This is a genomic window from Nitrospirota bacterium (genome assembly GCA_037386965.1).
Lineage (GTDB): Bacteria > Nitrospirota > Thermodesulfovibrionia > Thermodesulfovibrionales > JdFR-86 > JARRLN01.
This window is the reverse complement of the sequence record JARRLN010000026.1, coordinates 1-43,992: the sequence shown is the minus strand read 5'-3', so window position 1 is coordinate 43,992 and position 43,992 is coordinate 1. Positions and strand designations below refer to the sequence as shown.

The following is a 43,992-nucleotide window of genomic DNA, read 5'->3' as shown; positions in this document are numbered from 1 at the left end:
GTCCGGGGCATCCCGAACTTCAGCCTCAGGTCCACCACCGGCACCACGCCCCCCCTCAGGTTGATCACCCCCCGCATGAACTCCGGGGTCTGCGGCACCTTCGTGATGCTCGTCAGGTCCAGCACCTCCCGCACCTTCGCTATCTCCAGAGCGAAGATTTCATTGCCCAGCGTAAAACTCAGGTACTGCGTAGAGCTGATTGACGTCTCAGTTGCCATGTGCTTCTCCTTTCCTTCACCCAGACGGGACGCGCTCGCATGCGCCGCCTTTGGAATTATCGAGGTGTTCGTATAGCCGTGCGGCATCTATGATCAAGGCAATGGAGCCGTCTCCCAGAATCGTCGCCCCCGAGAACCCCTGCATCTTCTTGAAGGCTGCCCCCAGGGGCTTGATGACCGTATGGTGCTCGCCGATGACTTCATCGACCACAAAACCGACCTCGTCTCCTCCGACGTTCGATACCACGACCTGTTGAACGAGAGGGACACTGCCGTTGCTGCCGAAGACCTCCCTCAGGACAACATAGGGCAGCGGGTGTCCGCGGAGGCTCAGAAGCCGGCGCAGGTCGGAGGACATCTCCACCTGGCTGACTTCGATGCATTCCTCCACCGAGGCCAGAGGAAAGACGAAACGCTCCGGCCCGACCCGCACCAGGAGCCCTTCGATTATGGCGACGGTGAGGGGCAGTCTGAGAATGAACGCCGTCCCCTTTCCCTCCTCGCTTTGCACCTCCACGGTCCCGCGCAGGGATTCCACCCCCTTTTTGACGACGTCCATGCCGACCCCCCTGCCGGAGACCTCGCTGACGGAGCGGACGGTGGAGAAACCCTGTGCGAAGATGAACTGGCTCAACTCCTGCTCGTGCACCGGCGCGTCCGGGGCTATCAAACCCTCCTGGACGGCCCTTTGCCGTATGGATGCGAAATCCAGGCCCGCCCCGTCGTCACCGACAACCACGACAACGTGCGAGCCGGAATGAATCGCCTGGACGCGGAGGGTGCCCTGGCGCGGCTTGCCCTTCCCTTCCCGTACGTCGGGAGGTTCGATGCCATGGTCGATGCAGTTTCGGATCACATGCACCAGAGGCTCGTTCAGGCGCTCGATGACGTTCTTGTCGAGTTCCGTCTCCTCCCCCTCGGTGACGAAGGCGACCTCGCGGCCGAGCTCCGAGGACAGGTCCCTCACCAGCCTCCGGAACTTGCCGAAGAGCGAGCCGATGGGCACCATCCGCAGGCTCATGGCGTTGTCGTGCAACTCGGTGATAAGGCTTTCCATCTGCTCCGAGACGCCGCGGAGATTCGCCGCGCCCTCTCCGGTGGAGTGTTGTGCAAGCTGCGCCTGCACGGTGACCAGCTCTCCCACGAGGTCCACCAGCTTGTCGAGCTTTTGTGAAGGCACCCGCACCACGCGCGATTCGTCCCGTTCGCGGCGCTCCTTCAACCTCTCGCGCATGACGTGCTGCTCCATCAATGCAGCATCCACGGCGCCGTCCCGGACGAGGCCCCTTTCCACGAGCATCTCACCCAGGAGTTCTTGCTCGCGGAGCACCGCGTTCAGCTCATCGCTGGAGATATTTCCGCGCTCCATGAGAATCTCGCCGAGCCGCTTGTAGGCAGACTCTTCACCAGAATCCACTTCGGACAACGCATCGATGACCAGCTCGGCGTCGTCCTCGACGAAGATGAAGACGTCGCGGATTGCCGCCGCGCCCTTCTCCGTGGTAAGGATGACGTCCCACGAGGTGTAGCACCGCTCCACGTCGAACTCCGGCAGCGAAGGAATTCTGTCCGCGTGGGCCACCACGAAGCACTTGCCCATTTCGCGCAGCTCGTCGGTGAGAAAAACAGGATTGACTCCGCGGGTATAGCTCGTCGGGGACGGTGTGAACCTGATGCGGTAGGTCGTCTCCCCGGAAGAGCCGTGCGGCTCCTCACCGGAAGGGGAAGGCTGGCCGCCCCCCTGGGGTGCGGCCGACGTGCCCAGAAGGCTCCGCATGTCGTTCAAGAGGTCGGCCGGGACTTCCTGGGCCTCGGACTCCAGGTCCTCGAGAAGCGTGCGCATGCAATCCCGGACGGCCAATCCCATGTCCACGAGATTTCTGCTGACGGCCACGCGACCGGCACGGACGGCCTGAAAGACCGCTTCCATTTCATGCGCCAGGGCGGCTATGTTCTTGAAGCCGAACATCGCACCCGAGCCCTTGATGGTATGCAGGGCACGGAACGCGCGCGCTACGGGCTCGGTGTCCGCAGGGGTCTCTTCGAGCTCCAGGAGAGCCTCCTCCAGAATCTCCAGGAGCTCCCGGGCTTCTTCCCTGAAAATATCGATATAGCGGTCCCTCATGTCTTCTCTTCGGAGCCGTCAGCCGCCCGAACCCACATGCATCGGGCGTCACAGATGTTTTTACAGCCCCTCGGGCGCGCGTAGCCCGCGCGTGCCAGAGCCTCGGCCAGTACCTCCGGCATGGGGCCCTGCATCGAAATCGCCTTCTGCATCCCAAGGGCCGTCAGCGTCGCGGAGCACAGAAGCTCGATGAAGGCCAGGTCGACCTTGGTGACGTCCTTCATCCGCAGGCGCAGGGTCTCGCATCCCGCAAGCTCCTTCAACAAGACCTCGCGAAGAGGGGTCCGCATTTCGATGGTCAACGCACCGGCAAGCCCGATGGTGCAGGCGCCGCCCCGTGCCTCGACCGTTATGTCTCCGGCCTTGCTCATTTGATGAATTTCTGGACCACTTTCACGAGCTGCTCGGGGGCGAAAGGTTTGACTATCCATCCGCAGGCCCCCGCCTCCCGCCCCTCCTGCTTTTTCGTCTCCTGCGACTCGGTGGTCAGCATGAGGAAAGGCTTGTACCGGAACTGGGGGAACGTCTTCATCCGCGTGATGAGCTCGATGCCGTCCATGTCGGGCATGTGAAGGTCCGTGATGACCATGTCGATGTCCCCCGAGGCGGCCTTGCTCAGGGCGTCGGGCCCGTTGGCCGCTTCGACCACGGAGTAGCCCGCGTCCCGGAGAGTGAAGGTCATGAGCTGCCGTATGGACACCGAGTCGTCCACTATCAATATCGTCCCGTTCATGGAGACACCTCCCTCTGTCGTGCCAGCGGCGGTTTCCGTGTACGCTCAGAAGATGGTGACGTTGTTTTCCGCATCCTGCAATCCGTACCTGCGCGCCGCGCCGACCTCTGTATTCTCATCCGCATCGTCCGGGGCCTCTCCTCCCACGGTCGAGGCCATGACGTCCCGTTCCGCCTGCATGGTATAGAGGCCCTTGAGCCACTCCAAATCGGCCCCCTCTTGCATATGCAACGGCGTCTCGCCCGCTCTGCGCAGGACCGAGGCCATCGCCGCCAGTTCCGCAGTCAGGGTTTCCAGAGGGCCCGTCACGTGTTCTATGCGTTGACGGGTTATGTCCTGAAACTGCATGGATACGACGATTCCGCTTATGTCTCGCGCCAGAGCCTCGGATTGTCCCGTCAGGGAGTCCAGGTCGTTCTTCGTCCTCCCGAGCACGTTGTCGATACGCATCAGGGCTTCGTCCACGACGCTTTCCGCCCCGTGGGATATGCCCTTGCAGTCGGCGTTCTTCTTGGCGGCGTGTGACCGGATCGTTGCCAGGCTCCCCGTAATCTGTGCGATGACGTGCCTGATTCTGGCTGCGGCGGCACTGGAGTTGCCCGAGAGTTTCCGGACTTCGTCGGCCACCACGGCAAATCCTCTTCCCTGCTCGCCGGCGTGTGCCGCCTCGATGGCGGCGTTCAGGGCAAGGAGGTTCGTCTGGTCGGCAATGTATTCTATTTCGCCCATGGTGTCGGTGACCGAATCGACGTGGGACTGCAGGGATTGCATGTCCGCGAGTACGCTGTCGATGACGACCACCATGCTCTTGAGGCTATCGATAACGTCCCGCAGGGCGTTTCCGCTCATGGAAAGGAGAGACTCGCCGCCCTCCTCGCCGGCCATCCTGTCAAAGGCCAGCGAGACGCCTTCGGCCTGCTGGCGGGCGCGCCGGACGATGCTCGAAAAGCTCTCTCCGATGTCCGTGGCGGCTCGCTCCGTGTGCTGCACGATCTCGCCCAGCTGATTCGTCATGACGGGAAGCAGTGCCTTCTTCTCCTCGAGAATCTCGGCCAGCGGAAGAATGTTGCTCGTCGCGTTGTCCACAAGCTTCCTGGTCTCTTCACCGGCGGCGGCCTCAAAGTCCCGGTGCCGCCGCGATACGTGCCGCATCACAAGGAGAAGCGAAACCCCCCATGCGCCCGTCGCCGCCATCAACCGCACGTTTTCGGCTTGCAGGAAGGCGGCGGCCCAGAGGGGAAGCATAATGAGAGCAAGGGGAAGAAACGAAGACTTCCTCATGAAAGCTCCCTCCTTCCGCGGCGGGGAGAACATGTTGGAAACGGAGAACATCCCCTCAGACGGGGCTCCGCCGCCGGGATGGCGGCCATCTCGTAAGGAGGAGAAGGCGCCCGCGTTTGCATTCTTCTCGTAAGCCTCATGCCGGGTTCTCCTTCAGCCGTCCTCGGCCCGTCCGTTCCGGCATTCGAGGGCATTGCGCAACTCGCTCAATCTCCACGGGAAGGAAAGGCAGACATCGACGTCCTGTACCGTCCCCCGCTGCCTGCACGCGTCCTCCGCACCGGCCAGTATCGTCCGTATCTCGGGATGCAGACTTTTTATTCCCCGGATAAGCCGCAATGCAGCCTCCATGTTCAAGACGTTTTTCCCCAAGACCACGACGAGGGCGTGAAAGTTCAGAAATTCGGAAAGGGATTTCGCCCGTACCACGGAGTCGGTCACATAAACCTCGTACCCCGCGCCGTTGAGGCTTTCCTTGAGAATGTTCAGGCGCAGTATCTCCTCACCTATGATGAGCACCCTGCATGCCAGCCTTTCGTCGGACGTTGCACGTTTCACCATGTTTTCCTTTCCACCAAACCACTCACAGAGACAATTCAAAAAGGATGCCATGGCCGGAACGTCCGCGGCGGGGCGAGGGAAAGCTGAAAAGACGGGCGTTTAAGCCGCCTTGAAAGAATACTGCGGTTTGGGGAGAAGGGTGCCGGTGTGCCAAGGCACAAATTGTGCCAGGCACACGCTGGACCTGTCGCGCCTACGCGTCGGCGGTCGAGATGTCGTGTTCGCTGAGCTTCCTGTAGATGGTGCGCCGGCTCATGCCCAGAAGCCGTGCAGCCCTGGTCTTGTTCCAGGCGGACTTCCGCAGGGCGTGCAGTATCTTCTCTCTTTCGTCTTCCGATGAGGGCAGGAGAGGCGTCCTGAAGCAACAGAGCTCGGGAGGGAGATCGTCGGTCGTGATGATCCCGTTTCTCGTAATGACCAGGGCGCGCTCGATTACGTGTTCCAGCTCCCTGACGTTTCCCGGCCAGTCATAGCTCGTGAACGCGCTGAGGGCGTCCTCTGAAACGCCCTCGATGTGTTTTCCGAGCTTGTCGTTCAATTTGCCGAGGAAGTGGGCGACAAGGGGCTCTATGTCCTCGCGCCGCTCCCTGAGAGCCGGCGCCCGGATTTCGACGACTTTCAGCCGGTAGTAAAGGTCCTCTCTGAAGGTCTGCCTTTTCACCGTCGTCCTCAAATCCCTGTTGGTCGCCGCTATGACGCGCACGTCGACCGGAACCGGCCTTGAGGCGCCCACGGGCTGCACTTCTCTGTTCTGCAGCACGCGCAGCAGCCGGAGCTGCAGAGCCGGGGGAATGTCCCCGATTTCGTCGAGGAAGATGGTCCCGCCGTCGGCGGCCCGGAACCTGCCCAGGCGGTCGCTGACCGCGCCGGTGAATGAGCCCTTCACGTGTCCGAAGAGCTCGCTCTCAAGGAGGTTCTCCGGCAGCGAGGAGCAGTTCACCTTGATATAGGGCTTTCCCCTGCGGCCGCTTTTCCTGTGGATGGCGTCCGCAACGAGTTCCTTGCCCGTCCCGCTCTCCCCGGTGACGAGCACCGTGGAGTCCACCGTGGAAACCGCCTCGACGAGGCTGTATACCTCCTTCATCCGGTCGCTCTTGCCGACCATGACGCCGCAGTGGTCGCGCTCCTCGAGCCTCCTCTCCAGCGCAGCCACCCGCGTCTCATCGCGCACAAGCAGCACCGCACCGAGCAACGAGTGGTCGAAATCGACCAGCGGCGTGCATGACAGGGAGACGACCCTCTTGTGCCCCGTGCACTCGATGCGCCCCGTGTCAACGGGCCTGCCGGTGCGAAGGGTCTCCGCTATCACGCCCAGGCAACCCCTACAGCGGCTGCCCATGACCCCGTCGTACCTCTCTCCTCTCAAGTGGCCGTCCCAGTGTCCGCAAATCGAATGAAGGGCCCGGTTGTCCTCGAGGACCGTGGTGTCGGGCCCCACCATGAGCACGCCGTCCCTGAGCCCGGTGACGATGGCGTCCAGGTTGGCCCTGTTTCTTTCCTTTTCCTCGACGAGGACCTTGTGCCTGAGGGCCATGCCGGTAATCCTCAGGAGAGTGTTCTGCCGGATGGGCTTCATCACGTAGTCGTAGACCCCGAGACGCACCGCCTCGCTCGCCGTATCCACCGAGGGCGCCCCCGTGATGATGACGACGGGGCACAGAGGGCGCGCTTCCTTTATCTCCTTGAGGAAGTCCAGGCCGGAACAGCCCGGCAGAATGACGTCCATGAAAATCAGGTCGAACGTTTCGGAAGACAGAAGGGTCAAGGCCTCATCGCGCTCCGCCGCCGTGCTGACGTCATAGCCCGCGTCGGATAGGAAAGCCGAGAACGTAAACCGGATGCTTTCCTCGTCGTCAACGACCAGGATGCGCTCGTTCACTGCATCTCCCCGGCCGGCAGCTCTATGGAGACCCGTGTATACTCCCCTTCCCGGCTCTCGATGGAGAAAAACCCTCCGTGGTGAAGAATGATGTTCTTGCTGATGCTGAGCCCGAGCCCGGTTCCCTCCCCGCCTTTCTTCGTCGTAAAGAAAGGCGTCATGACCTTTTCGAGGAGGTCTTCGGGGATGCCGACGCCGAAGTCGCACATGTCCGTGCGGACACATGTCCTTCCCGCGTTTTCGCAGAGCTCGCATCGTATTTCCAGGATTTTCCTTTCGTCGGACTTGGGGAATCTCTCGTTCAAGGCATAGCGGGCATTATTGATGATGTTGAGGAAAACCTGTTCCACCTGGTAGGGAATGACATGGACGTCGGGCAGGTCGTCCGGGATGACGATGCGCAGGTCGATCCCGTCCCGTCTGACGTAAGCCCCGGTCAGGGAGAGGACCTCCCCGATAATGTCCCGCATGCTGACGTAGTGCTTCGTGTCCCGCTGGTGCCGTGTAAAGGAAAGGAGGCCCCTGACGATGCGGGAAATCCTGTCCCCATCGCGGATGACCCGCATCGCGATGCTCTTGTTCTCGCCCGGGGGCAGCCTGTTGGCCAAAATCTGCGCGTAGTTAATGATGCCGTTTATGGGGTTGTTGATCTCATGCGCCACGCCCGCGGCAAGCTCTCCCACCGATGCCAGTTGCGCGGAACGGACGGTCTCCTGCTGGAGGGACAGTTTTTCCGTCGCGTCGCGCAAATACGTGACAAACCCCTTCACCTCCCCGCTGGCGGTGTTCACGTATCTTTCCGCGCGAACCTCCAGCCACCCCTCACCCCCGTCCTCACGGGCAAACTGGATGAATTGACGGTAGGCTTCCCCCCCATCCATCGTCTCTCCGATAGTGCAGTTTTCACAGGGTAAGCTCTTGCCGCGGAAGATCTCATGGCATTTCCTTCCCGCAAGCGGCTCGTGGCGCTCGTACCACTTCTTCACGGCACTGTTGGCCGCTATCATCGCAAAGTTCATGTCGAAAATGCAGATACCGTCTTGCGACGTGTCCAGTACGTCCATCAGGATGCGGCGCTCCTCGTCTGTGAACATCTCAGGTCCACCTCCGGTCGTTCATCGCATCCCTTCGGAAAACACCACTTTCTCCCGTGAGGGACGAAATACGTCCTTCTATATGGACAATGTACATCAAGGACAACTCCCAGGCCGTGACACCTATCACAGAGACATCATCCGGCTTCAAAAAAGGCCGGACCCGGAGAAATTCGTTCGGGCGAGGGGCGCTGTCGACTGTTTTTCTCGCTTCCCTGCACGAAGGCGGCTGTCACGCCCGGAAGAGGCACCTCCATGGGCCACGGCAGACCGGTCGGGAGATGTCCGGCATTTCCCCCGGGCAAAATGAACCCGAAGGGTCGAGGGCACCGCGGGCGTCGGCTCCCCTTATCGTGGGGCATCCCTTACGGCAGATTACTCTTTCGCCACAAGCCCTTTCGGAATCCTTCCGCACCGGGCCGAATTGACAGGCCCCGCCCTTTGTGAAAAGATTTGTACAGGAAAAGAGTACGTCGCTCAGGGAGGCCGTTATGATTACTCTAAGCGTCATCAAGGCCGATGTCGGGGGTTTTGTCGGCCATACCTCGATTCATCCCGACCTGATGAAGAAAGCCCAAGAGAAGCTGAACGAGGCCGTCGGTGCGGGGACCCTCACGGACTTCCGCGTCATGCACTGCGGCGACGACCTCGAGCTCATCATGACGCACCCCCACGGCATGGACGACGAAAAAGTCCACAAACTGTCCTGGGACACGTTTGAAACCTGCACCGAGGTGGCCAAAGGGCTCAAGCTCTACGGCGCGGGACAGGACCTTCTCTCCGACGCCTTCAGCGGCAACGTCAAAGGAATGGGGCCGGGCGTGGCCGAGATGGAAATCGAGGAGCGCAAGAGCGAGCCGGTGATTGTGTTCATGGGGGACAAGTGCTCCCCCGGGGCGTGGAACCTGCCCCTTTTCCGGATGTTCGCCGACCCCTTCAACAGCCCCGGACTGGTCATCGACCCGGCGATGCACGAGGGCTTCAGGTTCGAAGTGCTGGACGTGAAGGAGCAGAAAACGATTGAACTGACCTGTCCCGAGGACATGTACGACCTGCTGATGTTCATAGGCGCGCCGGGGCGCTTCATGCTGAAGAATGTGTACCGGAAAAGCGACGGCATGGTCGCCGTCGCGGCGTCCACCCAGAAGCTGAGCCTGGTGGCCGGGCGCTATGTCGGCAAGGACGACCCGGTGGTCGTCGTCCGGTGCCAGTCGGGCCTTCCGGCCGTCGGCGAAGTGCTCGAGGCCTTCTCGTTCTCCCATATGGTGGAGGGATGGATGAGGGGCTCCCACCACGGTCCTCTCATGCCGGTTTCGTTCGAGACGGCGCATCCTTCCAGGTTCGACGGCCCCCCGAGGGTCATCGCCGCAGGCTTCCAGCTCTCCGGGGGCAAGCTGGTGGGGCCGCGCGACATGTTCGACGACCCGGCGTTTGACGGGACGAGGCAGCAGGCCGTCACGATTACGGAGTACCTGAGGCGGCACGGCCCCTTCGAGCCTCACAGGCTGGGACTCGAGGACCTGGAGTACACGACGATGCCGAAACTCATGGACAAGCTCAAGGACAGGTTCAAGCAGTAGAGCGCGAAGAAGCAGGCGGGCTCGGAAACGGAAAGGTATTCCCGGAGTGGAAAAGCATGAGCGCCTATGAGGATCTGGCCGAAGGGCTCGCCGCCGGCGACCTGCACGTCTACGCGGTCGGGGCTCACGGGGGCGGCGCCGGGATGGTCGACGCCGAAGTGCGCGTAAGAAGGGGCGGGGACGATGCCTACCTGATGATGTGCAAGATGTTCTCCGGTGCGGGAGAATACTACAGGCCCTGGACGGAGCTTTACAACGTCAGGGAGAGCGTCAAACTCGGAAACACGGAAATCGGCTATGTGGACTCCGCCCTGGAGGACGCCCTCCTCGGGTTTTTCGCGAAGAGCCTTTCCGGCGGCGGCAAGCTGTTCGTGGAATACCTCCATGACGAAGAGACCGCGGTCGGCTTGAAACGGGGCTTTCCGGAAGCCGTTACGCGGCTTGGCTATAAGATGCTCCGGGTGGGTTTTACCTGGTTCAAGGACTGGTACTACCCCGAGGGGTTCCGCGAAGGCGGCCGGAAATTGCAGGGCGAAAAACCCCTGGACGAGGAAAACAGGTCCCGCCAACTCAGAAAGATTGGCAGAGAGGTCGAGGATTTCCTGCAGAGGAAGCCGGAGTCCGAACCGGCAGACGCGTATTGGGAAAGGGTGGGCCGGAGGGCACGAGGGGTGCTTGAGCAGATAGACGCCGCGGTGTCGCCTGCTTAGCCGTTTTCCTCGTGCGTGCGTCTATTGCGTTCCGGCGTGCCCTCTCATGAGAGGGCGGAAATACAAAGAGGGACGCCTCACCGCGCGGCTCATTTCAAAACCAGGCCCCAGAGCACTCCTCGAGGTAAAGGACAAATGAAGAGGACGGCCGCCTTACTGCTCCTGGCGTTGGCCTTTTCGTGCGCGGAAACGAAAGAACGACCCATGAACCCTCCCGACGTGGTCCCTTTTGTGGATGTGAATCGCTATGCGGGACTGTGGTACGAAATCGCCAGGTATCCGAACACGTTTCAGGAGGGCTGCGTCGGCAGCAGGGCCACGTACACCGTGAGGGAGGACGGGAAAATAACCGTGCTCAACGAATGTTACGACAGGACCTTTCAGGGCAAACTGCGGTCCGTCAGGGGCACGGCCCGGGTTTCGGACCGGGAAACGAACGCAAAGCTCAAGGTATCGTTCTTCTGGCCCTTTTCGGGGGATTACTGGATAATCGACCTCGGCGACTCCTATGAATATGCCGTCGTGGGACATCCAAAAAGGAAGTACGTGTGGATACTCGGCAGGACAAAGAAAATGGACCCGGAAACCTACCGGAAAATCCTGGCCCGGTTAAGGGAACAGGGCTATGATACATCCAGGCTCATCCTCACCCCGCAGGAGTAAAACCGCTCATGAATAGAGATAGGGCCGTGCGGATGCGAGGAGGGGAGCCGAGCGCGGGTCCCGTCGTGTATTGGATGAGCAGGGACCAGAGGGCTTTGGACAACTGGGCGCTTCTCTACGCGCAGGACATGGCCATGAAAAAGAAGGTTCCCCTCCTGGTGTCTTTTTCCCTGGCGAATGATTATCTCGGGGCCAACCTCCGGCATTACGGCTTCATGCTCAAGGGGCTTCGAGAGCTCGAGGGCGCGCTGAGCCGGAAGAATATCCCCTTTTTTCTTCTCCGGGGCAACCCTCCGGACGTCCTACCCGGTTTCTTGCATCGAACACGGGCCGGGCTCCTGGTTTGCGACTTCAACCCCCTCCGCATCAAGAAGGAATGGGAAAGCGGGGTCGCCTCCAAAACGGAAATCCCCTTGCATGTAGTGGACGCCCATAACGTCGTCCCCTGTTGGGCCGCCTCTTTGAAACAGGAATATGCGGCGTATACCTTCAGGCCCAAGCTAAAACGTCTCATCCCCCGTTATCTCGTCGCATTTCCCCGCCTCAAAAAGCACCCCCATATCTGGCGGGAAAGGCTCAAGACAATCCGGTGGGAAGCAGTCTCGCGCTCACTCGATGTGGACAGGTCCGTTTCCGAGCTCCTCCGGCCCGCCCCCGGCGAAAACGCCGGCAGAAAGGCCCTGGCCGCTTTTCTCGCATCCGGACTCGCCCGTTACGAACGGGACAGGAACGACCCTTCCAAGGAGGGCCAGTCGGGCCTTTCGCCGTATCTCCATTTCGGCCAGCTTTCCGCTGCACGCGTCGCCCTGGAGGTCCAAAAAAGCGGGGCGCCCGCCGAAGCAAGGGCCGCATTCATGGAAGAGCTTCTGGTACGGAGGGAGCTGTCCGATAATTTCTGTCATTACAACCCCGATTACGACAACCTAAACGGATTGCCTGAATGGGCCAGGCGGAGCCTGGATAAGCACCGCAGGGACAGGAGGCCGCACATCTACGCGCGTGCAGAGCTCGAGAATGCCCGTACCCACGACCCCTTCTGGAACGCCGCACAAAAGGAGATGGTGAATACCGGGAAAATGCACGGGTACATGAGAATGTACTGGGCAAAGAAGATGCTCGAATGGACGGAATCACCCGACGAAGCAATCGAGACGGCCGTCTCCCTCAATGACACCTACGAGCTGGACGGCAGAGACCCCAACGGTTATGCCGGGATTCTCTGGAGCATCGGGGGCCTCCATGACCGGGCATGGAAGGAGCGGCCCATATACGGAAAGGTCCGCTACATGAGCGCGGCGGGCCTGAGGGCCAAATTCGATATGAGCACGTACCTGCGCCGCGTGGAAGCCCTGGAGGGCTAAAGGAAAAATCTCCCTGCCCGGCTCACCATTTCATCCCTGGGTTCAGCGCCTCCTCATCCAGAGGTAATTGGCCCTGAACCGGAGGTCCGTCCTGCCCGGGATACCGACGACGCGGCTTTCCATTATCTCGAACTGTGGGGCGAAGAAGTCCTTCAGCTCCTCCAGTCCCGAGCAGTATACCGTGGGGCCCATGGGGCTCTTTCTCCACTTCCCCTCCGGTGGAATGCCGAACGTCGTATCCTCCGCGCTGAAGCTCACCGAGAGATACCCGGCCCCCTTCCCGGCGAGGGCGCGGACGTTTGCCAGATACCGGGGGCGCTCGGGGGGCAGGATGTGGTGCATGATCATCCACTCCAGGATGAAATCGAAGCTGCCGGTCAGGCCAGGGACGTCTCCGGCCATGTCCGCCGCGAGGAAACGCACCGGAAGCCCGCTCTGGGCGGCCTTCTCCTTGGCCCGCTCGATAGCCGAGGACGAGACGTCCACCCCCGTCACGTCAAACCCCTTGCGCGCCAGGTAAAGGGAGTAGGAGCCGGTCCCGCACCCGATGTCCAGGGCCCCGCGGGGGCCGAGCTTGTGGGCCTCCACAAGCTCTCTCAGAAGCTCCGGCGGCTCCTCCCGGACCCAGGGGATCTCCCCCTCGGGGAGCGACCGGTAAATCTCCTCCATCCGCCTTCCGGTCTCGCGGTGCTCGTCGGAGGGCTTCTCCATGATGCGCCTATTCTGCCCCAGCGCCGGGGAGAAGTCAACGGCATGTCATCGCTTGCGAGGGGTACGGAAACGGGCAGCGGCACCGGGAGGGCTCAGTCCCCTCCCCAGATTTCCTTGAGCCTTCTGTCCCTCCCGCACGAGAAGCGGTAGAACTTGTAGCGGATGGGGTTTTTCTTGTAGTAGTCCTGGTGGTACTCCTCGGCGGGCCAGAACTTCCCGGCCGGGACAATTTGGGTGGCGATGGGCCGGTCGAACCGGCCGGAGTGCTCAAGCTCCTCCTTGGACTTCTCGGCCAGGCGCTTCTGTTCCTCGTCGTGGTAGAAGATGGCGCTGCGGTACTGCGAGCCCTCGTCGCAGAACTGCCGGTCCCGGGCCACAGGGTCTATGTTGTGCCAGAAGATGTCCAGCAGCTTTTCGTAGCTCACCTTGGAGGGGTCGTACTTTATCTCCACCGCCTCGGCGTGCCCCGTCGTGCCGGAGGAGACCTCTTCGTAGGTGGGGTTGTCCTTCTGCCCGCCGGTGTAGCCCGCGGTGGTGGAAAGCACCCCCTGCACCTTGTCGAAGGGCGGCTGCATGCACCAGAAACATCCGCCGGCGAAGGTGGCTGTCTCGACCTCCTTCGGCTTTTCGGCCATCTTCTCGCTTCCGGCCCGGGCCGCGGCAAAAAATCCCGCAACGAGCAATAAGGCAAAGATTGCCGTCTTCATCTGACTTTCATTATAGCGCGGGCGCGCAAAAAGGGAAGCCCTCAGACCAGGGGCCGGACCTCGGTGACGGAGAAATAGGCCACATAGACCACCCGGCGGGCCACCTCGGGGCCCACCAGCTCCTCCGTCCTCTGGCGTATCTCATCGAGAAGCGGCCCCGCGGTCTCCAGCCTCTCTCTCCTGAGGGCCACCCGGACGCCCGCATATCCCACGCCGGGGTTCATGTACAAAAACAGGGCGCTGGGGTTCTCCTTGACGTTGCGGAGGGTGCGCCCCTCCGTCATGCCCCAGGCCAGGGTGCCCTCCTCGGTTACGTGGGGGCGTGCGTAGATGGCCGCGTTGACCCTGCCCTCGGCGCTTGCGCTGGTCATGACGCCGGTGCCCCCTTCCCTGAAGAGGGCCTCCAGCTTCTCCCTGGTGAGTTCGGGTTCGCGTGCCATGGAGCATAGTCTATCACAAAGTATCCGCGGCGAGAAGCCGGGGAGCATTTCCCCAGCCCGGCGTTTCTGTTATCCTTAAGGAAAAGATTTGCCGCGATGATTTGGCACGTCACGGACACGTCAGGGGGTCTATTGCATAAGGGTCTGCTCCAGGTCTATACAGGGGACGGCAAGGGAAAGACCACGAGCGCCGTGGGCCTGGCCGTGCGCGCCCGGAGCCGGGGGCTCCGGGTGCTCTTCGCCCAGTTCATGAAGAGCGGTCCCGGGGGAGAGACGGAGATATTAAAAGAAATCGGCGTCGAGGTCATCCGGTTCGAGAGGGTCCTCTCCCCCCACTTCCACCCCGAAGCCGACCGCGGCGAGATACGGCGGGAGGCCCTGGAGGCCCTCGCGGAGCTTGCCGCCATGCTCCCCCGGTTCGACCTCGCCGTCCTGGACGAGTTCAACAACCTCCTCTCCCGGGACCTCATCACGATGGAGGAGGCGGAAGAGTTCCTGAGGGCGAAGCCCGAGGGGCTCGAACTGGTCCTTACGGGGCGGGGCGCACCGGAAGAGCTCATCGCCCTGGCCGACCAGGTGACCGAGATGAAGGATATCAAGCACCCCTCCAGGGCGGGCGTTCCGGCGCGGGAGGGGATAGAGTACTAGGGCATGGCGAGGCCGCTTCGCATAGGGCATCTCTCCACCTTCTACCACACGGCGATACTCCTCATGGCCCGGGAGGACCTAGCCGAACACCTGGGCGAGGAGCCCCAGTGGGAGCTCTTCGGGACCGGTCCGGCCATCGTCAAGGCCATGGAAGAGGGAAAGCTCGACCTGGGATACGTGGGCCTTCCTCCCGCCATCGTGGGAATAGCCAGGGGAGCGGACATCCTCTGCGTGGCCGGAGGCCACGAGGAGGGCACGGTCATGGTGGGGCGGGCCGACCTTGAGGGCCATCCCGAGAGGGAGTACCTGGGAGACGTGCTCGTTCAGCTCAGGGGCAAGGCCATAGGGGTGCCCGGACGGGGCTCCATCCACGACGTCATCCTGGCCGACGCCCTGGAGCACTACGGACTTCGGGAGGATGTCACGGTAAAGAACGTCCCCTGGGCCGATTTCCTCGTCGATGCGCTGGCCAGGGACGACATACAGGCCGCCTTCGGTACCCCGGCCCTGGCCGCGGCCGTCATGGTGTTTGCCCGGGGAAAAGTGCTCTATCCCCCTTCCCTCATCTGGCCGGAGAACCCCAGCTACGGCATCCTGGCCAGGGGGGAGTTTCTGGCCAGCGAGCCCGAGCGGGTCGAAAGCTTCCTCCGGCTCCACGAAGAGGCAACGGACTTTCTCCGCACCCAGGTGGACCTGGCCGCCCGCACCATCGCCGGCCACGTGGGGGTGGTGGACGAGAACTTCATCATGGAGACCCTGGCCATCTCGCCCCGCTACTGCACCCAGCTTACCGAGGGCTACATGGCCTGCACCGCCCGGTTCGTAAGCGCCATGAAGCGCCTCGGCTACATAGACCGGGAGCCAAGCCTGGAAGAGATTTTCGATACCTCCCTCATCAGGCGCATCCACGGCGAGGGGGAACACTACAGCGAGGGGCTCATCACCCAGCGGGGCGAGCTCTGAACGGGGTAACGACTATTACTACCGGCAGCATGATATAGTTTACGTATCAATGCCCTAAAGCGCATGGAGTATAAAGTTTTTTTCAAGGCTTCAATGCGAAAAGAAAAACTAACTGGTTAGTATGAGTAAGAAAGACAAACCCGGCGAAAGGAAGCTTCCGGAGCCGCCCCGCAAGGGGCCCTTCGGGAGGAAGCGCCATTTCGAGGGCGAAGAGGACCGCCGGCCGGACCTCCTGGCCGAGCACATGCACCACGCCATGGCCCAGGGGCGGCTGGAGGAGTTCCTTGACCAGGAGCTTCCGGATAACCCCATGGCTCGGAAGCTGGCCGAAATGGTGATGGGCACAGGCGGTGCGCACGGAGGCTCCGGGCACCACGACCGCCACGGCCACAAGAAGGGAAAAAAGGAGAAGAAGGAGGGCCGCGGCGAGCCGGACGGCGAAGAGAGGCCCGCGGGCCCCGCTTCCGAAGAGCTGCTGAGGGCGGCCTCCTCGGGCGACGTGCAAGAGCTTACCCGCCTGCTGGCCCGGGAGCAGAAGAAGCGCTCCGGGGAAGAGCCCGCGGAAGGGAAAGGAAAAGAAGAAGAAGGGGCCCCGGAAGCCCCGTCTCCGGAGGGACTGGAGAAGGAAATCCTGGACAGCCTCATCTCCATAGCTGGAGAGCACGGTGTCTCCCTGGACTGGCTCATCGCACGCGCTCTCAAGCTCTACGTCAGGGACTACCGGCAAACCGGGCGGCTGTAAGGGTTTCTTCTTTCAGGAAGCCCTCGGTGTGCGGGACAGAAACCCCATGAGCTGGCCCTTTATCTCCCCGGCCGAAAGCGGGATGTCCGGCACCCTGGCGTTACCGGGGCGGGCCAGCGCATGGATGAAAAGCGGCCCGTCGGTCCTCCGCGCAGCCTCAAGGAGGCCCTCCCGCTCCCAGACGCGAGCCGTCCGCTTTATGCCCATGCCCCGGGCCACCGCCTCCAGGTCCACGCATGTCCCGGTCAGGGTGGGCTGCTCCCCCGTGGAGCCGTAGGAGGCATTGTCCACGCAGAGCACGGTGAGGTTCTCCGGCGCGGCCAGGGCGGCCGTGGCCAGGGTGCCGGGGTTCATGAGCAGGCTGCCGTCCCCGTCTATCACGAAGACGCGCCCCGGGGTGGAAAGAGCCAGCCCCAGGCCGATGGGGGTGGCCATGCCCATGCTGCCCAGCATGTAGAAGTTCGACGGCTGGGGCAGCACGTGGTAAAGCTCCTTGGAGGGCACCCCCAGGTTCGAGACCACGACGTTGCCCTCCAGGGCGGGCCGTAGGGCCTGGATAATCTCATAACGCCTCATCCCCGCAGGCGGACAGGCGGGCCGGGCGCCGACCTCCGCGGGCTCGCAGTACGGGCGGTCCTGACGCACGGGGGCCTCGGCCTCCGAGCCCTCCCAGATCGAAGGGACCAGGAGAAAGGCATGGATGCGGCCCTCGCGATAGAGGCTCTCGAGCGCCTCCCCGACCCGGGAAAACTCTTCGGGGGACTTGAGGGTAGAGAAGGGGATATGCATGGCCTCGAGAAGGCCCGGAAGGGCCCGGCCCATGGGCACCTGAGCGGCGATGCCCTCCCTGTACACCCCCCGATGGCTTATGAAGAGGGCCAGCGGCAGCTCGTAGAACCGCGTGAGGGACAGGAGGGCGTTGACCATGTTTCCCACCCCGGAGCTCTGCACCACCATGGCGGGCCTCCGGCCCGCCAGAGCGGCCCCCGCGGCGATGCCCACGCCTTCTTCCTCGCGCGTAAGGGGCAGGCGGGACAGGTAGCGGTCGGCCAGGCCGATAAACGCCTTCACGCGGTCGCAGGGCAGGGTCAGCAGGAGGTCCACCCCCGAGGCCTTGATTATCTCGAGGAGTTCCTCTTCAGGGCTCCGCACAGCAGTTCCTCGATGCCCGCATCGGAGATGTCCTTGGAGATGCGTTCGCCTCCCACGGCATAGGTTTTCTTCTGCTCCTTGAGCCTCTTCTCCCCGCCTCCGGTTATGTTCAGGAGCACGGGCTCCCCGTCGCCCATGGCCCCCTGCGTGACGGCCTTCCCCAGGGCGGCCACGGCCACCGCCGCCGCCGGCACGATGTCCACCCCCTCGCACTCCTCGAAGAGGTCCCGGGCCTCGGCCATCTCTTCGTTTGTCACAGCGTACATGTTCCCGCCCGTGGCCGTCAACGCGTCGTAAACCCCTCCCCTGACGCCGTAGGCCGGGTAGCGGGAGGAGAGCACCCGGGTGGATATGCAGGCGATGAGCGAGGCCTCCAGGTCCGCGGGGTCCATTTCCCGGTTTCCCCTTTGCCATGCCTTGCTCATGGGGGCAAAGGGAAGGTTCTGGGCCAGGTGAAGCCGGGGCAGCCTGCCGTCGAAGCGGCCATCCCGAAGGAAGCGCTCGGACATCTCCCAGGCTGCTATGGCCCCCGCGCCGCTTCCCACGGCCTGCACGTAGTGGCCGGGCATCCTGCCCATGGCCGAGACCGCCTCCAGCATCACGATGCCCAGCCCGTCACGCTTGGCCACGTTCTTCACCCCACCCTCGAACGGCATGCCCGATATCAGGGAGAACCGGCGGGCCACGTCGATGGCGTCGGAGTAGTCGCCGTCCTCGATGACCATGGTGGGCACCAGAGAGGAGGTCTCCAGATACCACATATCCTGCAGGCACATGCTGGGCACCACGATGGTCACGGGGTAGCCCGTCTTCTGCGACAGATGCGCAAAGGCGCGGGCGGTGTTGCCCGCGCTGGCCACCGTCAGGCCCGCCACGCCGTTCTCCCGGGCGTTGGCCAGCACCACGGCCGCCTCGAACTCCTTGAAGGTGCAGGTTTCGATGAGGGCCCCGCGCTCGGGCCAGTACCCGTTAAAGGCGACCCAGAGCTCCCGGAGGCCCAGCCGCCGGGCAAGGCCCTCCGAGCGGTAGACCACCGGCCCGGACTGGGGTATCCCCCGCGGGGAGTGCACCGGCAGCCAGTTGAACCGCCAGACGCCCCGAGCCCTGTCGCCTTCACGGAAGCGGGCTTCCTTGTAGCGGGTGACCAGGAGGGAGCCCGTACAGTGCTCGCAGAAGGCACAGTAGACCTGCGGGAGGACCTTCCCGCAGTTTCTGCATACGATGGAGAAGTGGCTCACAGCAGGCTCCCCACGAGCTCCATGAGGTCGGTTATCCGCACCTGCCGCTCGTGCCCCTCCAGGGCCTCGTTCAGCTTGCTGTAGCAGGCCGGGCAGCTCAGGACAAGCCTGTCCGCACCTTTGGCCGCCGCTTCGTCTATGGAAAGCCGCGCGATGGCTACGGCGTTTTCGTGATAGATCTTCCTGGCCGCCCCGCCGGCCCCGCAGCACCGGGAGTCCTCGCGGTTGCGCTCAAACTCAAGGAGTGTGGCTCCCGGGATGCCCCGGAGGACCTGACGCGGCTCCTCGGTAACGCCCACCCCCCGGCTCAGATAGCAGGGGTCGTGATAGATGAGCCTCTCATCGGGAAGCCGCCGGGCAAGCCGGAGCCTCCCCCGCCGCATCGCTTCAGCCGCGAACTGGCTTATGTGCCGGACCTTAAAGGGCAGCCGCTCTCCGTAAAAGAGGGGCCAGTCCCGCGCCATCATGTTCACGCAGCAGGGACAGGAGCACAGGAGCGTGCGAACCCCCCTGGCCCTGTACGCCTGGACGAGCCGTTTCACGAGGCCCTCCAGCATGTCGTGCTGTCCGGTGATGAAGAGCGGAAAGCCGCAGCAGACCTCCTCCTCGGGCGGGAGCATCGTGAAGGGCTCGCCGACGGCCCCCAGAACGAGCGCATCCCCCCGCACCATGGGCTGTGCCTCGTAAGCGCCCGTGCAGCCGGCGTAATAGGCAATTTCCGCCTCCTCAGCCACGGCTACGCCATCGGGGAACCAGCCATAGCGCTCCGACGCGGGTTTCTCGTAGATGTTTCCCGTCCGTTGGACCACACCGGGCAAGGCGCTCTGCGGACCCAGGGGGCCGAGGCCGCGCCTGACCATCTCCCGCCTCAGCATGGGCCAGAGGCGCTGCGTGTGTATGCCCACGGTGCAGGCCTGCCCGCAGGCCCCGCAGGTCGTGCACTCGTAGACGGCCTTGACGAAGTGCTCGAGGAGCTCGCGGTCAACCTCCCGCGGGCCGAAAAGCCGTGCCTTCAGGGACTCGGTGGCCCGGATGAACTCCCTGAACATGCGTATCTTCTCGGGCGGGGAGACCGTGGGGTCGCCCGTGACCTCCTGGACGGGGCAGAACTTCAGGCACTCGCCGCACTGCGTGCAGGCGTCCAGCTCGCGAAGCTCCGCGCCCGAGAGGCACGTCGTGAACCTTTCTTCAGTCATCATGGAGAAGCCTCTTGACCCCTTCCTCCTGCCGCCAGGCCTCGTAGGTCACGAAGGGGGCCGTGAATATGTGCGTGGGCAGGGTAACCAGCAAAACGAGGACCAGAACGAAATGCGCGAGGAATACGGGGTTTTGGGGAGCACCGGCGGGGCTCAGCGCCAGGATTCCCCGCGCAAACTCCTTCGTCGCCACCACGTCGGTCCAGAGCACGGTGCGCTGAAGAACACCGGTAAGCCCGATGAGAAAGAGCGTCCCGGTAAGGAAGAGATTGTACGAGGACACGTACTTTCGCCTTTCCAGAGTGAGCCTCACCAGAAGGATATAGGCCAGCGAAACAGGCAGGGCGTACCCCGCATACACCCCCGGCGTCTGCACCGCCGCGACCCACCCCGGCACCGGGTCGAAGAAGAACCTCAGGTGCCTCAGCAGCACCAGGACGAACGATACGTGAAAGACCCACTCCCCTATCCAGAGGACCTTGTTCACCAGAAAAAGCCTCCTCAGAAAAACCACGTCGACGAAGGCCATCACCACGCCGGCAACCGTGGTCTCGCCCGTTTCCGCCGCTCCCCGGCGCCTCACCCAGAGGACGCCGTGCCGGCAGAGCCGCGCCACGAAGAAGGCCCAGGCCGCGTAGGCCGCCAGGCTCAAGAGCGTCCCCATGTCCTGCTACTCCTTTTCGAAGGCGATGCTCGCGTCTTTGGGCACGTTGAGCCCGGCCTCCACCTCCAGGGCCTTCAGGATGCCGCAGGGCACCGGGCAGGCCACGTGCTTCAGGTGCTTGCCGGCGGCCCGGTAGACCGGGTTGTCCGGGTGGCGGACGAAGACGGCCATGGCCGGGAGCACGGCCACCTCGGGCGCCATCTTCTCCACCATCTCGCACTCCGAGGTGACGGCGACCCCGACCTCCTTCGCCCCTTCCTTGCGGGCCACGATGCCGGTGACGAAGCCGCATGCGCCCGATATGACCCGAACCTTCGTCATCCCTTGACATGGACCGGAGAGCCCTTCTTTGCCAGGAGCTCCTTGACGTGGGGGAACGTGTCCTTCATGTGCGGGATGTGCATGGCCTTCATGAACTCCTTCTCGAACTCGGGCTCCACGGCTATCTCCACGAACTCAAGCCACCGCGCCCTCTCCCTGGCCTCCAGGCGCTTCTCCGTGCTCAACAGGGCCATGAGGGCGCCGTCGCCGGCGGCGTTGCCCACCGCATAGACGTTGTCGAGGTCGCAGTCGGGGAACATCCCCAGGGTCATGGCCGACTCCTTGTCGATATAGCTTCCGAAGGCCCCCGCCAGGATGACCTTCTCCACCTTCTCGATGCCCATCTTCTTCATCATGAGCTTGGCCCCGGCGTACAGGGCGCCCTTGGCAAGCTGAAGCGCGCGCACGTCGGCCTGGGTCACGGTGATGTCCTGCCCGATGCTGGTCTCGTCGGCCCAGGCCAGCACGTACTGCATCTTCCCATCGGCCCCTGCCCGCACCCGGGGCGTGTCCAGGTCCTTTACGAACTTCCCGGACTTGTCGATGATGCCCGCCTTGAACATCTCGGCCACCACGTCTATGATGCCCGAGCCGCAGATGCCCTTGGCGTCCACCTTCTTGATGTGGGTGTGCCAGTCGGCCTTCCCGATCACCTTGTACAGGGGCTCCTTCGTCTCCGGGTCGATGCGCACCGCCTCGATGGCCCCCGGGGCGGCGCGCATGCCGAACCTTATCTGCGCTCCCTCGAAGGCCGGCCCGGTGGCGCAGGAGGTGGAGCAGATGGCGTCCTTGTTGCCCAGCAGAAGCTCGCCGTTCGTCCCGATGTCTATGATGAGGACCTTCTCGTCCATCTTGTAAGGCTCCTGGGCGATGAGCACGCCCACGTTGTCCGCCCCCACGAAGCCCGCCTCGATGGGCAGGACGTGGACGTAGCTTGCCCGGTTTATATCGAGCCCGACGTCCCGGGCCTTGATGTCCATGTCGTTCTGCACCGCCGGTATGAAGGGAGAGCGCCCGATGTACGTGGGGTTCAGCCCCAGGAAGATGTGGTGCATGGCCGTGTTGAAGACCACCGTCATGTCCAGGATGGCGCTTCCGCCCCTGGCGCCGTTCATCCGGAGGTCGGCGGTGAGCCTGTCGACGAGCTCGTTGAGCCCCTCGATGAGGGCCTGCTGCATGGTCCTGAGCCCGTTTTCCGAGGTCATGGCGTAGGTGATGCGGCTCATCACGTCCTCCCCGTAGGGCACCTGGGGGTTCATCATGCTCTCGGTGCTTATGACCTTTCCGGTCAGAAGATCGGAGAGATAAGCCGCCACGGTGGTGGTGCCGACGTCGACGGCCAGCCCGTAGGCGGCCTCCACGAAGCCGGGCTCCACCTTTATGATCTCCCGCCCCATCCAGACGGTGACCGTCACGTTCCACTCCCCGCGCCTGATGATATCCTGAAGGTCGCCAAGCACGGCGAAGTCGATGGAGAGGTTGTCCAGGCCGTATTCCCTGCCGAGGAAGGCCTTGAGCCTCTCCAGGTCCCCCGTGATGGGCTCGTCCAGGGCGGGCTTTTTGAGCTCCACGAAGTACTTCCGCACGGCCGGCCTTATGGGGATGGTTATCTCCTTTGCCGCCTTTCGCACGATCTGCTTCCCGGCGCGGGACTTCTCCGGCACGAATATCTTGACGTCCCCGTGCACCTCAGTGGAGCAGGCCAGCCGCATGAAGGGGCCGTCCTCGGGCTTGACGAACTTCCGTTCCGCCTCCGCAAAGGGGCTCAGGTGGGCCATGCGGGAGTCCATGGCGTCCTTTTCGAAGTAGCCCTCCTCCACGCGCACCTTGCACTTCCCGCAGGTGCCCTTCCCGCCGCAGATGGCCTCGAGGTCCACCCCGAGCTTCTGGGCGGCTTCAAGGAGAGTGGAGCCTTCCTCCACATCCCCCCTCCTGCCGGAGGGCTGAAAATTCACTTTGAACCTCGGCATATCCTATCTCTCCTTCAGAGTCGCGAAATCTTCCTTGCCCTCAGGGGCCGAAGTCCCCGGGCGGGCTTCGCAGTCCCTTGCGGGACTCCGCGGTCCCTGCCGTAGGGGCATATGGTGATGCAGAGGCCGCAGTTGGGCCGTCCGGAGACGGACCGCGCTCCCTCCTTGTGCGCCGTGCAGCGCTTCGCAAGCAGAAGCTCCGGGAAAGGCTCCTCCCGGGACCACTCCGCTCCGGTGATGGCCCCGCGCAGGTCGCCGCCATCTTGTGGGTCATGAGAGGGTAGAGCCGGGAGGCGAACCTGTCCCGCACCCGGTCGGAGTCCGGAGGAATGGGGAAGAACCGGTGCCTCTCTTTCCTCAGGAAGCGGGCGGCCCGTTTCTGGAGCGCCAGAAGGAGCGACAGGGTCTCCTCCCTGAGGCGGCTGTCCACGCCCACGCAGACGGCGTTTCTGAGGTGCGAAAGCTCCGGGCTCAGCACCCCCCGGAGGGAGGCAAACCCCACCTGGGCCGCGCCGGCCCCGAGAAGCTCCCTTCTGAGTGCTTCGCTCACTTAGCCCCTTTCTTCTCTTCCCGCTGTCCGGCCTCGTCCCTGAGCTTCTTCAGGGAGCTTATCATGTCGATGGCGTCCTTCAGGGCGTTGGTCGCGTCGGGGGCGAAGCCGTCGGCGCCCCACTTCTCGGCGATGTCCTTGCTGACCGGCGCTCCGCCGATCATGATCTTGACGTTGGGGTTCTTCGCCTTGAGGTCCTCGATGACCTTCTTCATGCCCTGCATGGTCGTGGTCATCATGGCCGAGAGGCAGACCAGGTCGCTGTCGGTGCGCAGCTGCTCCTCGACGAACTTATCCAGGGGCACGTCCCGCCCGAGGTCGTAGACGTCGAAGCCGGCCACGTCGAACATCATCTTGACGATGTTCTTGCCGATGTCATGGACGTCGCCCTCCACGGTCCCGATGACCACGGAGCCCTTCAGCCCCAGGTCCATCTGCTCCACGTGGGGCTTCAGGATGTCCAGCCCCGCGTACAGGGCGTCGGCGCACATGAGCAGCTCCGGCACAAAGTACTCCTGCGCCTCGAAGAGCCTGCCCACCTCCTGCATGCCGACCACCAGGCCGTCGAAGATGGCGTCGTTGGCCTTCAGGCCCTCGTCCAGGGCCTTCTGGGCCCACTCCTTGGCGGCGTCTTCGTCGTACTCTATGACCGCCTCCTTCAGGTGCCCCAGTATCTCCTGTTTCCTTTCTTCCGAAGCCATTTCTCCCTCTCTCCTTTCTATCCTTGCCTTATGACTTACCTATGACTTCTTGTACCGCTTCACTTCGTCCATCATGGCCCTGAAGTTCTCCGCGGGGACCGTGGGCCAGATGTCGCAGCCGGGCCAGACGGCGCTGACGCCGTCGTCCAGGCACGTCCTGACGGTCTGGCGCACCTGCTCCGGCGTGCCGGCAACCAGGACGTTGTAGGGGTCGTAGTTGCCGAAGATAAGGGCGTCCTCGCCCAGCTTCTTCCGGCTCTCGGCCACGTCGTTTTTCTGGTCCACGCTGATGGCGTCGGCCCCGCTCTCCATCATGAAGCCCACGATGTCGTTGGTCTTCCCGCAGATGTGCACGACGCTGGGGACCTTTACTTTCTCGAATATCACCTTCAGGTGGGGCAGGATGAGGCTCTTGAAAACGCGCGGGCTCAACACGTCGCTCGTCGCGCCCATCTCCCGCACGGTAAGGTAGTCCACGCCGGCCTCTTCATAGGCGCGGGCCACCTGGATGATGGCCTCCGAGAGCTTCTCCATGAGGGCGCCCACCTTGTCCGGCTTCTTGAAGCTGAGCTTCAGCAGGTCGTTGAGCTCCATGACCTGCCCCGCCAAGGTAAAGGGCCCCAGCACGTAGGAGCCGATGGGCGCCTCCCCGCCCACGTCCTTCCTGGCCAGGCCGATGGCCTCCTTCATGAGGGGCACCCGGCCCCGGGAGAGCAAGTCGGCGGGGATGGAGAGGTCCATCTCCTCCTCGCTGTGGATGACCTTCTCCTTGATGGTGGGGTACAGGAGGTCCTCAGAGTGCGGATAGGTGTTTATCTCGCAGCCCAGGGCCTCGGCCTCCACGCACAGGTCGAAGGGCAGCACGCAGCAGTCGAACCCGAAGAGCTTGTGCGTGGTGGCCGCCGTCTCGGCCATCTGCCCGGCGTCCAGATGGACCTGGGCGAACCTGTAGCCCAGCTGGTTGAGCCCTTCGGTGGTGGCGTTGCCCATCCCGCTGAAGCAGGCGGGGCGGTCCGTCTCTTCCCGCCTGAAGAGCTTCAGGACCCTTTCCTTTGACGTCATGGTTTCTTCGCCTATCATGATTGCGGTCTCTCCTCCTTTTTATCGTCTCGGTCAGCCTGCCGCCTTGGCTTTTTTCCGGGCTCCTCCGGCCAGGAGCTTCTCGATGAAGTCCGGGAAGTACCTCCGAATGGGCAGGTCGGGGTTCTCGGGTATCCGGCCCGTCTCCTCATAGGCGAGGGTGCTCAGCAGTATCTGGCCCGTGGCCACCGCGGGGAAGATCCTGGGGGCGGTGACGGCGGGCCCGTACAGGTCGAAGTCGCTCCACAGGGCGCTGGACATCCCCTGGGCCACCGCGTCCATCGCCCGGAAGCCCTCCAGTCCCCAGGCTTCCCTGGCCTCCTTCCACATGTGGGTGCCGTTGCTGTACGCGCTGCCGCAGGGCAGGCCCAGCTTCTGCTTGATGAGCCTGTTGGCCACCAGGGAGAAGCTCGTGCTGGGGAGGTTCATCACCGAGGTGTCCACCAGGATGGTGTCGAAGGCGTCGGCCCCCTGCCCCAGCAAGCTCTCCAGCGACTTCAGCCTCCCGGCGGGGCTCTGGTCCTGGTCGTCGAAGGCCTGGATGATGACGTGCCGGATGCCCAGGTCCTTGAGCCTCTGCACCTGCCCCTTTATGTCCTTGTCCCACGGGGTGATGCTGTTGTAGAGAAACTTTTCCTGCACCCCCAGCTTCGCCACGTACTCCGTGGCCTTTGCCCGTTTCTCGGCCATCCACATATCGATGCCGAAGGGCATGCCGGTGGTCTCCAGGTAGAAATCGATGTATATCTTCGCTTCCTCGGGAGAATTGGCCACCATGGCCACCATGGCCGGGATGCCGGTGGAGCGGGAAAGCTCCTCCTGCCTGCGAATAAGCTCGCGGGCGCGCTCCCGGTCGAAGTCTCCCTTTCGGTCGCGGAGTATTCTGTCCTTGTTGTGAAACATGGAGGCGATGAGAAGCGGCGGGTTCTCGCCGGGCTGCCCCCCTATCTTGAAACCGGCAAAATCGAAAACCTTCTGCGGCGTCTGGAACCTGAACATCGAATCTCCTTCCCCTGTTTTTTATGAGAGGGGGGCGGCGGGGCCGCCCCCCTCACGGCCTCCCCTTAGTAGATGCCGTGGTCGAACTTCGGCTGAGGCAGGTACTCCCACTCCTCGCCTTTCCTGAACTTCTGGTCGATATCCACGCACTTCAGCGCGTACTCGAAGGCATAGGGGATGCCCGGTCCGCCCGGGACGAACCCCGCCAGGATCATCCCCACGGCGGCCGCCTCGAAGACCTCCTCCGAGGTGGCCCCGGCATTGATGGCCGGGACGACGTGGATGATGCACCGGGGCGAACAGTACGCCACCCCGCCGGACATGAACATCAGCTCCTTGACCTTCTTCGAGAGGGCGCCGTCGCCGAATATGCTGGCGTAGAAGTCGGCGAAGGTCTTCCCCGGCTCGGGGGTGACGGTGTTGATGATCTGGAACATGCGGGGAACGAACCCGCATTTCTCCTTCATGTACGCGTTTGCCTGCTCAGCCGTCATCTTCGTTTCCATCGTTTCTCCTTTCTCTCCCCGTCCCACGGGCCTCGGGGGCCCCGTGCGGACAAAGAAACTCTTCAGCTCCTCCCACAAAGTTCCCATAGCCGTTCTCCTTCAAGGTTTTCAAACGGCCTGCGCCTTGCTGCCTCCGTCCTTCTCATCACCTCCCCTTGGCTTTTTACAGTTTCCACTCCCGTGCCGCCCCGATGAAGGCCTGGATGTTTTCGTAGGGGACCGTGGGCGGGATGTCGCATCCGGGCATGAGGACGAAGCCCCCGTCCGTCCCCGCGGTCTCTATGACCCTGCGGGAGACCTCCCGCACCTGTTCCGGCGTTCCCTGGAGCATGATGGCCACGGGGTCCACGTTGCCGGCGAAGCACATCTTCCCGTGCAGGAGCTCCTTGGCCTTCGCGATGTCGGTCTTGTGGTCCAGGCTGATGCAGCTGGCCCCGGTCTCCGGCATGAGCTCGAGCCTGTCGGTGGTGTTGCCGCAGATGTGCACCAGCGTGTGCGCGTTCTGGGACTTGGCCCAGTCGGTGAACTTCCTCAGGTAGGGGACGGCAAAGTCCTTGAACTGCTTCTTGGAGATGAGGTCCCCGCTGGCGGTGGGGTCGGCGAGGCTTATGACCTGGAGGGTGCCGTCCTTGACCAGGGGCTCGTACAGGCGTATGAGGAGCTCGGTGATGAACGCGCAGACCTTGTGGACGAACTCCCGGCGCTTGAAGGTGGCCTTCATCATGTCCTCCTCCCCCACGAACCGGGCCGCCAGGGTGAAGGGCCCCCAGGCCGTCATGGTGACCACGTACTCGTCGCCGAGCTTCTTCTTCGCGGCCCGGAGGGCTTCCTTCACCGTGCGTATGACCTCGTCGCGATCCAGGGCCGCAAGGTCCAGCTTCTCCAGGTCCTCCTCGCTTGTAACCAGGTGCTCCTTCAGGTCCGGGGCTCCCATTTCACGGTACTTGATGCCGCCGCCGAAGGCGGCGGCATGAAAATTGTTATAGCCGCTCCCGGCATAGACGATGTCGCAAAGAAGGCGTTGGCTCTCGGCCACCAGCATGTCGGTCATCTTCGTCGCGTCGTGCCCTAGCGCTTCGAAGCTCGTGCCGTAGTCCTTGATGCTCCACATCCCCGCCCCGAAGAGAGTCGCCGGCACCCTGTTGGGTCTGCCCCCTTCGAAGGCTTTCACTATCACGTCCCTGGGTTTCATATGCCTCTGCCTCTCCTTTCCGCTTCTGTGCGTGTGCGAAGCTCCCTGACCACCTGCGTCACCTCCAGAAGGTCCGGCGGCCTCCGGATGCTCCACGTGCCGCCGTCGGAGGTGCCGGTGCTGCCCGCCACGATGACCGGCACGTCTCCGACGGCCAGGTTGATGATTTTCGCCGCTTCCTCCGCCGGAAGCCCTATGGAGCCGGAATCCAGGATGACGCCGGCATAGGAGCGGGCCATCGCCTTTTGAACCGCCAGTGCGGCATGGTCCACCACCTCTACGCCGTAGCCCTCCTGAAACACCACCCCCATGAGCGCCTTGGTGAAAATGGGGTCGTATGAACATAGGAGAATCTTTTCCACGGCACTTGAAGAACAACAATTTTCATGCCATGGGGCAGGAAGAATACAATGCTTGATTATCGGGTACTTCCATGGAGGAACGGGCCGATGGGGCCGGGTAATAATTTCTCAGCGGGGACACAATGCCTCAGAGAAATCAGGCCGAGATGCCGTATCTCTTGAGTTTCAGGTAGAGGGTCTTTCTGCTGATGCCCAGGACCTGGCTGGCCCGGGACTGGTTGCCCCCGGTCTCGCGGAGGACCTTGAGGATGTAGTCCTTTTCCATCTCCTCCAGGGGCAAATAGGGGCCGCCCCCGTTTGAAGTCCCCGCCGGAGCCTCTTCGTGCGTCACGGGGATGGAAAGGTCCCCGGAGCCGATGCTTTCGCCCTCGGTAAGGATGACGGCACGCTCCATTTCGTTCTCGAGCTCCCGGACGTTGCCCGGCCAGTGGTAGGCCACGAGCTTCCCCACGGCCGCGGGCTCCACGCCCCGGACCGGCTTGGCGAGCTTCGAGGCGTACTTCGCCACAAAGTGCTCGGCCAGCTCCGGGATGTCCTCCTTCCGCTCCCTCAGGGGAGGAAGGTCTATGTTGATGACGTTGAGACGGTAGTACAGGTCCTCCCGGAAGGAGCCCTCCTGCACGAGGGCCTGAAGGTCCTTGTTCGTGGCCGCCAGGACGCGGACGTCCACCGAGAGGGGCCGGGTGGCTCCCACCCGGCGGAACTCCCCGGAGTCCAGGAACCTCAGGAGCTTGGCCTGAAGCCCCACGGGCATCTCGGCTATCTCGTCCAGGAACAGGGTGCCCTTGTCCGCGACCTCCACGATGCCGTACTTGCTCTGGTAGGCGGAGGTGAAGGCCCCTTTTTCATGGCCGAAGAGCTCGCTCTCCATGAGGTTTTCGGAAAAAGTGGAGCAGTTCAGGGCCGTAAAGGGGCGGTCCCGCCGGGTGCTCATCTGCCAGATGGTGTTGGCGATGAGCTCCTTGCCCGTGCCGCTCTCCCCGGTGATGAGCACCGTGGAGTCGGTGGCGGCGATTTTCCCGACTAGGGCCAGGACGTCCTCGAGGGCCCGGCTCCGGCCGATAATGGCGCCCCGGGATTCCTTTCTGATCAGCTCCTGCTGCAGGACGAGGTTCTCGGTGCTCAGGCGCTCGTATTCATAAGCACGGTTGATGATGATCTCCAGCTCGTCGAGCTTGTAGGGCTTGGTCAGGTAATCATACGCGCCGTTTTTCATGGCCTCCACGGCCGTCTCGATGGTGGCCCGGCCGGTAAGCACCACCACCGCCGGCTTGTGGTGCTCCCCCCGCATCTCCTTCATGACGGAGATGCCGTCCACCCCGGGCATGACGATGTCCAGAAGGACGACGTCGAAGGGGTGCTCCTTCATGCTCTGAAGGGCCGCGGCCCCGTCGCCGGCCACCTCCACGGCGAACCCCTTGCGGGTGAGCTCCTTCTTCAGGAGCCTCCGGAAGGGCTCTTCGTCGTCCACGACAAGGACCTGTATCTTCCGTTCGTCGTCCTTCACCGGACCCCTTTCCCGGCCGGTTTCTTGGCCGGGAGCCTCACCGTGAAGGTGCTGCCCCTGCCCGGGGCGCTCTCGGCGTCCACAACCCCTCCGTGCTCCTGGGCTATCTTGTGGCAGATGCTCAGGCCCAGGCCCGTGCCCTCCCCCGGAGGCTTGGTGGTGAAGAACGGGTCGAATATCTTCTCGAGGATGCCGGCGGGAATACCCGGGCCCGAATCCGATATCGATACGGATACCGTCCCCCTGTCTTCCTCGCCGGGCTCGGCGCCCCGGGGATAGCCGCTTCGTATCAGGATGGTACCCCCGTCGGGGGTGTAGTACATGGCGTTTATGATGATGTTCATGAAAAGCTGCCTGAGTGCGCCGGGCTCGGCCTGGACCTTGGGAAGGTCGCGGTTGAGGTCGAACTCCATCTGGCAGTTCAGGCGCTTGGCCCGGTGGTTCACCAGGAGGATGACCTCCTTCAGAAGCTCGTTGACGTCCAGCTCCCGGAACTGCCCCCGGTGAGGGCGGGAGAACTCCAGGAGGCTCCCCAGGATGGCCTTGCAGCGGAATATCTCCCCGTGGATGGTCTTCAGGTACTCGGGGAAGTCCTCGAAGGCCGGTGAGCCGCTCAGGCCCTCGTCCTTGGCCCTGTCCAGGAGGGCCTCGGAGTACCCCGCGATGATGCCCAGGGGGTTGTTAATCTCATGGGCGATGCCGGCCACCAGGGTGCCCAGGGAAGCCAGCTTGTCCGCGCGGATGAGCTGCTGCTCCAGGCGCTTCTGGGCGGTGACGTCCTTCAGGTAATGCACCACGGCGTAGATGCGCCCCTCGTCGTCGCTGAGGGGATACGCCCAGGAATGGAAAATTCCCCCGTCCTCTCCCTTGAGCTCCAGGGAGACGGCTCGACGCGCCTGTACGGCGTTTGCGCAGAGCCGTCCCTCCACCCGCACGCCGATGCGCCCGAGGAGCTCTTCGCACCGGAGCCCCCCGACCTCCCGCGCCGAGAGGCCGGTGCGCGCCAGGAGGGCCTGGTTGGCCCGGAGCACGCTGCGCCCCATGTCCTCTATCCAGACCATGTCGGTTATGGCGTCGAAGGTCTTCTCCCATTCCTTCTTGTCACGGGATATCTCCTCGAAGAGAAGGGAGTTCTCCAGGGCGATGGCGATGTGCTTGCTTACCGGAAGCAGAAGCTCTAGGTCCTCCTCGCCGTAGGCGCCGGGGCGCGTGGAGTCGAGGTTGAAGACCCCGAGCATCTTGTCCTGCCAGAGGGGGATGCTGATGGTGGAGCGTATGCCCTCGTCGCGGAGCTTCCGGTCCAGGGCGAAGGGGACGTCCTTCGCAAGGTCTCCGTTTATCCAGGGCCTGTTGTTGCGGACGACCCAGCCCGCGCTGGTCCCCTCGACGGGGGCGGTGACGCCCTTGGGCATGACGGTTTTCATCTGGGTGTCCAGGGCGAAGATAAGGAGGTTGTCCGTGTCCTCCTGGTACAGAAGGAGGCTCGCCCGGTCGTACTGGAAAATCTTGCGTATCTCGGAGACCATGATGCGGAAGACGGTGCCGATGCTCAGGCTCGAGTTCACCGTGCCGCTCAGCTCGTTGATGAGCTCGATCTCCCGCATCTTCTCCCTGAGCTGCTCGATGAGGCGCGCGTTCTCTATGGCCACGCCGAGCTGTCCGGCGATGACCGTAAGGAGCCCCAGGTCCTCCCGGCTGAAGTACTCGGGCTTTCTGCTTGCCACCGTCAGAACGCCCCAGGTGACGCCCTTGCTCCGGATGGGGACGGCGGCCAGGCTCTCGATTCCGGTCATGCTCTGCCCGGCCCGGCAGAGGCGGGGGTCCTGGGAGGCGTTGCCCACCACGAGGGGGTTATCCAGGGAAAGGGCCTTCCCGGCCAGGCACTCCCCGGGCCGGAGCACCTCGGACTCGCCCAGGAGGGCCCTGTCGGTGCCCATCTCGGCCCGGAGCGTCAACTTCCCCGTCTTCTGCTCCACCAGGTGCACCCATCCGGCCTCCACGCCCATGATGGGCGGCATGTGCTTGATGAGGGCCTCCAGGATGTCTTCCGTCCGGGAGTGCTCGCTCAGAATGCCGGCGAAGGTATGAAAAAGCGTAAGCTCCTTGGCCATCTGGGCCGGGGACGGCTCCTGAGGGGACCGCTTGACAACCAGAAGCCCCACCCCAGGCTCTCCGGCGGCCGAGAGGGTCAGCTCCAGGGCATGGCCGGCGCCGTCCCTGCCCGGAAGCGTTGTCCGGGCCCTGAGCGGACGGGCATGCTCTCCCGCGGGGAAACAGGCTCCATCAGGCAGCGCCCCCGGGAAGACGTCCCGGAGACGCTTCCCCTCCCAGGGGCGGTCCTCCAGCAGCCCGGCCCAGGCGGCATTGCCCGCGACGAGGGTGCCATCGGCGTCATAGAGCGCTGCGGGAATGTCCAGGTGTTCGAGGGTCTCAAGAAGGGAATTCGTCTTTTTTTGTGGGGAGACTCCCATATATTCATTATATCAGAGCGGCCCTTCCGTCCGGCAATGGCGGCCGCCGCAAGAAGACTTACCCGCCCGTCTTTTTGACGTTGACCTCGCCCGTAACGGGCACGGGGGTGGAGAGGCTCGCCACCACGGGACAGTGGCAGAGCACCTCGTTGGCAAGCTCCCGTATCCTGTCCCCGTCCTCCGGAGACTCTATGGAGAAGGTGTAACGGATGTCCTTGAAGGAGGCCGGGACGTCCCCTATCATGAAAAGCCCCCTCAGGTCCAGCGTGCCCTCCACCTCCACGCTCACGGCGTCCACCCTGTAGCCCCGGTGGGCGGCAAACTCGTAGAAGGACGCCTCGATGCAGGCGGCAAAGGCGCCCAGGAGCATCTCGATGGGGTTGGGGCCCAGGTCCTCGCCCCCGGCCGGCGGCGGGTAATCGCTTTTCATCACGTGCCGGCGGGCCCTGCTTTCGGTGTACAGGCCCCGCACGTGCCGCGACGTCACCCGCGGGCGGTAGAGAGCCGCCTCGGGTTTGCGCTTCATGAGTTCCATCCGCTTCTGGACGATTTCCTTGAGGTCTTCCGGTCCTGCCATCTCCCGGTCTCCTTTTCGCGGTTTTTTATCCCTATGGTAGCACGGGCTTCTTGACAAGCCCGGGGGAAAGGAGTATGTATGGACGTATATCGCCATGATACACCTGAACGTAAACGGAAAGAGTTACAGCGTCCAGGCCCCGGCGGATGTCCCGCTGCTCTGGGTGCTCCGCGAGCGCCTGGGCCTCTGGGGCACCAAGTTCGGATGCGGCATCGGCCTGTGCGGCTCCTGCACGGTGCACGTGGACGGAATAGTCACGCGCTCCTGCATGCTCGCGGCCGGGGAGGCCGAGGGCAAGAAGGTCCTCACCATCGAGGGCCTTCCCGAGGACCACCCGGTCAAGCGCGCCTGGGTGGCCGAGCAGGTCCCACAGTGCGGCTACTGCCAGCCCGGCCAGATAATGCAGGCCACAGCCCTGCTCGCCCGGGACCCCGACCCCTCGGACGAGACGATACGGCATTTCATGGAGGGGAACCTCTGCCGGTGCGGCACCTACCCCGACATCAGGCGGGCCATTCGCCGCGCGGCCAGGGAGAGGAAAAAGAAATGACCCCCCTTTCCAGGCGCGAATTCCTCCAGGCGTCCCTGGCCGGGGCCGGCCTCACCCTGGTGGCCGGCGTGGGCCCGTGGGGGCCGGCCGTTGCCCATGCGAAGGAAGAAAGCGTGCTCAGCCCCGCCGTCTGGCTCAAGGTCCGCACCGACGGCAGCGTGCTGACCGTCGTGAACAAGTCCGAGATGGGCCAAGGGGTTTATACCTCGCTGCCCATGATTATGGCCGATGAGCTTGACACCCCGTGGGAGACGGTGGAGCTTCGGGTGGCCCCGGCGGGGAAAGAGTACAAGGACCCCGTCTGGGACCAGCAGGCGACCGGCGGCAGCACCAGCGTGCGGCATATGGAAGAGCCCCTGCGGAAGGCCGCCGCATCCGCCCGGCAGATGCTCCTTCAGGCCGGAGCAGCCACGTGGGGCGTCCCCGCAGGCGAGTGCCGGGCGGAGCAGGGGATGGTAAGGCATCCCGAAAGCGGAAGGAGCCTCTCTTACGGCGAGCTGGCCGCGAAAGCCGCCGCCCTCCCGGTGCCGGAGAGCCCTCCCCTCAAAAAGCCGGCCAACTTCACCCTGAGGGGCAAGCCCCTGGACCGACTGGACGTGCCCGCGAAAGTGGCCGGAAGGGCCCGCTTCGGCATCGACGTCTTCGTCGAAGGCATGCTCTATGCCGCCATGGCCCGCCCTCCCGCCTACGGGGCCGGGCTTCTTTCCTTTGACGAAGTCGCCGCCCGCAAGGTCCCGGGCGTAAAGGCCGTGGCCCCCCTCTCACATGGGGTGGCCGTCTGTGCGGAGAGCATCTGGGCGGCCCAAAGGGGCCGCGACGCCCTGAACGCAAAGTGGAGCCGGGGGACCGAGCCTTCCCTGAGCAGCGCCTCCCTGGCCGAGACGTTCCACGAGAGCCTGGCGAAAAAAGGCGTGATTGCAGAGAACAGGGGAGACGCAGCCCAGGCCGTCGTGAAGGCCGACGCGAGGGTGGAGTCCACCTATCTGCTTCCCTACCTGGCCCACGTGACCATGGAGCCCATGAACGCCACCGCCCACGTGCAGGCGGACCGGTGCGAGGTCTGGGTGCCCACCCAGAACCAGACGGGGGTGCTCGAAGAGGCCGGAAAGATAAGCGGCCTTCCTCCCGAGAAAATCCAGGTGCACACCACCTTCCTGGGCTGCGGCCTGGGCAGGCGATACGAGAGGGACTTCACCCGGGAGGCCCTGGAGGCATCCAAGACTTGCGGCAAGCCGGTCAAGCTCATCTGGAGCCGCGAGCAGGACATCCACTACGACTTCTACCGTCCGGCCAATGCCGCCAGCATACGCGGGAGCGTGGACCAGGACGGCAGGATAACGGGCTGGGCCCACAAGGTGGCCGCGCCTTCCATCTTCGCCCGGGCCATTCCCGAGATGATGAAAGGCGGCGTGGACCCGGCGGCCGTGGAGGGCGTGAAGGACCTCATCTACGACGTCGAGAACCTGTATGTGGAATACGTGCGGGTGGAAACGCCCGTGCCGGTGGGATTCTGGCGCTCGGTGGGGCATTCGCACAACGCCTTTACCGTGGAGAGCTTCGTCGACGAGCTGGCGGAGGCCGCAGGCAGGGACCCCCTCGCCCTGAGGCTCGATAACCTGAAGAATAACCCCGATGCGCGGCGGGTCCTCTCCACGGTGGCCGAGATGTCCGATTACGGGCGTCCCCGCCCCGACGGGCGAGCCCTGGGCGTGGCCGTGCACGCGTCCTTCGGCAGCACGGTGGCCCAGGCGGCGGAGGTCTCTGTGGACAGCGAAACCGGCGTCACGGTGCATCGGGTCTGGTGCGCCGTGGACTCGGGCAAGGTCATCAACCCCGCCATCGTGAAGGCCCAGATGCGCGGAGGCATCATCATGGGGCTCAGCGCCGCCCTCATGGAGGAGGTGGCCTTCAAGGACGGAGGCCCCCGGTCAGGCAACTTCGACACCTACCCCATCCTGAGGATGGGCGCGGTCCCGGAGATAGAGGTCGAGGTCACCCCCGGCGGCGGCCCCCTGGGCGGCATCGGGGAGCCCGGTGTCCCCCCTATCGCCCCGGCCGTTTCCAACGCGGTCTTCGCGGCCGCGGGCATCCGCTTCCGGACCCTGCCCATGAACCCCCAGCGCGTAAAGGAAGAAATGAAGCGGGCCGGAAAGGCCACCTGATGGACGTCTTCTCGGCCCTCGCCCGCATGAAGGCCCAGGGCCTTCCCTGCGCCCTGGCCATCGTGGTGCAGAGGGAGGGCTCCTCCCCGCAGCGGGAGGGCGCCAAGATGCTGGTCAGGGCCGACGGCTCCACGGCGGGCACGGTGGGGGGCGGGTGCCTGGAGGCCGAGGTGCGGCAGGCCGCCCTCATGGCCTTGAAGGACGGGGAGCCCCGGACGGCCCGGTTCGCCCTTACCGATGAACAGGGCGGGCTGGTCTGCGGCGGAAAGGTCCTGGTCTATATCGAGCCGGTCATCCCCGAGCCTCATCTGCTCGTCCTTGGGGCCGGCCACGTGGGCCGCGCCCTGGCCCATGCGGCCCGCTTTGCGGGCTTTCGGGTCACCGTGGCGGACGACCGGGAGGAGTTCCTGGGCGACCTCCCCCAGGCCCGGACGGCCGTTGTCCGGGACTTCTCGGAGGCTTTCCGGACGCTTCCCGCCGATGCCGACACCTACGTGGTGGTGGCCACCCGCGGGCATACGCACGACCTTGCGGCCCTCACGGCCGCCCTGCGCACCCCGGCGCGGTACGTGGGGCTTCTGGGAAGCCGCCGGAAGCGCGCCCTCCTCTTCCGGCACCTGAAAAGGGACGGGTTTTCGGAGGAGGACATGGGCCGGGTCCTCACCCCCGTGGGGCTTCCCATCGGGGCGGCCACCCCCGAGGAGATAGCCATAAGCATCGTGGCCCAGATGATAGAGACAAGGAGGAAAAGTGGCCTCCCCCATGCCGAGGGCCGGGACAGAGGTGTGGGCGGTGGTGCTTGCGGCGGGGCGCTCGGAGCGGATGGGCACCCCGAAGCAGCTTCTTCCCCTCCGGGGGAAACCCGCCCTCAGACGCACCATTGAGGCTCTGGTACAAGGCGGCATAACGAGGGCCGTGGCCGTCCTGCCCCCCGAAAGCCCGGAGATGGAAAACGTCCTGGCGGGCCTTCCGGTCATCCTTGTGCACAACGCCATCCCCAGAAGCGAGATGGCCGACTCCGTTCGCATCGGTCTCTCCGAGGTCGACTCCGGGGCCACCGGCGTGCTCATCGCCCCGGCAGACCATCCCCTGGTCTCCGCCGGGACCGTCCACACCCTGTGCACCCTTCACCGGAGCATTCCCGGCCGCATCCTGATGCCCACCTACGGGGGCCGGAGGGGACATCCCACCCTGTTTCCACAGTCCCTGCTTCGGGGGCTCTCGCCGGGGCTTACGCTGAGGGACGTGCTTCGGCAAAACGCCGGAGACGTGCAGGCCGTGGACGTGCCGGACGAGGGAGTGGTCCTGGACATGGACACCCCGGCGGACTACGAGCGGCTCAAGACCCTCGCCCGCTCCGCATGAAAGCCGCTTCCCGGGCCGTGCCGTCCTTCCCGCCGCGCGGGACTCAGCGAATCAGCGGGCTTTGAGAAGAAGGCATGACAAGGCACCTCGCACCCCCCGTCTCCCAGGCGGCCACCCTGTTTCTGCCGCTCTCCTTGGCATGGTAGAGCGCCCGGTCCGCCCGCTCGATGAGGTCGGCCTTGCGCCGGGCATCCCTGGGGGCGGAGGCCACCCCGACGCTGAGAGTAACGGGTATCTCCCGCCCGTCCACCCGGAAGGCCGCTCCCTCTACCTTGCCCCGAATGCGCTCCGCCGTCCGCCTGGCCCCTTGCGGGTCCACGTCCACCAGGATGGCCGCGAACTCCTCGCCCCCGTATCGGGCGGGGACGTCCACGCTGCGGACGGTCCGCCGGAGGATGGTGGCCAGCTTCCTCAACACGGCGTCCCCGGCGGGATGGCCGCAGGTGTCGTTTATCTGCTTGAAATGGTCGATGTCCAGCAGAAGGAGCGCAAGGGAGCCCCCGCTTCTCAGGACGCGGGCCAGCTCCTTTTCCAGGAGCTCCTGGAAGTGCCGGTGGTTGTAAAGCCCGGTGAGGCCGTCGGTGATGGCCTTGGCCGTAATCTCGCCGTGGAGCATGCTGTTTTTCAGGGACAGGGCCGCCTGGTTGACGACGATGGAAAGTATCTCTATCTGCTCCGGGGTGAGGGTGTCCGTCCGGGGCGAGGTCAGGACGATGACGCCCAGGGGCTCCTCGCCGTAGAGGACCGGCACGGCTAGGGCCGAGCCCACCTCCGGCCCCTCGAAGGGCAGGGCCCGCTGTCCGTGCCCCAGCGTCATGTTGGAGATGTACAGGCACTGGGCGTTCTCCAGGGCCATGCCCGCCAGCGAGCCCCCCAGGGCGAACCGAAGCTTCCGGGGCGGGGCGTAGCCCTCGGTCCTGACGAGCTTGAAGCCCCTGGTATCCTTCAAGAAGAAGGCCGCCTCCAGGGAGACCATCTCGGAGACGGCCTCCATGATGAGGTCCAGGACGGTCTCGGTCTCCAGGGAGGAAAGGAGCCTGGAGCTTTGGGCCCGCAGGGCCTCGAGCTTGAGGTTCGTCCTTTCGGTCTCGGCCTGGATGCGCTTCCTGAGAAGCGCCCGGGCGACCTGCCCCGCAAAGAGCCCCAGCGCCTCGAGGTCCGCAGCCCCGAAGGCCCCCGGGCTCCTGCTGTCCGCTGCAAGGACGCCCAGGGTGAACCCTCCGTCCTTGACCGGGGCAGCCGCAAGCGAGGTGACCCTCCCCCGGCGGACGTATCCCGGAGAGAAGCCTTCTCCCCTTCCGGCATCCCCCAGAAGGGGCCTGCCCTCTTCCAGGACCTCGTGGATGAGCCCCCGGGGCGCGAGTGTGACGGCCTCGTTGGTGGATGAGCGCAGGGTGAGCTCTCCCTCTTGAAGGAGGAAGAGGCTCACCGCCTCCGGCGCGAGGGTGAACGATGCGCCTTTCAGGATGTCCCGCACCTCGGGGTCCCGCTCGCCCCAAAGGCCGTCGGAGAGCCGGTCGTCGCGCCGTCGCGCCGCGCGGTGCCTTCCCCGGACGGCTTCGCGTTCCCTTATGCGCCGGGCCCCCGTGCCCAGGCAGAAGGCCGAAGCGGCGGCCCCAAGCAGGATGAGGCCCGCCCGAAACTCCCCGGCCATGAGCGGTGGAAGCATAAAGGCAACAACCAGGGCCAGGGCCAGAAGCGCGGTGGCGGCGTCAAAAAAGAGGGCCGAAGCCAGGGGCAGAAGCACAAAAGCCGTCCGCGCTCCCTCCCATCCGGGAAGCGCCGCCACCCCCGCAACGAGAAGGCCCGCCATGGCCAATGCCGTCCGCCCCCGGTTCGCGCCGCCCCGGAAGAAAAAATAGAGGAAGGTAAAAAGAAAGCCCAGAGATGCCAGGGGAAACCACCAGGAGGCCCACCGCCGGGGCCCACCCATGAAGAGCGCAACGTACAGGGCCACGGGGAAAAGCACGGCGGCCGCGTCAAGAAAGACCGCAAGGCTCCTCGCCCATGGTCCGCCACCCCCTGCCCCCCATGGGCTGCGCAGGACTCTTCCCATCGCCTGGCCGCTATTATAAATGTTCCGGGGAGGAATTTGTCGGAGAGAGGTTTCCCCGGCCCCGCCGCCTTCTGTATAATGCAGGCAGAAGGCCGCATGACGGCGTGACGGCGCACGCCGCACGGGGCCGAGGAGGGCGGAACCTGTGAAACGTCGTTCCTTGAGAAGCATGTCCGAGAAGGCCGGGCTTCCTCCGGGAACACCGGTCTTCGTGGGGGAGAAGAAAGCCGAGGAGACGCGCATCACCGTCATGGATTATGACGAGGAGCACGTCCAGGCGTGGGAAGCCCGCTCCGTCGACGAGTGCCTGGCCCTGAAGGACACGCCCTCGCGCACCTGGGTGCACGTGGAAGGCTTCCAGGACGTCGAGGCCATCGAAGCACTGGGCCGTGGCTTCGATGTGCACCCCCTGGTCACCGAGGACATCCTCAACACCGAGCAGCGGCCCAAGACCGAGGTCTTTGACGACTACGTCTTCATCGTGGCCAAAGCGGTGCGGTTTTCCGAGACGATGGACGCCCTGGAGGTCGACCACGTCTGCCTCGTGCTCGGGAAGAACTTTCTGCTCACGTTCCAGGACGGGCGGGGAGACCTTTTCGCGCACGTCCGGACGCGCGTCAGAAACGCCCGGGGCATCGTCAGGAGGGCCGGGATGGACTATCTGGCGTATGTCCTCCTGGACTCCATCGTCGATGGGCTTTTCATTGTGCTGGAGAAGCTGGACGACATCATCGCGGAGGTGGAGGAGGAGGTGACCGGCGATGCGGCCGGCCCGCAGACCCTGGCGAGGCTGCACGTGGTGAAACGCCAGGTGGTCACCCTCTCCCGCATCGTCTGGCCCATGCGGGACATCGCGGTGGGGCTCACCCGGGAGGAGTCCGCCGTCATCTCGGCGGCCATGGAGCCCTACTTGAGGGACATCCATGACCACGCCGTGCAGGTCATCGAGACCATCGAAGCCTTCCGGGACATGACCTCGGCGCTGCTGGACGTCTATCTCTCCGGGGTCAGCAACAAGCTCAACGAAGTGATGAAAGTGCTCACCGTCTTTGCTTCGCTGTTCATTCCCCTGACGTTCATCACGGGAATCTACGGGATGAACTTCGCCTACATGCCGGAGCTGCACTGGAAGTGGGGGTACTTCGCCGTCCTCGGCGTGATGGCCGGGCTCGGCGCGGCCCTCCTGCTGTTCTTCAGGAAGAAGGGGTTCTTTTAAAAGAAAAAGGGACCGGAGCGCGCCCGTGCCGCGCTCTGGCAAAAGGAACCGAAAGAATGGACGGCGCCCCGTGAAAGGACTGTACTATCTCTTTCCCACCCTCCTTGCGATACTCGTCTCCCTCCTGGTGGTCAGGGCGGCCGCCATCGCCCTGATGATGACCGGGCTCGACAGGAGAAGGGCCGTTTTCCAGGCCCTCTCGGCCTTCACGGGAACGGGCTTCACCACGCGGGAGGCCGAAAGCGTCATCAACCACCCTCAGCGCCGCAAGATCATAAGCAGGCTCATGATCCTCGGCAACGCCGGCATCGTCGCCGTCATGGTCACGGCCACCTCCTCGCTGGTGGCCGTGGAGGGCGTCCAGATTCCCATCAACGTCATCATCCTCGTGGCGGGCCTGCTGGTCATTTACAAGATAGCCACCCACCGGGGGTTCATCAAGCGGTGGGAACAGTTCATCGAGGACAAGCTCGTGAAGTCCAGGGCCATGGAGGAAGCGCCGGTGGAGGACCTCCTGCACCTTCTGGAAGGCCACGGCCTGGTGAAGCTCATCGTGCAGGAGGGCTCTGCCCACGAGGGAAAGACCGTCATGGACTTCAGGTCGGCGATAAAGGGCGCCATAATCCTCGGCATCGAGCGCGAGGGGCAGTGGCTGCCCGTACCGCGCCACAGGGAAGTCATACAGGCGGGAGACAGGCTGGTCATCTACGGCCGCCTGACCGCCCTGGAGACACTCCGGACCGAACGCTGAGAGCTCTATTGAGATGCGTTCCGCCTGCACCGGGAAAGCCTGTCTTTGCGCGGTTTCAAAGACAAGGAAAAAATTTCCCCTCCCTCACATTTTCTATTCCCTTTGATGAAGACTTTGGGTTATACTCTTTCAAAGTTTTCGCCGGTAATCTCAATTCATACTATTTGTGGGGGAGACAAACCCATCAAAAAGGAGGAGGAAGAATGACGAAGGCAGAGCTTATCGACAAAATGGCCGACGACGCCGAGATTTCCAAGGCCTCAGCGGCAAAGGCCCTCAACGCCATGGTCGACGGGGTGGTGAAGTCCGTCAAGAAGGGGCAGAAGGTCACCCTGGTGGGATTCGGCACTTTCGCCGCCACCCGGAGAAAGGCCCGCAAGGGAAGGAATCCCCAGACGGGCGAGTCCATCAAGATCAAGGCTTCCAAGGCCCCGAAGTTCACTCCGGGGAAGGCTTTTAAGGACGCCGTGAGATAATCTTCATCCTCTGGCTATCCGGGGCGGCCTCCGGCCGCCCTTTTTCTTTTTGTTGGGATGCCGCGGCCTCCGGCCGCCTTTTTCTTGTGATGTCGCGGGCCAAGGGTTTCCTCGGACGTCTTCGGCAGCAGGATATCACCGGGCGGCAGGGAGGGATTCCTCCACATGGACATCCTTCCCCAGACGGATGAGGATGGCCCGGAGAAGAGAAGCGCTGTGGCCCAACTGGGTGTACGCCTCCTCGCGCGTCATGTTCCTGTCCTCGGCCCGGAGGCGCATCCCCAGGTGGCGCGAGAGATTGGCGATGCGGGCGACCTCCCTGGCCACGGCCCGTTCGAAATCCTCCCCCCTGAGCGAGATGTCATACATATGAAGGCGGATGTTCCGCGTGATGGCCGGGAGGCCGTCGTCCTCCACCGTGGCGTCGTTGGCCGTATGGCGCAGCCGGTTGAAATCGTCCCACGGCGTGTTGTGCAGGGGCTGGGAGAGGTCCGCGACGTAATGGGCGCAGAAGGCCAGGTTGTACTCGGCGTACTTGCCCTCTTCCGTGCTCCTCAGGTACCGCCTGAGAGAGCCCAGGACGGCCCCGTAGAGATGGCCCTGGATGCCCTCGGGAGCGTTATAGCGCTGCGCCTGCAGGAGCACCAGCGCCGGGGTAACATCCACGCCCAGGGCGTTGTTGAAGTAATGGTTGTATCGCTCCCGGCCTCCGGCCTTGAGCTTGGCCATATCAGCTCCGGCGGCGTTGTACCATCTCTCGTAGCCGGCGGCCCTGGCAACCGCCAGATGCGTCATGTCGTGCCAGGCCCGGGCGGACGCGCCCGGAAGCGCGATGAGCGAGACGAGGGCGTAAAAGAAGCAGGCCGGCCAGCCAAGACGATGGGGTCTCCCCATGTCTGATTATAGAAACCTCCGCAGGCAGGGTCAACAAGCCTCGCAAACGCGAAGAAGTCCCCGCGGTCACGAAACCAGCCGCTAAGGCACTTTTGAGGTGTCCTACACTGCTTTTATGCTATTGACAGGTGTGCTACTCGGTGCTATAAGAATAAAACATGGAGCGGCACTCTCGATGAAGAGCTGCGGACATTCTTCCTGCGTGCTTCTTATCTCGGACACAGGCCCGCGCGCGGCCTCCCTGGAGGCTGTCCTGAGAAGCGAGGGCTACGGCATCACGGTGGCCAGGGGATATGAGGAAGCCCTGGAGAAGCTCTCCAGCGAGCGGGTGAGCCTCATCCTTCTGGACCTCGCCGCAAACGGCTCTTCGCACGCGGAACTGCTCAGAGCGATGCACACGAAGCAAGCGCGCTCCGCGGTGCTCACAAGCTCCGTCGAGGCCGACGGGACGGCCGCCCTCGACCCGTGCGCCCGGGAACCCAGGCGCGCCAACCTGGAGGCGGTTTTCCGGAGCGTGCGGGACGGCATCGTGACGGTGCAGAGGGAGCGAAGGGTGCTGGAGCTCAACGAGGCGGCCTGCCGCCTGTTCGGCCTCCGGAGGGAGGAGGTGCTGGGCAGGGAGCTGGACGCGCTGCCCTTCGAGGGGTGCAAGGGGAAGGTCCTGGAGGCCCTCGCCCGGTGCCTCGAGAGGCAGGAGACGGTGGAGCTTCACCGGATGGAGTGCCTGCTCAGGGGGAAGCAGCGGGGCCGGGTGGTGGACGTCACCATAAGCCCGCTTCTGGACGGCGGGGGTGCCCTCTCCGGAGCGGTGGTGGTGATGCGGGACGAGACCCGCCTGGCCCTCCTGGAGCGGGACACCGGGCAGAGGAAGGAGTTCGAGGGGATGGTGGGCATGAGCAGGTCCATGCAGCGGGTCTACGCCCTGGTGGAGGACCTGGCCGACCTGGACACCACGGTGCTCATCACCGGGGAGTCGGGCACCGGCAAGGAGCTGGTGGCCGAGGCCTTGCACGCCCGGGGCGGGAGGGCCCAGGGGCCCCTGGTGAGGGTCAACTGCACGGCCCTGGCCGAGAACCTCCTGGAGAGTGAGCTCTTCGGCCACGTCAAGGGGGCCTTCACCGGCGCGGTGGCCGACCGGGAGGGCCGGTTCGAGCGGGCCCACGGGGGCACCATCCTCCTGGACGAGGTGGGCGACATCTCCCCGGGGATGCAGATGCGGCTCCTCAGGGTGCTGCAGCACAGGGAGTTCGAGCGGGTGGGCGACCCCTCTCCCCGCAGGGTGGACGTCCGGGTGGTGGCCGCCACCAACCGCGACCTCAAGGAGAAGGTGCGCAAGGGGGAGTTCCGGGAGGACCTGTACTACCGGCTCAAGGTGGTGGAGATACACCTGCCGCCCCTGAGGGAGCGGAGGGAGGACATCCCCCTGCTGGTGGAGCACTTCACCGGGCACTTCAACCGCAAGCTGGAACGGGCCGTCCAGGGGGTCTCCGACGAGGTCCGGAGGCTCCTCGCCGAGCACGCCTGGCCGGGGAACGTCCGGGAGCTGGAGCACGCCCTGGAGCACGCCGTCATCCTCGCCCGGAGCGAGGTCCTCACCCTGGAGGACCTCCCCCAGGACCT

44 protein-coding genes are annotated in these 43,992 nt (G+C 64.1%); 15 read left to right on the top strand and 29 right to left on the bottom strand.

Annotation, left to right across the window (positions count from 1 at the left end):
* The 8 genes from P8Y39_05425 to P8Y39_05390 form a co-directional block, all read right to left on the bottom strand.
* The coding region (locus P8Y39_05425; GenBank protein MEJ2191777.1) for a chemotaxis protein CheW at positions 1–218 on the bottom strand (218 nt) is incomplete at its 3' end.
* Positions 219–234: 16 nt separating this feature from the next.
* On the bottom strand, positions 235–2,343 hold the full coding sequence (locus tag P8Y39_05420) for a chemotaxis protein CheA (GenBank protein MEJ2191776.1): 2,109 nt from the start codon (positions 2,341–2,343) through the stop codon (positions 235–237).
* On the bottom strand, positions 2,340–2,714 hold the full coding sequence (locus P8Y39_05415; protein MEJ2191775.1) for an STAS domain-containing protein: 375 nt from the start codon (positions 2,712–2,714) through the stop codon (positions 2,340–2,342). Before P8Y39_05415 ends, P8Y39_05420 begins: the two co-directional genes overlap by 4 nt.
* Entirely contained in the window at positions 2,711–3,076 is a 366-nt protein-coding gene (locus P8Y39_05410; protein MEJ2191774.1) for a response regulator, read from the bottom strand. The genes P8Y39_05415 and P8Y39_05410 overlap by 4 nt, the downstream gene beginning before the upstream one ends.
* A 45-nt stretch (positions 3,077–3,121) precedes the next feature.
* Complete coding sequence (locus P8Y39_05405) at positions 3,122–4,357, bottom strand: methyl-accepting chemotaxis protein (protein MEJ2191773.1); 1,236 nt, start codon at positions 4,355–4,357, stop codon at positions 3,122–3,124.
* Positions 4,358–4,510: 153 nt separating this feature from the next.
* Positions 4,511–4,918: a hypothetical protein gene (locus tag P8Y39_05400; protein MEJ2191772.1), complete on the bottom strand. Its 408-nt coding sequence runs from the start codon at positions 4,916–4,918 to the stop codon at positions 4,511–4,513.
* Positions 4,919–5,111: 193 nt separating this feature from the next.
* The gene (locus P8Y39_05395) at positions 5,112–6,797 is read right to left on the bottom strand and encodes a sigma-54 dependent transcriptional regulator (GenBank protein ID MEJ2191771.1); all 1,686 of its coding nucleotides are present in this window, start codon (positions 6,795–6,797) and stop codon (positions 5,112–5,114) included.
* Complete coding sequence (locus P8Y39_05390; GenBank protein MEJ2191770.1) at positions 6,794–7,891, bottom strand: ATP-binding protein; 1,098 nt, start codon at positions 7,889–7,891, stop codon at positions 6,794–6,796. Before P8Y39_05390 ends, P8Y39_05395 begins: the two co-directional genes overlap by 4 nt.
* A gap of 491 nt (positions 7,892–8,382) precedes the next feature.
* Between P8Y39_05390 and fbp the strand changes: the two genes are divergently transcribed.
* The 4 genes from fbp to P8Y39_05370 all read left to right on the top strand — a co-directional run bounded on the left by fbp (position 8,383) and on the right by P8Y39_05370 (position 12,205).
* The gene (gene fbp / locus P8Y39_05385) at positions 8,383–9,471 is read left to right on the top strand and encodes a fructose-1,6-bisphosphate aldolase/phosphatase (GenBank protein ID MEJ2191769.1); all 1,089 of its coding nucleotides are present in this window, start codon (positions 8,383–8,385) and stop codon (positions 9,469–9,471) included.
* Positions 9,472–9,527: 56 nt separating this feature from the next.
* A complete protein-coding gene (locus P8Y39_05380) occupies positions 9,528–10,181 on the top strand; it encodes a DUF1122 family protein (GenBank protein MEJ2191768.1) in 654 nt (217 codons plus the stop codon).
* Positions 10,182–10,385: 204 nt separating this feature from the next.
* A complete protein-coding gene (locus P8Y39_05375; protein ID MEJ2191767.1) occupies positions 10,386–10,844 on the top strand; it encodes a lipocalin family protein in 459 nt (152 codons plus the stop codon).
* 8 nt (positions 10,845–10,852) lie between these two features.
* Complete coding sequence (locus tag P8Y39_05370) at positions 10,853–12,205, top strand: deoxyribodipyrimidine photo-lyase (GenBank protein MEJ2191766.1); 1,353 nt, start codon at positions 10,853–10,855, stop codon at positions 12,203–12,205.
* Between the two features lie 42 nt (positions 12,206–12,247).
* Here P8Y39_05370 and P8Y39_05365 read toward each other — a convergent pair whose 3' ends face one another.
* From P8Y39_05365 to P8Y39_05355, 3 genes are all read right to left on the bottom strand, one after another.
* Entirely contained in the window at positions 12,248–12,916 is a 669-nt protein-coding gene (locus P8Y39_05365) for a class I SAM-dependent methyltransferase (GenBank protein ID MEJ2191765.1), read from the bottom strand.
* Positions 12,917–13,008: 92 nt separating this feature from the next.
* Positions 13,009–13,623, bottom strand: coding sequence for a peptide-methionine (S)-S-oxide reductase MsrA (gene msrA / locus P8Y39_05360; GenBank protein ID MEJ2191764.1), 615 nt, complete (start codon positions 13,621–13,623; stop codon positions 13,009–13,011).
* Positions 13,624–13,664: 41 nt separating this feature from the next.
* Positions 13,665–14,063: a pyridoxamine 5'-phosphate oxidase family protein gene (locus P8Y39_05355; GenBank protein ID MEJ2191763.1), complete on the bottom strand. Its 399-nt coding sequence runs from the start codon at positions 14,061–14,063 to the stop codon at positions 13,665–13,667.
* A gap of 132 nt (positions 14,064–14,195) precedes the next feature.
* Between P8Y39_05355 and P8Y39_05350 the strand changes: the two genes are divergently transcribed.
* From P8Y39_05350 to P8Y39_05340, 3 genes are all read left to right on the top strand, one after another.
* On the top strand, positions 14,196–14,711 hold the full coding sequence (locus P8Y39_05350; GenBank protein ID MEJ2191762.1) for a cob(I)yrinic acid a,c-diamide adenosyltransferase: 516 nt from the start codon (positions 14,196–14,198) through the stop codon (positions 14,709–14,711).
* Between the two features lie 3 nt (positions 14,712–14,714).
* Positions 14,715–15,674, top strand: a complete 960-nt coding sequence (locus P8Y39_05345; GenBank protein ID MEJ2191761.1) for an ABC transporter substrate-binding protein — start codon at positions 14,715–14,717, stop codon at positions 15,672–15,674.
* Positions 15,675–15,795: 121 nt separating this feature from the next.
* Positions 15,796–16,416 carry a hypothetical protein gene (locus P8Y39_05340; GenBank protein ID MEJ2191760.1) on the top strand — a complete coding sequence of 207 codons (621 nt, stop codon included), beginning with the start codon at positions 15,796–15,798 and terminating at the stop codon, positions 16,414–16,416.
* Between the two features lie 12 nt (positions 16,417–16,428).
* Here P8Y39_05340 and comD read toward each other — a convergent pair whose 3' ends face one another.
* From comD to P8Y39_05260, 16 genes are all read right to left on the bottom strand, one after another.
* A complete protein-coding gene (gene comD, locus P8Y39_05335; protein MEJ2191759.1) occupies positions 16,429–17,568 on the bottom strand; it encodes a sulfopyruvate decarboxylase subunit alpha in 1,140 nt (379 codons plus the stop codon).
* A complete protein-coding gene (locus tag P8Y39_05330; GenBank protein ID MEJ2191758.1) occupies positions 17,535–18,806 on the bottom strand; it encodes a cysteate synthase in 1,272 nt (423 codons plus the stop codon). The genes comD and P8Y39_05330 overlap by 34 nt, the downstream gene beginning before the upstream one ends.
* A complete protein-coding gene (locus P8Y39_05325) occupies positions 18,803–20,005 on the bottom strand; it encodes a (Fe-S)-binding protein (protein MEJ2191757.1) in 1,203 nt (400 codons plus the stop codon). The genes P8Y39_05330 and P8Y39_05325 overlap by 4 nt, the downstream gene beginning before the upstream one ends.
* A complete protein-coding gene (locus tag P8Y39_05320) occupies positions 19,995–20,666 on the bottom strand; it encodes a hypothetical protein (protein MEJ2191756.1) in 672 nt (223 codons plus the stop codon). Before P8Y39_05320 ends, P8Y39_05325 begins: the two co-directional genes overlap by 11 nt.
* A 6-nt stretch (positions 20,667–20,672) precedes the next feature.
* Positions 20,673–20,987 carry a hypothetical protein gene (locus tag P8Y39_05315; GenBank protein ID MEJ2191755.1) on the bottom strand — a complete coding sequence of 105 codons (315 nt, stop codon included), beginning with the start codon at positions 20,985–20,987 and terminating at the stop codon, positions 20,673–20,675.
* Positions 20,984–22,957 carry an ASKHA domain-containing protein gene (locus tag P8Y39_05310; GenBank protein ID MEJ2191754.1) on the bottom strand — a complete coding sequence of 658 codons (1,974 nt, stop codon included), beginning with the start codon at positions 22,955–22,957 and terminating at the stop codon, positions 20,984–20,986. Before P8Y39_05310 ends, P8Y39_05315 begins: the two co-directional genes overlap by 4 nt.
* A 40-nt stretch (positions 22,958–22,997) precedes the next feature.
* Positions 22,998–23,507: a hypothetical protein gene (locus tag P8Y39_05305; GenBank protein ID MEJ2191753.1), complete on the bottom strand. Its 510-nt coding sequence runs from the start codon at positions 23,505–23,507 to the stop codon at positions 22,998–23,000.
* On the bottom strand, positions 23,504–24,208 hold the full coding sequence (locus tag P8Y39_05300) for a corrinoid protein (GenBank protein MEJ2191752.1): 705 nt from the start codon (positions 24,206–24,208) through the stop codon (positions 23,504–23,506). Before P8Y39_05300 ends, P8Y39_05305 begins: the two co-directional genes overlap by 4 nt.
* Before the next feature lie 39 nt (positions 24,209–24,247).
* Positions 24,248–25,288, bottom strand: coding sequence for an MtaA/CmuA family methyltransferase (locus P8Y39_05295; GenBank protein ID MEJ2191751.1), 1,041 nt, complete (start codon positions 25,286–25,288; stop codon positions 24,248–24,250).
* A gap of 33 nt (positions 25,289–25,321) precedes the next feature.
* Positions 25,322–26,287 carry a tetrahydromethanopterin S-methyltransferase subunit H gene (locus tag P8Y39_05290; protein ID MEJ2191750.1) on the bottom strand — a complete coding sequence of 322 codons (966 nt, stop codon included), beginning with the start codon at positions 26,285–26,287 and terminating at the stop codon, positions 25,322–25,324.
* 65 nt (positions 26,288–26,352) lie between these two features.
* Positions 26,353–26,793, bottom strand: coding sequence for a carboxymuconolactone decarboxylase family protein (locus P8Y39_05285; GenBank protein MEJ2191749.1), 441 nt, complete (start codon positions 26,791–26,793; stop codon positions 26,353–26,355).
* Positions 26,794–26,956: 163 nt separating this feature from the next.
* Positions 26,957–27,985, bottom strand: coding sequence for a uroporphyrinogen decarboxylase family protein (locus tag P8Y39_05280; protein ID MEJ2191748.1), 1,029 nt, complete (start codon positions 27,983–27,985; stop codon positions 26,957–26,959).
* Positions 27,982–28,347, bottom strand: coding sequence for a hypothetical protein (locus P8Y39_05275; GenBank protein MEJ2191747.1), 366 nt, complete (start codon positions 28,345–28,347; stop codon positions 27,982–27,984). The genes P8Y39_05280 and P8Y39_05275 overlap by 4 nt, the downstream gene beginning before the upstream one ends.
* Positions 28,348–28,483: 136 nt before the next feature.
* Positions 28,484–29,854, bottom strand: coding sequence for a sigma-54 dependent transcriptional regulator (locus P8Y39_05270; GenBank protein ID MEJ2191746.1), 1,371 nt, complete (start codon positions 29,852–29,854; stop codon positions 28,484–28,486).
* Positions 29,851–32,325: a GAF domain-containing protein gene (locus P8Y39_05265; protein ID MEJ2191745.1), complete on the bottom strand. Its 2,475-nt coding sequence runs from the start codon at positions 32,323–32,325 to the stop codon at positions 29,851–29,853. The genes P8Y39_05270 and P8Y39_05265 overlap by 4 nt, the downstream gene beginning before the upstream one ends.
* Before the next feature lie 58 nt (positions 32,326–32,383).
* Positions 32,384–32,902, bottom strand: coding sequence for an OsmC family protein (locus P8Y39_05260; GenBank protein ID MEJ2191744.1), 519 nt, complete (start codon positions 32,900–32,902; stop codon positions 32,384–32,386).
* Between the two features lie 94 nt (positions 32,903–32,996).
* Here P8Y39_05260 and P8Y39_05255 point away from each other — a divergent pair, with 94 nt between their 5' ends.
* From P8Y39_05255 to P8Y39_05240, 4 genes are read left to right on the top strand one after another with little or no spacing between them, the layout of a single operon-like run.
* Positions 32,997–33,452, top strand: coding sequence for a (2Fe-2S)-binding protein (locus P8Y39_05255; protein ID MEJ2191743.1), 456 nt, complete (start codon positions 32,997–32,999; stop codon positions 33,450–33,452).
* Entirely contained in the window at positions 33,449–35,614 is a 2,166-nt protein-coding gene (locus P8Y39_05250) for a xanthine dehydrogenase family protein molybdopterin-binding subunit (protein ID MEJ2191742.1), read from the top strand. The genes P8Y39_05255 and P8Y39_05250 overlap by 4 nt, the downstream gene beginning before the upstream one ends.
* On the top strand, positions 35,614–36,498 hold the full coding sequence (locus P8Y39_05245; protein MEJ2191741.1) for an XdhC family protein: 885 nt from the start codon (positions 35,614–35,616) through the stop codon (positions 36,496–36,498). Before P8Y39_05250 ends, P8Y39_05245 begins: the two co-directional genes overlap by 1 nt.
* Complete coding sequence (locus P8Y39_05240; protein ID MEJ2191740.1) at positions 36,407–36,979, top strand: nucleotidyltransferase family protein; 573 nt, start codon at positions 36,407–36,409, stop codon at positions 36,977–36,979. Before P8Y39_05245 ends, P8Y39_05240 begins: the two co-directional genes overlap by 92 nt.
* A gap of 43 nt (positions 36,980–37,022) precedes the next feature.
* Here P8Y39_05240 and P8Y39_05235 read toward each other — a convergent pair whose 3' ends face one another.
* The gene (locus P8Y39_05235) at positions 37,023–39,035 is read right to left on the bottom strand and encodes a sensor domain-containing diguanylate cyclase (GenBank protein MEJ2191739.1); all 2,013 of its coding nucleotides are present in this window, start codon (positions 39,033–39,035) and stop codon (positions 37,023–37,025) included.
* Positions 39,036–39,204: 169 nt separating this feature from the next.
* Between P8Y39_05235 and corA the strand changes: the two genes are divergently transcribed.
* The 3 genes from corA to P8Y39_05220 all read left to right on the top strand — a co-directional run bounded on the left by corA (position 39,205) and on the right by P8Y39_05220 (position 41,478).
* A complete protein-coding gene (corA, locus tag P8Y39_05230) occupies positions 39,205–40,251 on the top strand; it encodes a magnesium/cobalt transporter CorA (protein ID MEJ2191738.1) in 1,047 nt (348 codons plus the stop codon).
* 70 nt (positions 40,252–40,321) lie between these two features.
* Entirely contained in the window at positions 40,322–41,002 is a 681-nt protein-coding gene (locus P8Y39_05225) for a TrkA C-terminal domain-containing protein (protein MEJ2191737.1), read from the top strand.
* 203 nt (positions 41,003–41,205) lie between these two features.
* Complete coding sequence (locus P8Y39_05220) at positions 41,206–41,478, top strand: HU family DNA-binding protein (GenBank protein MEJ2191736.1); 273 nt, start codon at positions 41,206–41,208, stop codon at positions 41,476–41,478.
* A 135-nt stretch (positions 41,479–41,613) separates the two neighbouring features.
* Here the strand turns inward: P8Y39_05220 and P8Y39_05215 are convergent, their stop codons facing one another.
* A complete protein-coding gene (locus P8Y39_05215; protein ID MEJ2191735.1) occupies positions 41,614–42,372 on the bottom strand; it encodes a hypothetical protein in 759 nt (252 codons plus the stop codon).
* 175 nt (positions 42,373–42,547) lie between these two features.
* On the opposite strand from P8Y39_05215, the gene P8Y39_05210 reads away from it, so the two are divergent.
* A partial coding sequence (locus P8Y39_05210) for a sigma 54-interacting transcriptional regulator (protein ID MEJ2191734.1) occupies positions 42,548–43,992 on the top strand: 1,445 nt, incomplete at its 3' end.

Bases quoted from the DNA above. Each gene is read 5' to 3' on its own strand.
- P8Y39_05220 (MEJ2191736.1), top strand. From the start codon at position 41,206: ATGACGAAGGCAGAGCTTATCGACAAAATGGCCGACGACGCCGAGATT.
- P8Y39_05415 (MEJ2191775.1), bottom strand. From the start codon at position 2,714: ATGAGCAAGGCCGGAGACATAACGGTCGAGGCACGGGGCGGCGCCTGC.
- P8Y39_05310 (MEJ2191754.1), bottom strand. From the start codon at position 22,957: ATGCCGAGGTTCAAAGTGAATTTTCAGCCCTCCGGCAGGAGGGGGGAT.
- P8Y39_05295 (MEJ2191751.1), bottom strand. From the start codon at position 25,288: ATGATAGGCGAAGAAACCATGACGTCAAAGGAAAGGGTCCTGAAGCTC.
- P8Y39_05405 (MEJ2191773.1), bottom strand. From the start codon at position 4,357: ATGAGGAAGTCTTCGTTTCTTCCCCTTGCTCTCATTATGCTTCCCCTC.
- P8Y39_05410 (MEJ2191774.1), bottom strand. From the start codon at position 3,076: ATGAACGGGACGATATTGATAGTGGACGACTCGGTGTCCATACGGCAG.
- P8Y39_05315 (MEJ2191755.1), bottom strand. From the start codon at position 20,987: ATGACGAAGGTTCGGGTCATATCGGGCGCATGCGGCTTCGTCACCGGC.
- P8Y39_05380 (MEJ2191768.1), top strand. From the start codon at position 9,528: ATGAGCGCCTATGAGGATCTGGCCGAAGGGCTCGCCGCCGGCGACCTG.
- fbp (MEJ2191769.1), top strand. From the start codon at position 8,383: ATGATTACTCTAAGCGTCATCAAGGCCGATGTCGGGGGTTTTGTCGGC.
- P8Y39_05300 (MEJ2191752.1), bottom strand. From the start codon at position 24,208: ATGGCTTCGGAAGAAAGGAAACAGGAGATACTGGGGCACCTGAAGGAG.
- P8Y39_05390 (MEJ2191770.1), bottom strand. From the start codon at position 7,891: ATGTTCACAGACGAGGAGCGCCGCATCCTGATGGACGTACTGGACACG.
- P8Y39_05245 (MEJ2191741.1), top strand. From the start codon at position 35,614: ATGGACGTCTTCTCGGCCCTCGCCCGCATGAAGGCCCAGGGCCTTCCC.
- P8Y39_05420 (MEJ2191776.1), bottom strand. From the start codon at position 2,343: ATGAGGGACCGCTATATCGATATTTTCAGGGAAGAAGCCCGGGAGCTC.
- P8Y39_05235 (MEJ2191739.1), bottom strand. From the start codon at position 39,035: ATGGGAAGAGTCCTGCGCAGCCCATGGGGGGCAGGGGGTGGCGGACCA.
- P8Y39_05255 (MEJ2191743.1), top strand. From the start codon at position 32,997: ATGATACACCTGAACGTAAACGGAAAGAGTTACAGCGTCCAGGCCCCG.
- P8Y39_05265 (MEJ2191745.1), bottom strand. From the start codon at position 32,325: ATGGGAGTCTCCCCACAAAAAAAGACGAATTCCCTTCTTGAGACCCTC.
- P8Y39_05375 (MEJ2191767.1), top strand. From the start codon at position 10,386: ATGAACCCTCCCGACGTGGTCCCTTTTGTGGATGTGAATCGCTATGCG.
- P8Y39_05355 (MEJ2191763.1), bottom strand. From the start codon at position 14,063: ATGGCACGCGAACCCGAACTCACCAGGGAGAAGCTGGAGGCCCTCTTC.
- P8Y39_05325 (MEJ2191757.1), bottom strand. From the start codon at position 20,005: ATGATGACTGAAGAAAGGTTCACGACGTGCCTCTCGGGCGCGGAGCTT.
- P8Y39_05290 (MEJ2191750.1), bottom strand. From the start codon at position 26,287: ATGTTCAGGTTCCAGACGCCGCAGAAGGTTTTCGATTTTGCCGGTTTC.
- P8Y39_05365 (MEJ2191765.1), bottom strand. From the start codon at position 12,916: ATGGAGAAGCCCTCCGACGAGCACCGCGAGACCGGAAGGCGGATGGAG.
- P8Y39_05370 (MEJ2191766.1), top strand. From the start codon at position 10,853: ATGAATAGAGATAGGGCCGTGCGGATGCGAGGAGGGGAGCCGAGCGCG.
- P8Y39_05215 (MEJ2191735.1), bottom strand. From the start codon at position 42,372: ATGGGGAGACCCCATCGTCTTGGCTGGCCGGCCTGCTTCTTTTACGCC.
- P8Y39_05285 (MEJ2191749.1), bottom strand. From the start codon at position 26,793: ATGGAAACGAAGATGACGGCTGAGCAGGCAAACGCGTACATGAAGGAG.
- P8Y39_05340 (MEJ2191760.1), top strand. From the start codon at position 15,796: ATGAGTAAGAAAGACAAACCCGGCGAAAGGAAGCTTCCGGAGCCGCCC.
- P8Y39_05400 (MEJ2191772.1), bottom strand. From the start codon at position 4,918: ATGGTGAAACGTGCAACGTCCGACGAAAGGCTGGCATGCAGGGTGCTC.
- P8Y39_05250 (MEJ2191742.1), top strand. From the start codon at position 33,449: ATGACCCCCCTTTCCAGGCGCGAATTCCTCCAGGCGTCCCTGGCCGGG.
- P8Y39_05345 (MEJ2191761.1), top strand. From the start codon at position 14,715: ATGGCGAGGCCGCTTCGCATAGGGCATCTCTCCACCTTCTACCACACG.
- P8Y39_05260 (MEJ2191744.1), bottom strand. From the start codon at position 32,902: ATGGCAGGACCGGAAGACCTCAAGGAAATCGTCCAGAAGCGGATGGAA.
- P8Y39_05280 (MEJ2191748.1), bottom strand. From the start codon at position 27,985: ATGAAACCCAGGGACGTGATAGTGAAAGCCTTCGAAGGGGGCAGACCC.
- P8Y39_05320 (MEJ2191756.1), bottom strand. From the start codon at position 20,666: ATGGGGACGCTCTTGAGCCTGGCGGCCTACGCGGCCTGGGCCTTCTTC.
- corA (MEJ2191738.1), top strand. From the start codon at position 39,205: ATGTCCGAGAAGGCCGGGCTTCCTCCGGGAACACCGGTCTTCGTGGGG.
- msrA (MEJ2191764.1), bottom strand. From the start codon at position 13,623: ATGAAGACGGCAATCTTTGCCTTATTGCTCGTTGCGGGATTTTTTGCC.